This window comes from Streptomyces sp. NPDC028314, assembly GCF_055565795.1.
In genome coordinates, this window is sequence record NZ_JBVHTP010000017.1 from 112,896 (window position 1) to 167,748 (window position 54,853).

Genomic DNA, 54,853 nt, shown 5'->3' on the forward strand with positions numbered 1-54,853 from the left:
CGTCGAACCGGAGCGCACCCTCCGCCGGCTCGCGGCCGCCGCCGCGCTGCGCTCCGAGGTCCCGGTGGACCTGGTACCCGGCGTGGCCGAGGCGCTCCCGGTCAAGAGCGAGGCCTTCGACGTCGCCGTCGCCTCCCTGGTGCTGTGCACCGTACGGAGCCTCCCGCGCGCCCTCGCGGAGCTGCACCGAGTGCTGCGCCCCGACGCCGAGCTGCGGTTCTTCGAGCACGGCCTGGCCCCCGGCCCCGGTATGGCCGCCGTCCAGCGCGCGCTGGACCGCACCGTCTGGCCCCGGCTCTTCGGCGGCTGCCACACGGCACGCGATCCGCTCGCCGCGATCGAGGCGGCCGGCTTCCGGATCGTGTCGTACCGCAGTATCCGGCTGCCGGAGCGCGGCCCGGCGCTCCCCACCTCGTACTGCGTCATCGGTTCGGCCCGTCGGGTCGACTAGGTCGCTCAGGCCGGGCCCGCGGCGCCGTCGTCACCCGGTCAGCGGCTTGACCCAGCGGGTCCAGTGGTCCTCGGGGTGGTAGCCGGCGGCGTCCCACGCACCGTGCGCCTGCTCGTTGCGGTCCAGCACCATCGCGTCCGCGCGCCGCCCGCCCAGCTCCGCGAACCGCTCCTCGGCGGCGGCCAGCAGCGCCGAGCCGATCCCCTGCCTGCGCCGTCCGGGGTGCACGGCGAGCCGGTACAGGTGGCAGCGCCAGCCGTCGAACCCGGCGATGACCGTGCCGACCAGTTCGCCGTCCCTGCGGGCGAGGAGGAGCGCATGGGGGTCGCGGGCGTGCAGCCGCTCGACACCGGCGAGGTCGTCGCTGATGCTCGTACCCTCGGCAGCCGCCTTCCAGAAGTCGAGTACCGCCGCGAGGTCCGCCCTGGAGGCGGGTCCGATATGAAGATCACTCATGCGCCGGATCCCATCATCCGGCGATGTGGGCCAAAAGAACGATCGGAGCTCTTTGCCCGTCCTTTACTATGTGGGGAACGGTTTCCTCCTATCGAAAGGTGTGAGCGTCCGCCCATGGGCGAGCCTCCCAGTACCCGACATCGCGCGATACCCCTCCTCCTGGCTGATCATGGGACGGAGGTGACCGACCGATGACCGAAGTGCTCCTGCTCCTCGTGGCGCTGCTGCTCTGCCTTGTCTGCGGGGTCTTCGTCGCGGCCGAGTTCTCGCTGACCACCGTCGAGCGCAGCGAGCTCGAACGAGCCGTCGAGCGCGGTGAGCGCGGCGCCGACAGCGCCCTGGCCGCCGTCCGCAGCCTGACGTTCCAGCTCTCCGGCGCCCAGCTCGGCATCACCGTGACCGGTCTGGTCATCGGCATGATCTCCAAGCCCTCGATCGCCGCCCTGCTCAAGGGCCCGTTCGAAGCCATGGGACTGCCGTCCGGCGTCGCGTCCGGCACCGCTCTGGTCCTCGGCACCGTGTTGTCGACCGTCGTCCTGATGGTCGTCGGCGAGCTGGTGCCCAAGAACTGGGCGATCTCCTCCCCGCTGGCCATCGCCAAACGGGTGGCCACGCCCCAGCGGGTCTTCAGCAGGGCCTTCAAGCCGCTGATCAGCCACCTCAACACCACCGCGAACCACATGGTCCGCCGGTTCGGCATGGAGCCGGCCGAGGAGCTGGCCTCGGCCCGCACCCCGCAGGAGCTCGTGGCCCTGGCCCGGCACTCCGCGAAGGCGGGCGCGCTGGAGAAGGACACCGCCGAGCTGTTCGTGCGGACCCTGAACCTGGCCGACCTGACCGCGGAGAACGTCATGACCCCGCGCGTACAGGTCACCGCCCTCGACGTGCAGACCACCGCCGAGGACGTCGCGAACGCGACCCTGGCCACCGGCCTGTCGCGGTTCCCGGTCTACCGGGGCAGCCTCGACACGGTCGTCGGCACCGCCCACATCAAGGACGTACTGGCGCTGCCCGCCGAGGAACGGCACCGCCACCCGGTCGAGCGGCTGCTGCGCGAGCCGCTGCTGGTTCCCGAGTCGCTGACCGTGGACCGCCTGCTGGACCTGCTGTCCGGCAAGCAGACGATGGCCGTGGTGATCGACGAGTACGGCGGTACGGCGGGCGTGGTCACGCTGGAGGACATCGTCGAGGAGGTCGTGGGCGAGGTCCGCGACGAGCACGACCCGCACGAGACCTCGGACCTGGCCCCGGCCGGTACGGACCCCTCCGGCCGCGCCCTGTACTCCGCCGACGGCGCCGCCCGTACCGATCAGCTGCAACGGATCGGACTGAAGGTGCCGGACGGCCCGTACGAGACGCTGGCCGGTCTGATAGCGACCGAGCTGGGCCGGATCCCGACGGTCGGCGACAGCCTGGAGCTGGACGGCTGGCAACTGGACGTGGTGGACGCCAGCGGGCGGAGGGCCGCGCGGGTGCTGCTGCACGCACCGGCCGCGCGCGCTGACGACGGTACGGAGGAGGCCCGATGACCGCCGTCCAGTTGCTGATCGGCCTGGCGACCCTGGTCGTCAACGCCTTCTTCGTCGGCGCGGAGTTCGCGCTGATCTCGGTTCGGCGCAGCCAGATCGAGCCGTACGCCGAGCAGGGCGACCGGCGGGCCCGCGCCGTGCTGTGGGGCCTGGAGCACCTGTCGGCGCTGATGGCGGCGGCGCAGCTGGGCATCACGCTGTGCACCCTGGTGCTGGGTGTGGTGGCCGAGCCCGCCATCGCCCATCTGCTGACCCCGCTGTTCGACCTGGTGGGCGTTCCGTCCGGGCTGACGCACGCGATCTCCTTCGTGGTGGCGCTGGCGCTGGCGACGTACCTGCACATGCTGTTCGGCGAGATGGTGCCCAAGAACGTGGCGCTGTCCGAGCCGGTCCGCACCGCGCTGCTGCTGGGGCCGCCGCTGGTGACCCTGACCAAGGCGCTGAAGCCGGTGATCTTCGCGATCAACTCCTTCGCCAACGCCCTGCTGCGGCTGCTGCGGGTGGAGGTGAAGGACGGAGTCGCGGCGAGCTTCTCGGACGACGAGCTGGCCCGCATGGTCAAGGACTCCAGTGACGCCGGGCTCATCGACGGCCGTGCCCGCGAACGGCTCCACGACGCCCTGGAGCTGGGGCGCAGGCCCGTCCTGGATGTGGCGCTGCCGATGAACCGGGTGGTCACGGCCCGGGCGGGCATCACGCCGGCCGGGCTGGAACGCCTGTCGGCCGAGTCCGGCTACTCCCGCTTCCCGGTGATCGACGCGCAGCACAAGATCCTCGGCTACCTGCACGTCAAGGACGCCCTGGACGCGCTGGAGCGGGACGAGCCGTTCCCGGTGTCCGAGCTGCGTCCGATCGCCACGGTGCGGGCGACGACCCCGCTGGACGACGTACTGACCGCCATGCGGCGCAGCCGTACGCACCTGGCGGCGGTGCTCGGCCCGGACGGCGCCATGACGGGCCTGGTCACGATGGAGGACGTACTGCGCGAGCTGTTCGGCAGGCGCGCGGCCACCTAGCAGCCCCGGGTTCCGCCGCGTCCCGGTCCCCCGCCTCCCGTACGGTCCCCAGCCGTGCGGAGGCGGGGTACTGCGCGGTAGCATCGCTCCGCCATGGAGATGAATGCCTCTTACACCAGTTTCGTCGCGGTCGGTGACTCCTTCACCGAGGGCATGTCCGACCTGCTCCCGGACGGCTCCTACCGGGGCTGGGCCGATCTGCTCGCCGCCCGCCTCGCCGCGCGCGAGCCCGGCTTCCGCTACGCGAACCTCGCGGTCCGCGGCAAGCTGATCGGACAGATCGCCGGGGAGCAGGCCCCGGTGGCGGCCGCGATGGGCGCCGACGTGGTGGCGCTGGTGGGCGGGCTGAACGACACGCTGCGGCCCAAGGTGGACATGGGCCGGGTGCGTGGGCACCTGGAGGAGGCCGTGGGCCTGCTGGCCCCCACCTGCAAGACGCTGGTGCTGATGCGCTCGCCGGGTCGCAACGGGCCGGTGATGGAACGCTTCCGCCCCCGCATGGAGGAGCTCTTCGCCATCCTCGAAGAGCTCGCCGGGCGGCACGGCGCGCTGCTGGTGGACCTGTACGGGGCTCCCGCGCTCGGGGATCCCCGCATGTGGGACGTCGACCGGCTGCACCTGACGGCCGAGGGCCACCGCCGGGTGGCGGAGGCCGTCTGGCAGGGCCTGGGCCTGCCGCCGGAGGACGACTGGCGGGCCGAGCTGGCGCCCGCGGCCCCACCCAGCTGGCCGGTACGCCGGACCGAGGACCTGCGCTTCGCCCGGCAGCACCTGCTCCCCTGGATAGGACGCCGTCTGACGGGCCGCTCCTCGGGCGACAACCGGGCGGCCAAGCGGGGGGAACTGCTGCCGTACGAGATCTCGGCGGCGGAACGGCTCTCGTAGCCGCCGCGGCTCTCGTAGCAAGCCACAATCGAAACCGTGTCCCCTACCTGCGTAAACGCACAGCGGCGGCCCAAGTAGAATCCCTACACGTGACAGCCAAGCCCCGCATCCCCAATGTCCTGGCCGGCCGCTACGCCTCCGCGGAGCTCGCCGTCCTGTGGTCCCCCGAGTACAAGGTGACGCTGGAGCGGCGGCTGTGGCTCGCCGTGCTGCGCGCCCAGAAGGACCTCGGTATCGAGGTTCCGGACGCCGCCCTCGCCGACTACGAGCGCGTCCTCGAGACCGTCGACCTCGCCTCCATCGCGGAGCGCGAGAAGGTCACCCGGCACGACGTGAAGGCCCGGATCGAGGAGTTCAACGACCTCGCCGGTCACGAGCACGTCCACAAGGGCATGACCTCCCGCGACCTCACCGAGAACGTCGAGCAGCTCCAGATCCGGCTCTCCCTGGAACTGGCCCGGGACCGCACGGTCGCCGTCCTGGCCCGTCTCGGAAAGCTGGCCGGCGAGCACGCCGAGCTGGTCATGGCCGGCCGCTCCCACAACGTCGCCGCGCAGGCGACCACGCTGGGCAAGCGCTTCGCCACCGCGGCCGACGAGCTGCTGGTCGCCTACGACCGCCTCGAGAACCTCCTCGAGCGCTACCCGCTGCGCGGGATCAAGGGCCCGGTCGGCACCGCCCAGGACATGCTGGACCTGCTCGGCGGTGACACCGCGAAGCTCGCCGACCTGGAGCAGCGCATCGCCGCCCACCTCGGCTTCGCCCAGGCCTTCACCTCGGTCGGCCAGGTCTACCCGCGCTCGCTCGACTACGACGTGGTCACCGCCCTGGTGCAGCTGGCCGCGGCCCCGTCGTCGATCGCCAAGACCATCCGCCTGATGGCCGGCCACGAGCTGGTCACCGAGGGCTTCAAGCCCGGGCAGGTCGGCTCGTCCGCGATGCCGCACAAGATGAACACCCGCTCCTGCGAGCGTGTGAACGGCCTGATGGTCATCCTGCGCGGCTACGCCTCGATGACCGGCGAGCTGGCGGGCGACCAGTGGAACGAGGGCGACGTCTCCTGCTCCGTGGTCCGCCGCGTGGCCCTGCCCGACGCGTTCTTCGCCTTCGACGGCCTGCTGGAGACCTTCCTGACGGTCCTCGACGAGTTCGGCGCCTTCCCGGCCGTCGTGGCCCGCGAGCTGGACCGCTACCTGCCCTTCCTGGCCACCACCAAGGTCCTGATGGGCGCCGTGCGCGCCGGGGTCGGCCGCGAGGCCGCCCACGAGGTCATCAAGGAGCACGCGGTGGCCTCCGCCCTCGCCATGCGCGAGCAGGGCGCCGAGCGCAACGAGCTGCTGGACAAGCTGGCCGCCGACGAGCGGATGCCGCTGGACCGGGCCCAGCTCGACGCCCTGATGGCCGACAAGCTGTCCTTCACCGGCGCCGCAGGCGACCAGGTCGCGACGGTGGTCTCCCGTATCGAGGCCATCGCCAAGCAGCACCCCGAGGCCGCCGGGTACGCGCCGGGGTCGATCCTCTGACCCCCGACGAGCTGGCCGCCGCCCGTGACCGCGTCCTCCCGGACGTGGTCGCGGGCGGTCTGCGCGTGCTCTTCTGCGGAATCAACCCGGGTCTTCTCTCGGCCGCCACGGGCCACCACTTCGCCCGCCCCGGCAACCGCTTCTGGCCGGTCCTGCACCTGTCCGGGTTCACCCCGCGCCGGCTGGCCCCCGCCGAGCAGGAAGAGCTGCTGACCTACCGGCTCGGCATCACCAACGTCGTGGCCCGTGCCACTGCCCGCGCCGACGAACTCAGCGCCGAGGAGTACCGCGAGGGCGGCCGCATCCTCACGGCCAAGGTCGAACTCCTGCGTCCCCAGTGGCTGGCCGTGGTCGGAGTGACCGCCTACCGCACCGCCTTCGACGAGCGGAAGGCCCAGATCGGCCCCCAGGACCGCACCATAGGCACCACTCGCGTCTGGGCCCTGCCCAACCCGAGCGGCCTCAACGCCCACTGGACCGCCGAGACCATGGCCCAGGAGTACGCCCGCCTCCGCGCGGCCGCCGAGGCCTCCGACCAGGGCTAGGCCGCTGCCGCCCGTCCTGCCCGGCCCGGCAGGACGCTGCCTAGGGCGGGTCTGTCACCGTGACCCCCGCCGTCAGCCGGTAGGGATGCTCCGTGTCTCCCTGCGCCACGCAGACCACCAGCCAGTGTTCCTCGTCGCGCCACAGGTGCACATGGTCGGTGCTGTTGCTCAGGTGGTCCCATGGCTCCGGTATCTCCTCCCCGTCGAATCCCCGGCTCAGCAGCGACGCCAGGCTGAAGACCTGCGGGTCCCCCCACCGATCGGTCAGGGCCTGGACGAGCGCCCCGTACTCGGCGCTGATCTGGTCTTCCGCTTCGCTCCGGGCCGATCCGTCGTCCTCCCAGAAGTCCCGGGTCTCGCCGAGCACTACCAGGTGGTAGCCGGGGCCGCTGAAGTGACTGCCCGACCAGACCGGCTCGGCGGGGAACCCCTGGGCCCGGAGCCGGTCGATCGTGTCGAGATGCTCTGCGGTGGTCATGCCGTCAGTATCCGGGGGACCACTGACAACTGGCCCGGCGTCACGCGGCCCGTCGGCGCACCGCGTACCAGCCCGCGCCCAGGGCCACGAGCGACCACAGGGCGGCCACTGCGAGCCCGCTCCAGGGACCGAGAGACCCCTGGGCCTCCATCCGCATGACCATCTGCCCGGCCCGGTCGGGCATGAACTGCCCCGCTCCGCCCGCGACCTGGCCGACCACGAAGGGCAGGATCAACAGGAAGGGTATGAGCAGGCTCATCACCAGGGTTCCGCTGCGCACCAGAGCGGTCAGACCGGCCGACAGCAGGGCGATGAGCATCAGATAGACCCCACTGCCGAAGACGGCCCGCAGCACGCCCGGGTCGCTCAGGCTTAGGGCGTACTCCCCCCTGAAGGCCTGCCCGGTGACAAAGGTGACGACACCGGTGACCTGACCGGTCAGGAAGGCGAGCCCGGCGACCATGGCCACCTTGGAGAGATACAGCCGGGTGCGGTTGGGCACGGCGGTGAGCGAGACGCGCAGGGCCCCGTCACGGAACTCTCCGGCGAAGGCGGTGGCCCCGAAGGCGATCGCGGCTATCTGCCCGAAATTGATGCCGAAGAAGGCCCCGAACAGACGGTCCTCCCCCATCGCGCCCTCTTCGGCCGTGCCTATCGCGGCAGCGGTGAGGACCGTGATGCCGAAGGTGGCGAGGAAGACGGCTATCAGGGAGCCGAGGGCCGCACGGGCGGACCGTATTTTGATCCACTCCGAGCGCAGAACTGGGACGGTGGGCAGGGCGGCCGCGGTCATGACGGAAACTCCGATCGAGTCGGTGGACGTAGGTCGGGGATGAAGGAAGCGGGTGCGGGAGACGGATGCAGCAAGCGGTCGGGGATCAGGCGGCGGTGGCCGTGAACTGGGCGCGGTCGGCGGTGAGATCGAGGTAGGCCTGCTCCAGGGAGGCCCGCTCGTCGGAGAGCTCGAGCAGCGGAACCCCCTCGCGGGCGGCGAGGGCGCCGATCTCCTCGGCGCGTATGCCGTCGACGGTCCAGCGCCCGTTCTCGGCGGCGACCAGCTCGAACCCTTCACCTGCCAGTGCCGCTCGCAGCCGCTCGGGATCGGAGGTCCGCAGCCGCACCCTGGGCTTGCTGCGGGAGTCGATGAACTCCTCCATCGAGGTGTCGGCCAGCAGCCTTCCCCGGCCGAGCACGACCAGGTGGTCGACGAACGAGGCCGTCTCGGCCATCAGGTGGCTGGACACCAGAACCGTGCGTCCCTCTGCGGCGAGGCTCCGCATCAGCTCGCGGACCCAGATGATCCCCTCCGGGTCGAGGCCGTTGGTGGGCTCGTCCAGGAGCAGCACCCCGGGATCGCCCAGCAGCGCGGCGGCTATGCCGAGACGCTGACGCATACCGAGCGAGAACGTCTTGACCCGGCGCCGGGCCACCGAGGCGATCCCCGACTGCTCGAGCACGGTGTCCACCCGACTCGCCGCGATGCCGTTGCTGGCGGCGAGCACGAGGAGGTGGTCCCGAGCGGTGCGGCCGCCGTGGGCAGCCTGTGGATCGAGCAGGGCGCCCACCTGGTGCAGGGGGTCCTGAAGGTCGGTGAACCGGCTCCCGCCGATGGTGGCGGTGCCGGCCGTCGGCCGGTCGAGCCCGAGGAGCAGGCGCATCGTCGTGGACTTCCCTGCGCCGTTGGGTCCCAGGAAACCGGTGACCCTGCCGGGCAGGACGTCGAAGGTGAGGTGGTCCACGACCCGTGTGGTGCCGTAGTCCTTGGTCAGTTCGCGGATCTCGATGCGGTTCATGCCTCAAGATTCGCCGTCGGCCGCACCCCCCGGCCTCCCCCATGCGAGGGTGCCGTCTCCCCCACGTGGGGGAGACGGCACCAGCCCCCGCCCTGTCACGATGAGCGCATGTACCGACTGCTCAGGGCACCGCTCCAGGCGGTGACCTACTCCCGCTGGCTACACCTGTGCGTACCGCTGCTCCTGCTGGCCATCTGGATGTTCATCAACCCCCGGTGGCCCTGGATGCCGTTGCTGATCGTCATACCCTTCGGCTTCGTGCCGTGGGTGCGGCTGGCCGAGGGCCTTCAGGCGCAGTTCCTGCTGACCCCGCATGACCGGGACTCCGCGAGCAGCGGCATCGCCACGGCTCCGTCGGCGCGGTGGGCCGACCGGTGGCGGACCCTGCTCTGGCTGGAGATACGGCTGGTCGTCGCCGGCGCAGCGATGTTCGCGACGGTCTGGCTGCCGGTGATTACGGTCGAGCTGATCGCGATCGCCCTCGGGCAGCAGCTGGATCCCGCTCCGGCGGTGCCGTTCACCCCCTCGCGGTGGGCGGCCGCGCTCCTCGCGCCGCTGCCCCTGGTCGTACTCGTCGTCATCGTGGTCCTACTGGGCGAGATGATCACTGTGATCGCCCGGCGGCTGCTGGGGCCTTCGGCTTCCGAACGGCTCTCCGCGCTGGAGGCCCGCACCGAACAGCTGCTGGAGCGGGCCCGCATCGCGCGGGAGCTGCACGACTCGATCGGGCACGCGCTGACCGTGGCGGTCGTACAGGCGGGGGCGGCCCGGGCCGCCGGGGATCCGGAGTTCACCGACCGGGCGCTGAACGCCATCGAGGAGACGGGGCGGGCCGCGCTGGAGGATCTGGAACGGGTGCTGCGGGTGCTGCGGGAGTCCTCGCAACCGCCGTCGCAGCGGCCGACGCTGGTGGAGGCGGACCGTCTGCTGGAGTCGGCCCGTTCCTCCGGCGCCGAGGTGGACGCGCAACTGACGGGCCCACTGGAGAAGTTGCCGGGACCCGTCACCCGGGAGGGGTACCGGATTCTCCAGGAGGCGCTGACGAATGTGCTGCGGCACTGCGGTCCCGTACACGTGCGGGTACGGATCGCGATGGCCGCCGACCGGCTGGAGCTGGAGGTGACGAATCCGCTGCCGGAACGGCCTGCTGTCATGGCCGGCGGCGGAAGTGGGCTGCGCGGGATGCGGGAGCGGGCCGCGCTGCTCGGCGGAGAGGCCGAGACCGGACCGTACAGGGGCACTTGGAGGGTACGCGCGCGGCTTCCGCTGGAACGAATACGCTGACCGGATGCCGGTTACCGTACTGCTCGTCGACGACGAACCCCTGGTGCGCGCGGGTCTGCGCGCCGTCCTGGAGGCCCAGCCCGACATCGAGGTCGTGGGCGAGGCCGCCGACGGCGCCTCCGTGGTCCCGCTCGTCCGCCGGCTGCGGCCGGACGTGGTGGCCATGGACGTGCGGATGCCGCTGCTCGACGGGATCGAGGCGACCCGGGCGGTGCTGCGGTCCGTGGACTCCCCGCCGAAGATCCTCGTGGTCACGACGTTCGAGAACGACGAGTACGTCTACCAGGCGCTGCGGGCAGGAGCGGACGGCTTCCTGCTCAAGCGGGCCCGGCCGTCGGAGATCGTGCACGCGGTGCGGCTGGTCGCGGAGGGCGAGACGCTGCTCTTCCCCGCTGCCGTGCGGGCGCTGGCGGCGGAGTACGGCAACCACAAGGCCCGGGCGGTGCTGGAGCGGGCGGCTCTGACCGAGCGCGAGGAGGCGGTGCTGCGGCTGATGGCCCGGGGGCTGACCAATGTGGAGATCGCGTCGGAGCTGATCGTGGGCACGGAAACGGTGAAGTCCCATGTGAGCGCGATCCTGGGGAAGCTGGGCGCCCGGGACCGGACTCAGGCGGTGATCACCGCGTACGAGTCCGGATTCGTCGCGCCGGCCTGAGGGGGAGGGGCTGGTTTCGGCCGATGGGGGGCCGCTTCTCGCCGTTGCGGCGGGTGCGCAGTACGATCCGGCTGACAGGGCCGCTAGCTGGGAGGACACACGTTGGGGCAGCTGACCGGCGGGGACCCCTCTCTGCTCCGGAGGATCAATTCGGCCGTGGTGCTGCGGGCCCTGCGCGCGGCCGAATCGCCGACCCTCACCGACCTCACGCGGCTCACCGGGCTCTCCCGGCCGACCGTCGAGGGCGTGGTGGAGGGGCTGATCGGCACGGGGCTGGTGGTCGAAGCCGACGCGGAGGAAGGCGCGCGGCGGCAGGGCCGGCCCGCCAGGAGGTTCCGTTTCCGTGCCGAGGCGGGGCATCTGCTGGGTATCGAGATCGGCTCGCACCGGGTGGCCGTACTGCTGTCGGGCCTCGACGGGCGGGTGATCGGCGCCGGAACCAAGGACGTCGCCGAGACCGCGTCCGCCGACGAGCGGCTGGAACGGGTCCGGGCTGCGGTGGCCGATCTGCTCCGGCGGGCCTGTGTGCCGCGCGATTCCCTGCGGGCCGTCGGCGTGGGCAGCCCCGGAATCGTGGAGGCGGACGGCACCGTCCGTCTGGGAACGGCCCTGCCGGGCTGGACCGGACTCCCGCTCGGCGAGCGGCTGCGGCGTTCGTTCCGCTGCCCGGTGCAGGTGGAGAACGATGCCAATGCGGCCGCGGTCGCCGAGCACTGGAAGGGCGCGGCGCGGGACACGGACGACATGGTGTTCGTGATGGCGGGCCTGAGTCCGGGCGCGGGTTCGCTGATCGGCGGCCGGCTGCACCGGGGCTACGGCGGGGCGGCGGGCGAGATCGGCGCGCTGCATCTGCTGGGCCGCGAGGTCACGCCGGAGAGACTGCTGTCGACCACGGGTGAACCGCTGCACCCGCTGGACGAACCGGCCGTGGCCGAGGTTTTCGCGATGGCCAAACGGGGGGACGCCCGGGCGGTGGCCGCCGTGGAGCGCTTCCTCCAGCGGCTGGTGCACGACGTGGCGGCGCTGGTCCTGGCGATGGATCCGGAGCTGGTGGTGGTCGGTGGCTGGGCGGCCGGCCTGGACGGGGTCCTGGAGCCGTTGCGCCGGGAGCTGGAGCGGTACTGCCTGCGGCCGCCGCGGGTGGAACTGTCGCTCCTCGGCGAGGCCGCGGTGGCCACCGGGGCGCTGCGGCTCGCCCTGGACCACGTCGAGGAGGAGCTCTTCGCCGTGGAAAAGACGGCGACGGCCCGCCGGCGCTGACGCCACCGACGCCGCGCCCGTCCCGGGCCACCCGGCCATGGGCCGTCGGGGCGTCGGACCTTCGGGTCGCCGGGCCACCGGGCCGCCAGGCCTTCGGGGCATCGGGGCATCGGGGCATCGGGGCATCGGGGCACGGGACCACCGGGCCACCAGGGCGTCGGGGGACGGGACCACCAGGGCGTCGGGGCGTCGGGGCACGGGGCCACCGGACCACGGGACCACCAGGCCACCAGGGCACGGGGCCACCGGACCACGGGACCACCAGGCCACCGGGGCGTCAGGGCACGGGGCCACCGGGGCGTCGGGGCCACCACGGCGTCGGGCCACCGGGGCGTCGAGGCCACCGGGCCACCGGGGCGTCCGGCCACGGCACGTCGGGACGTCGGGCCGCCGGGCCACCGGGGCGTCCGGCCACGGCACGTCGGGGCGTCGGGCCACCGGGGCGTCGGGCCACCGGTCCACCGGGCCGCCGGGCCGGGGCGCCAGGCCTTCGGGCCGCCGCGCCGGGGGCGACACCGGTGCGGGCCGTGCGGGCAGGCGACCCGCGGAGCGGGCTGCTCCCGGGTTCTACCATTGCCCGCGTTCGTGCTCGGCGAGTTCTTCACGTGTGCCGTCGAACGCCGGGCCGCAGTTGGACGGCAGTTGCTCGACGACCATCGCCACCGCCGCCCGTGCCGTGTCAGCCCGTCCGATCTTCTGTGTCCGGGAGGGGCCCTCGACGTAGTACGACCCGGTGTGGTGCGGGCCGGCCGCCGATGGGCCGATGTAGGGCACGTCCCATGTCCAAGCGCGCGTACAGCGGCTGAAATGCAGCTCCCACATTCCGATCCAGGGGAAGAGCTGCCGTAGACGCGGCTCGGCGTAGGCCGCCGCAACCAGCTCCGCGCTCACATCGTCGGAACCGAGTAGCTCCTGCCACGCCGCTTCCACGGTGTCTGCGCCCGGGGCGTTCGTCGTCATGTTCGGAATTCTCCACGGCTGCCCCGTCGAGCGGCTCGTTCGGCACCGCAGCCTGCCGGCGGCTCCCGGTGCAGCACCGCAGGCCGGTCACCGCAGGCGCCGGGCACGGCAACCCGTAGCGCGGCAGGGCGGTCGCGACCACCGGGCGGGAAGTGGCCACGGCCCGACGCAGGGCGTCGGGCCGTGGCCGTAGGTGCGGGTGTCCGGACCCCCGCCGGGTCAGGAAGCGGCGCGGGTTTCGGTGATCTCGACGCCCGAGTCACCGAAGGTCAGGCGGCAGGTGTCGGCGCGGTACGTGGCCACCGAGACGGCGGCGGTCCCCGTGGCGGTGAAGTAGCGGGTGGTCACCACGAGCACCGGGGCGCCGGGCAGCCGGTCGAGCTCCTTGGCGTCGTCGGCGCGGGCGGAGCCGAGCTCCACGGAGCGGTCCTGCCCGTCGAGCGCGAGCCGCTGGAGCTCCCGCAGGACGGCGCGGGCACGGGCGGGCCCGGCCGGGGCGTCGATGCCGGAGAGCCCGGGCACGGACCGGGCCGGGACGTACAGCAGCTCGGCGGCGACGGCCTGGCCATGGGTGACCCGGGTCCGGCGCACGGTGTGCACGGGCTGGTCGGCGGCGAACCCCGGGCCGAGGAGCGCCAGGACCGCGGCCGGCGGCACCGCCTCGGCCGCGTCCACGGCCTCCCAGCCGTCGTTGGTCTCGCCGGGCCAGCTGTGGCCGGTGTTGCCCACGGCCACGCCCACCCGCGGCGGGGCGACGGTGGTGCCGACTCCGCGGCGGCGCTGCAGGCGGCCTTCGAGTTCCAGCTGCTCCAGGGCCTGCCGCAGGGTGGCGCGGGCGACTCCGAAGCGGGCGGCGAGCTCGCGCTCGTTCGGCAGGATCTCGCCGACGGCGAAGTCCCGGTCAAGTGCCTCGCTGAGCACGGTCTTGAGGTGCCAGTACTTCGGCTCCGGCACCGATTCGAGCTGCGTGGTCCCCACCCTGACTCCTCCTGCAAATCGATGCAATCGCCGTGTTCCAGCGGCAGTTCCGCACCGCAGTTCCGCGCCTTTGTTTATTAAAGGTTCCTGCACTATCCCTGCGACGATAGGACGGCACAACACCTTGGTCAAGACCAATCCTCATCGCTTTGCCGGGCAGATCGGGCATATGTAGCAACCCGTTCACGGGATGTTCTTGCTCCGCGGCGGGCCGAAAGTCCGACCGGCCCCGGGTGGAGGCTTGCCGTCGGGTGCTACTGAGCGGTAGTCATTACTGACAGCCTGTCTCACACGCGTCCACCCGACGAGGAGCAGCATGACCGCCACGGTCTCGTTCACGATCGATTCGCCGCTGGGCCCACGCACCGCCACCGTCGCCTACGAGCGCAAGGGCGCCGGCGAACCGCTTCTCCTGCTGCACGGCATCGGCCACCACCTCCAGGCCTGGCACCCGGTGACCGACATCCTGGCCGCCGAGCACGATGTCATCGCCGTCGACCTGCCGGGCTTCGGCGCCTCCGCGCCCCTGCCCGAGGGGGTGCCGTACGACCTGGCCACCGTGGCCCCGGCCCTCGGCTCGCTCTGCGCCGCGCTCGGCGTCGAGCGCCCGCACGTGGCGGGGAACTCGCTCGGCGGGCTGCTCGCGCTCGAGATGGGGCGCGGCAACCTGGTCCGGTCGGTGACCGCCCTCTCCCCCGCCGGCTTCTGGACGGACGGCGAGCGCCGGTACGCCTTCGCCGCCCTCCGCTCGATGCGCGTCGGTGCCAGGGCGCTGCCGCGCCCCGCCCTGGAGCGGCTCTCGCGCACCGGCCCCGGCCGGGCCGCGCTGACCAGCACCATCTACGCCCGACCGGCCCGACGCTCCCCGGAGGCGGTGGTCGCCGAGACCCTCGCCCTGCGCGATGCCGGAGGTTTCGAGCAGACCCTGGCGGCAGGCGGCTCGGTACGCTTCACCGACGACGTCCCGGGGCTGCCGGTCACCATCGCCTGGGGCACCCGGGACCGGCTGCTCCTGCGCCGCCAGGGCGTACGCGCCAAGCAGGCCATCCCGGCCGCGCGGCTGGTCCGGCTCCCGGGCTGCGGGCACGTCCCGATGAACGACGACCCCGCACTCGTCGCGCGGGTCATCCTCGACACCGCGCGCGCGACCGCGGGCGAAGCCCCCACCACGGCGAGCACGGCAGACCGAGCCGGAGCCGACACCGGAGCCGCAGCCGGAGTCGGAGCCGGAGCCGACACCGCAGCCGCAGCCGCAGCCGCAGCCGACACCGGAGCCTGAAGCAACTCGCACCACGACGGCAGCCGCTGACGGCTGTTCATCCACGGTTCGCGTGGGCGACGCGGCCGGGCCGGTGTGCGGCGGCACACTGGTCCGGCCCGCCCCCGCCGGCCCATGGAGACACACCGATGGCACCCACCCCCCGCACCCGCCGGTCCCTGCTCGGCGGTTCGCTCGCCGTCCCGGTGGGCATCGCCCTCTCCGGCGCCCTCGCGGCGCCGGCCTTCGCCACCGCGAACCGGGCTCCCGCCCTCGCCCTCTCCGGCCGCCCGAACGCCCTCTGGGGCACCCAGTCCGGCGAGATCACCGCCCACTCGGCCACCGTCTGGGCCCGCTCCGACCGCCCCGCGCGGATGTACGTCGAGACCTCCCCGAGCGAGTCGTTCCGCTACGGCGTGCGCCGCCACGGCGGCCCCTTCCTCGGGCCCGGAACCGACTTCACCGGTACCACCACCCTGCGCGACCTGCCGCCCGGCCGACAGGTCCACTACCGGGTCGTCCTCGCCGACCCCGCGGACCCCCGCCGCACCGGTGAGCCGCTTCACGGCACCTTCCGCACCACCCCCGTGTCCCGCCGCCACGACGTCCGCTTCCTGTGGACCGGGGACCTCGCGGGACAGGGCTGGGGCATCAACCCGGACATCGGCGGCTACCGGGTGTTCGAGGAGATGCGGCTGCGCGACCCCGACTTCTTCCTCTTCAGCGGCGACACCATCTACGCCGACGGGCCGATCCAGGCCACCGTGCCCCGGCCCGACGGCAGCGTGTGGCGCAACGTCACCACCGAGGAGAAGGCGAAGGTCGCCGAGACGCTCGCCGAGTTCCGCGGGAACTTCCGCTACAACCTGCTCGATCGCAACCTGCGCGACTTCAACGCCCAGGTCCCGGTCCTCGCCCAGTGGGACGACCACGAGGTGCGCAACAACTGGTACCCGGGCCAGCAGATCGACGATCCCCGCTACACCGTCAAGGACGCCGACACCCTCGCCGCCCGGGCCCGGCAGGCCTTCGGCGAGTACTTCCCGGTCACCGACCTGCGCGGCGGCCGCGCCGAGGGCCGGATGTACCGGGTCATGCGGTACGGCCCGCTGCTCGACGTCTTCGTCCTCGACATGCGCACCTACCGCAACGCGAACTCCCCCGGCACCCAGGCCGAGGACCCGATCGGCATCCTCGGCCCCGAGCAGCTGGGCTGGCTCAAGCGCGAGCTGTCGCGCTCGCGCGCCACCTGGAAGGTGATCGCCTCCGACATGCCGCTGGGCATCGTCGTCGCCGACGGGGCCACCGATTTCGAGGCCGTCGCGCAGGGCGACCCCGGAGCCCCGCTCGGCCGCGAGCTCCAGATCGCGGAACTCCTGCGCCACATCAAGCACCAGCGCATCACCGGCACCATCTGGCTCACCGCCGACGTGCACTACACGGCCGCCAACCACTACGCGCCCGAGCGGGCCGCCTTCGCCGACTTCGCTCCGTTCTGGGAGTTCGTCTCCGGTCCGATCGGCGCGGGCGGTTTCCCGGCCGGGCGGCTCGACGCCACCTTCGGCGCGCGGACCGCGTACGTCCAGTCGGCTCCGGTCGCCAACATGTCCCCGGCCGAGAACCCCCCGTACTACGGCGAGGTCGACATCAACGGCGACAGCGGGGAGCTCACCGTAAGCTTGCGACGGCAGGGAGGAGGCGTGCTCTTCACGAAATCCCTCCAGCCGGGACGAGTGGGCCAGCCGTGACCACATCGGAAACATCGCCCGAAAACATAAGAAACAAGCCAGACCGGCCAGATCGACACTTAACCAGTCGGTCACAGATCGTTCGTGATCACGCAACACCCCTGCGCCACAGTGGTGTGCATGACTGACCGTAATCCTGCCTCCGCCCAGCGTCCCCACCGCCACCACTGGCGCCGTGACGTCGTCGAACTCGCCGCCCTCTTCTGCGCCGTCGCGGTCGCCGACGGCATCGCCAATCTCGTCGTGCACGGCCCCAGGGGCCCGGTCCTGCTGGTGGCCTCGGCCGTCGCACTGCTGGTCACGGCGGCCTTCCACACCTGGTGGGCACGCCGCCACAGCCATGCGCCGCCGCCGGAGAGCACAGCGCCCTCGGATCCGGCCGCGGCCGCCACCGCCGCTGACGGATCCGCCGGGTCCCCGGCCGACCCGACCGCCGCCGCCGCGCTGTGGCGGGTACGGACGACCGTGCGTGACGAGCCCGGCAGCCTGGCCTCGCTCTGCTCCGCGCTCGCCCGTAACGGCGTGGACATCCTGACCCTGCAGACCCACCCCCTCCCCGAGGGCGGCACGGTCGACGAGTTCCTGCTGCGCGCTCCCCAGCAGCTGCCCTCCGCCGAGTTGACCCGGGCCATCGCCGGGGCCGGCGGCCACAGCACCTGGATCGAGCGCGCCGACGCCCACGACCTGGTGGACACCCCGACCCGGGTCCTCGGCCTCGCCACCCGCACCGCCCTGGACGCCGCCGAACTGCCGCTGGCCCTGCGCCAGCTGCTCGGCCGCTGCACCATCCACTCGATCCCCGCCACCACCCTCTCCGGCCGCCCCAACGCGGGCGCCGACGCCCCGGTCGAGGGGGTCCTGGAGGCCACGGTGATGCGGCTGCGCGATCCCTCGGGCGGCGCGATCACCGTGGAGCGCCCGTACCTGCCCTTCACCCCGACCGAGTTCGCCCGCGCCCGGGCCCTCGTCGAGCTCGACGCCCGTCTCGGGCCCCGCGTCCCGCGCAGCCAGGACGTGCTGACCCTGCCCGAGGGCAACGAGATCACCGTGCGGCGCGCGGACGGCTCCGACCTGGCGGACGCCCGCGCCATGCACGACCGCTGCTCCGATCGCACCCTCTCGCTGCGCTACCACGGCCCGGTCGCCGACGCCGACCGCTACCTCGGCCACCTGCTCAGCCCCCGCTTCGGCCGCACCATCGCCGCCACCACCGCCTCGGGCAAGCTCGTCGCCCTGGGCCACCTGCTGTGGGACGGCGACGAGACCGAGGTCGCGCTGCTCATCGAGGACGACTGGCAGCGCAGGGGCGTCGGCTCCGAGCTGCTGCGCCGCCTGCTCGCGATGGCCGTCGAGGCCGGCTGCGACAGCGTGTACGCCGTCACCCAGGCCTCCAACACCGGCATGGTCGCGGCCATGCGCGGCCTCGGCCTGCCCCTCGACTACCAGATCGAGGAGGGCACCTTGGTGATCACGGCCCGGCTGGACGCGACCCCGGCCAGCTCGCGCCCGCCGTACGAACTCCCGCGCGAGCAGCCCTCGTACGAGAAGCAGCGCCGCCAGGGCTGACGGCCGGGCGGGCAGGGCCCCGGTTCGCGTCCGGAGGGGTCGCCCGCAGCCGGCGGGCGGCCCCCCTCGGCCCGAGGGGCTCCGCGCACGTCAGCAGGCCGAGAGCGAACGGTGATGACGGGGAGCGGTCCCGCATACGAAGATGGCCGACATGTCAGAGACCCTCCACAGTGACGACGCCCCCCGGCTGCCCCGTCAGGTCGCCGACGCCTACGTCGACGACCTCATCGCCATCGACCCGATCACCGGCACCTACCTCGGTGTGGCCGAGAGCTCCTCGAAGCTCCCGGACTTCTCCCCGGCAGGACGCGCGGCGGTCGCCGAGCTCGCCCGCACCACCCTTGCCCGCCTGGACGCCGCCGAGCGGCTGCCCGGCGCCGACAGCGACGCCGAGCGCCGCTGCGGGCGTCTGCTGCGCGAGCGCCTCGACGCGGAACTCGCGGTGTACGAGGCCGACGAGGACCTGCGCGCGGTCAGCAACATCCACTCCCCCGCGCACTCCGTCCGCGAGGTCTTCACGCTGACCCCGGCCGACTCGGCCGAGGACTGGGCGGCGATCGCGGAGCGGCTGCGCGCCGTCCCGGCGGCCTTCGCCGGCTACCGCGAGAGCCTGCGGCTCGGGCTGGACCGCGGCCTGTACGGCGGCCCGCGCCCCACCGCCACCTTCATCGGGCAGCTCACCACCTGGGCCGGCCAGGACGACGACGGCGGGCGCGACTTCTTCGGGGAGTTCGCCTCGGGCGGCCCGGAGCCGCTGCGCGCCGAACTGGACGAGGCGGCGGCCGGTGCGACGGCCGCCGTCGTGGAACTGCGCGACTGGATGCGCGAGGTGTACGCCCCGGCCGTCGCGGGCGCCCCGGACACCGTGGGCCGTGAGCGCTACGCCCGCTGGTCGCGGTACTTCAACGGTACGGACCTGGACCTGGACGAGGCGTACGCCTACGGCTGGTCGGAGTACCACCGGCTGCTCGCCGAGATGAAGGCGGAGGCGGGCAAGATCCTGCCGGGTGCGAACCCGTGGGACGCGCTGCGGCACCTGGACGAGCACGGCACCCACATCGAGGGCGTCGACGAGGTCCAGGCCTGGCTCCAGGGCCTCATGGACGAGGCGATCGAGAACCTGGACGGCACCCACTTCGAACTCGCGGAGCGGGTCAAGAAGGTGGAGTCCATGATCGCCCCGGCGGGCGGCGCGGCGGCCCCGTACTACACCAACCCCTCGGAGGACTTCTCCCGTCCGGGGCGCACCTGGCTGCCGACGATGGGCCAGACCCGGTTCCCGGTGTACGACCTGGTCTCCACCTGGTACCACGAGGGCGTTCCGGGCCACCACCTCCAGCTGGCGCAGTGGACGCACGTCGCGGACCAGCTCTCCCGCTACCAGGCCAGTGTCGGCCTCGTCAGCGCCAACGCCGAGGGCTGGGCCCTGTACGCGGAGCGGCTGATGGACGAGCTGGGCTACCTCAAGGACGCCGAGCAGCGCCTCGGTTACCTGGACTGCCAGATGATGCGCGCCGCGCGGGTCATCGTGGACATCGGCATGCACCTGGAGCTGGAGATCCCGGCGGACTCGCCGTTCCACCCGGGTGAGCGCTGGACGGTGGACCTGGCCCAGGAGTTCTTCGGCCTGCACAGCGGGCGGCCGGCGGACTTCATCGAGAGCGAGCTGACCCGGTACGTGTCGATGCCGGGCCAGGCGATCGGCTACAAGCTGGGCGAGCGTGCCTGGCTGCTGGGCCGGGACAACGCACGCGCCGCGCACGGCGACTCCTTCGACCTGAAGGCGTGGCACATGGCGGCGCTGTCGCAGGGTTCGCTGGGGCTGGACGACCTGCTGGACGAGCTCTCGAAGCTCTGAGATCCCCGCTCTCGGAAATGCGCGCGCCGGGCCGCCCGCTCCTCGACGGAGCCGGGCGGCCCGTCGCGTTCGTACGGGTCGGCAAGCGACTTCAGCAGCCGCAGTCGTCGGAGTCCGTGGGCGCGGTCAGCGGGTCGGCCTCGGCGCGCTGCCGGCTGCCCTCCCAGGTCTCGACCTCGAAGCCCTCGCGGATCCAGTACTCGATGCCGCCGAGCATCTCCTTGACCTGGAAGCCGAGTTCGGCGAGGGCCAGGGCGGAGCGGGTGGCGCCGTTGCAGCCGGGGCCCCAGCAGTACGTCACCACCGGGACGTTCTTGTCCAGGAGCCGCTCGGCCTGTTCGGGGATGAGCGCGGTGGGCAGGTGGACGGCGCCGGGCACGTGGGCCTGGTCCCAGGAGGGGGTCGAGCGGGAGTCGATCAGCTGGAAGCCGAGCTCGGCGCCCTCCTCGCGGTGGGCCCTGACGGCGCCGGCGACATCGGACACGTCCGCGTGGAAGGCGAGGCTCGCCGCGAAGTAGGCGGCGGCAGCGGCCGGACTCGCCGGGGGGACCCTGAGCACGGGGTTGACCGGGGCGGCGGAGGCGGAGGCAGCGGCGGCGGAAGCGGTGTTCGATGTCGTCGTCATGGCTCAAAATCTACGAGCCGATGATCACTGCCGGAAGTGAGATTCCCCGGCCTTCCCCTTGTCCGGCCGGGGAATCCCCTGTTAGACCTGAGCGATGACCGACTATTCCCCTGACGCCACCGACTGGCGCATCCTCTCCGCCCTCCAACTGGACGGCCGCGCCAGCTTCGCCGATCTCGCCCGCACCGTATCCATGTCGGCGAGCGCGGTCACCGAGCGGGTCCGGCGGCTGGAGGAGGCCGGTGTGATCACCGGGTACACCGCCACGGTCGACCCGGAGAAGCTCGGCAAGTCCATCCTCGCCCTGGTACGGCTGCGCTATCCGCACGGCAACTACAAGCCGTTCCACGACCTGCTGGAGTCGACCCCGGAGATCCTGGAGGCGCACCACGTCACGGGCGACGACTGTTTCGTGCTCAAGGTGGCGGCCCGCTCCATGGCCCATCTGGAGGAGGTCGCGGGCCGGATCTCCGGGCTCGGCGCGGTCACGACGAGCATCGTGTACTCCTCCCCGCTCCCGCGCAGGCCGCTCAGCCCGTGAGTCCCGGCGACCGGGCGGCGCCGCCCGCGCTCAGTGCGCGGCCCCCGCCATGCGGTGGCGCACCACCGAGCCGCCGCGCTGCTTGACGATCTCCAGCTGGGCCTGGACGCGCGTGCGCAGATCGGCGACGTGGCTCACGATGCCCACGCTGCGGTCCCGCTCGCGCAGGGAGTCCAGTACGTCGAGCACCTCGTCCAGGGCCTGGTCGTCGAGGCTGCCGAAGCCCTCGTCGATGAACAGGGTGTCGAGGCGCATGCCGCCCGCCTCGTCGGTGACCACGTCGGCCAGCCCCAGGGCCAGGGCGAGCGAGGCGAAGAAGGTCTCGCCGCCGGACAGGGTCGCGGTGTCCCGCTCGCTGCCGGTCCAGGCGTCCACCACGTGCAGCCCGAGGCCCGAGCGGCCGCGTCCGCTCGCCTTCGCGTCCGAGTGGACGAGGGTGTAGCGGCCACCCGACATCCGCAGCAGCCGGACCGTCGCGGCCGCGGCGACCTGCTCCAGCCGCGCGGCCAGGACGTACGCCTCCAGCCGCATCTTGCGCTCGTTGTCGGCGGAGGTGCCCGCGGTGAGTCCGGCCAGCCTGGCCACCCGGTCGTACGCCTCGCGCAGCGGGCCCAGGGCGCGCAGCTCGTGCTCCGCCTGCCGGGAGAGCCGGTCCAGTTCGGCGCAGCGCACCCGGGCGGCGTCGACGGCCGAGCCGGCGGTACGCAGCTTCGCGGCGGCCGCGGCGGCGTACTCCTCGGCTCCGTGCGGATCGGCGGGCGGACGGCCCGCCGCGGCGGCGGTGTCGCTCTCCGCGTGCCGGTCGGCCAGCATGGCCTCCTCGGCCTGCCAGGAGTCCAGCCGGTGCTGGAGCGCGGTGCGTTCGTACTCCGGGAGCACCGCGTCGGCGGCCTCCTCGGTGGTGTCGAAGCCCGCCTTGAAGGAGGCGTCGGCCAGCTGGTCGTCGGCCTCCTTCAGGCGCGCGGCGGTGGCCTCGGCGCGGCGCAGCGAGCCGGCCGCCGCGGTGACCATGCGGACCCGGTCCTCCAGGATCCGGGCGCGGGCCGCGACGCTGGGCGCGTCGCCCCGTACGAGGACCAGTTCGGCCTCCAGCGCGGCCTGCTCCCGGTCGAGGGCCTCGCGGCGGGAGGCCCGGGCGGCGGCCCGGCGCTCGGCGTCGAGCCGGTCGGCGCTGCGTGCGGCGTGCTCCCGCTCGGCGCGGGCGAGGCGCTCCCGGGCCGCGTGCAGGCCGGCCGCGTCCGCGTGGGCCGCGGCGTGCCGGGAGCTCAGGTCGGAGGTCAGTTCCAGCAGTTCGGCGGTGGTGGCGTCCCCGGCGGCGGCCGCGGCTTCGGTCTCGGCCTCCTGGACGGCGGCCAGTTTCCGCTCGACGGCGGCCCTGCGTTCCTCGGCCTGTTCGAAGCGGGCGTGGGCGGCGTCCTCGGCGGCCCGGTCCACGTGCCCGGGGGCCGGGCGAGCCGGAAGCGGGTGCTGCGCCGATCCGCACACCGTGCAGGGCTCCCCCGCCACCAGGGCCTCGGCCAGTTCGGCGGCGATCCCGCGCAGCCGGGACTCCTTCAGCTCCAGCCAGCGCTCCCGGGCGGCGGTGGAGGCCTCGCGGGCGGAGAGCAGTTCCCCCGCGGCGACTTCGGCCTCGGCGGCCAGGGCGTCGCGCCGCCGGGCCGCGTTCAGGTGCAGCCGGGCCGGCTCCAGCTTGCCCGCGAGCTGCTCGGCCAGGGTCGCGGCCTGCTGGGCGGAGTCGGCGCGGGCGGCCAGCGCGGCCCGGGTGGTCTCCCAGCGGGCGAGCCACTCGGCGGACTCCTGATGCCGTTCGTCGGCGTCCCGGGACTCCCGGTCCAGGGTGGCCCGCTCGCGGCCGATCTCGGCGCTGCGCTGCTCGGCCCGCTGGGCGGCGCCGACCGCTCCGAGTTCCTCGCGCAGCCGCTGCTCGACGGCGGCGAGCTGCTCGGTGCCCGCCTCCGCGAGGGCCGGCGGGAGTTCGGCTCGGGCGACGGACTCCGCGTGCGCGGCGGTCAGGTGGGCTGCGGCCGCGGCTCCGCGCAGCTCCAGGGCGGGGGCCACCAAAGAACCCCGGCGGGCCCGGTCCAGCAGGGCCCGCACCCGCTCCCGCTCGGGCGCGGCCTGCGCGAGGAGGGCCGCCCGGCGGGTGGTCTCGGCGTGCCGGCGCTGGAGCCGGTCGAGCTCGCGCGCGTCCTCGGCGGCCCGCCGGGCGGCGGCGTACCGTCCCTCGACGGCGGCCAGGGCGTACTCCGCGACGGTCAGCCGCTCCCGGGCGGCGCACCGGGCGACCGCCGCCCAGGCCCGGACGGCCTCGGCGAGGCCGGGGTCGCCGGGCTGGTGGCGGGGCAGCGGCCAGGCGCGCAGGTCGGCGCTGTCCCCGGCGGCCTGGGCGAGGCGCTGGGCGGTGCCGAGGACCTTCTCGTCGCCGGTGCGCACCTTGGCCTCGGCGGCCCGGCGGCGCTCCGCGAGCAGGGTTTCGACGGCGGCGAAGCGGCGGGTGTCGAAGAGCCGCCCGAGCAGCCGGCCCCGGGCTTCGGCGCCGGCCCGCAGGAACTGCGCGAACTCTCCCTGGGGCAGCAGGACCACCTGGCAGAACTGGTCGCGGCTCATGCCGAGGAGCTGTTCGATCTCCTCGCCGATCTCCTGGTGCGACCGGCTCAGCCCCTGCCATGCGCCGTCGAGGTGTTCGCGGAGCCAGCTCTGGGCCTTGTCCTTGGTCGTCCCGGTGCCGCGCTTCTTCGGCCGGTCCTGTTCGGGCCTGCGGGTGATCTCCAGCCTGCGGCCGCCCGCGGTGAGTTCGAGGGTGACTTCGGTGGGGGTGTCGGGGGACGCGTGGTCGCTGCGCAGGCTGGTGCCCGGGTTCTGGCGGACTCCGGGGACGGACGCGTACAGGGCGTAGCAGACGGCGTCGAGGACGGAGGTCTTGCCCGCGCCGGTGGGGCCGTGCAGGAGGAAGATCCCGGCGCCGGACAGGGCGTCGAAGTCGATCTCCTGGGGTTCGGCGAAGGGTCCGAAGGCCGTGACCTTGAGCCGGTGCAGCCTCATCGGGCGGTCTCCTCGTGCTGGGCCTGGGCCCGTACGTCGTCGAAGGCGCCCTGCAGCACGGCCCGTTCGGCCTCGTCGGCGAAGCCGCCCCCGCGTACGTGGGCGACGAAGTCCTCGGCGATCTCCTGGTCGCTGCGGCCCTTGAGGCGCTGGGCGTACGAGGTTCCGCTGTCCTCCTCGCGGCCTTCGGGGTCGAAGGCGAGGCTGAGGGTGTGCGGGAAGCGGGCGGCGAGGCGTGCCATCGGGTCTTCGGGCCGGACCGGGTCGGTGAGGGTGGCCTCGACCCAGGAGTCCTCGCAGACGGTGAGGGCCGGGTCGGCCAGGAGCCCGTCCAGCCGTCCCCGGATCCGGGCGAGGGGCCGCGGGACGGGGGTGTCGATCCGCTCGGCGCTCACCAGCTCGCCTTCCGCGCCGAGCTCGATCAGCCACATCGTCTTGCGGTGGTCGGCTTCGGAGAAGGAGTAGGCGAGCGGGGAACCGGAGTAGCGGACCCGTTCGTTGATCTTCTGGCAGCCGTGGAGGTGGCCGAGGGCGGCGTAGTCCACCCCGTCGAAGACCGCGGCGGGCACGGCCTCGACGCCTCCGACGGTGATGTCGCGCTCGCTGTCGCTGCTCTGCCCGCCGGTGACGAAGGCGTGCGCGAGGACGATCGAGCGGGTTCCGGGCGCGCGGCCGGCCAGGTCGGCCCGGATCCGCTCCATGGCCGCGCCCAGCACCGCCTCGTGGCTGACCTTCTCCGCCCCGAAGGCTTCCTTCACCAGGGCGGGTTCGAGGTACGGCAGCCCGTACAGCGCCACGTCACCGTGTACGTCGGCCAGCACCACGGGGTCGGCGCAGCCCGCGGGATCGGTCCTGAGGAAGATCCCGGCCCGGTCGATCAGCCCGGCGCCGACACCCAGGCGGCGGGCGGAGTCGTGGTTCCCGGAGATCATCACGGTCGGCACCCCGAGGTCGGCCAGCCGGTGCAGGGCCCGGTCGTACAGCTCGACGGCGGGCAGCGGGGGCACCGCGCGGTCGTAGATGTCCCCGGCGACGAGGACGGCGTCGACCTCGTGTTCCCCGGCGGCCGCGACGAGGTGGTCGATGAAGTCGGCCTGGGCTGCGAGCATGTTCACGCGGTGGAAGGAGCGCCCGAGGTGCCAGTCGGAGGTGTGCAGGAACTTCACTCGCCGGCCCCGCCGCGCATGCCGTCTCCCCCTGGTCGTCCTCTGGCCCTGTGCCCCCTCTACGCTAACCCGTCACCGGGGCCTGCGAGGCCGCTCTTCAGGGCGCGTAGGTCTCCCCGCCCAGGGTGAGGGTGGCGCTGCCCGCGGTGCTGTCGGCCAGCCAGGCCTCGAAGGCGGGCAGCTCGGCCTCCGGGAGGGCCACCTCGATCTCCACGGCGGTCCCGTAGCGCAGGTCGACCACCGTCCGGCCGGTGGAGCGCAGGTCGTTCTGGGTCTTGCCGGCGCGCTGGTGGTCGACGGTGACGGTGGCCAGCCGGTAGCGGCGCCGGGTGACGGTGCCGAGGGCGTCGAGGGCCTCGCCGACGACTCCGCCGTAGGCCCGGATCAGTCCGCCGGCGCCGAGCTTCACCCCGCCGTAGTAGCGGGTGACGACGGCCACCGCGTAGCGGATGTCCCGCCGGGTCAGCATCTGCAGCATGGGCACGCCGGCGGTGCCGCCGGGCTCGCCGTCGTCGCTGGCCTTCTGGACGGAGGCGTCGGCGCCGATCACGTAGGCGTAGCAGTTGTGCGTGGCGGTGGGGTGCTCCTTGCGGATGCGCGCGACGAAGTCCTGCGCCTCCTGCTCGGTCGCGGCGGGCGCGAGCGAGCACAGGAACCGCGAGCGGTTGATCTCGGACTCGTGCACGCCCTCGCGGGCCACCGTCACGTACTGGTCTGCCTTCACCGCTCCACCCTAAGCCGTGGCGCGCGGGCCCGAGATCGCCCGCAGCCCCCGGCCCCGGGCCCCGGCCCCGGCGGCACCTCGTGCCCGGTGCGGGCGGTACGGCTGAGGGAGAACCGGGGGTACGGGGGGCGCCGGGAATCGGACCCGTACCTTCGCGGTTGATCCCGCTGCGGGCCGGTATCCGGCCCGCCCCGCGAGCAGCACCGGACCAGCAGGAGGCGGCGCACGTGTACGGCGACCCGGCAACCATCCGCAAGATCCTCACCGAACTCGGCGACACCTGGGCCGTGGTGGGCCTGTCCAACAACGAGGACCGGGCGGCCTACGGCGTGGCCCGGGTCCTCCAGCGGTTCGGCAAGCGCGTGATCCCCGTACATCCCAAGGCGGAGACGGTGCACGGGGAGCAGGGGTACGCCTCGCTCGGGGAGATCCCCTTCAAGGTGGACGTGGTGGACGTCTTCGTGAACAGCGCCCTCGCCGGCGCGGTCGCCGACGAGGCCGTGGCCGCCGGAGCGGAGGCGGTCTGGTTCCAGCTGAACGTGGTCGACGAGACCGCGTTCGCCCGTACCCGCGAGGCCGGGCTGGAGATGGTCATGGACCGCTGCCCGGCGATCGAGATCCCCGCTCTCTGACCCGGTGCGCGGCCGCCGCGCCTACGGCACGCTCACGGGCGGGATCGAGACCGCCATGGTCATCTCCATCGGCTCGGTCCCGTCGTTGCGGTACTCGTGGGGGGCGTTGGCCTCGAAGGAGACGGCCCCGCCCGCCGGCACCTCGTACGCCTCCCCGTCGACGAGCAGCGTGAGGGTTCCGGCCGTGATGTGCAGCATCTCCAAGGTGCCTGCCGGGTGGGGGTCCGATGCCGTGCCCTCGCCCGGCTCCAGGCGGTAGGTCCACACCTCCAGCGGCCCGCGCCGGTCGTCTCCGAGCAGCATGGTCGCGCCGCTGCCGCCTTCGGTGGACCACATCCTGACCCCCTGCCCGGGCAGCACCAGGTGCACCTGCGGGCCGCGGTCCCGGTCGAGCAGGGTCGTGATGCTCACGCCGAGGGCATCGGCCAGTTTGACGGTGGTTCCGACGCTGGGGTTCGTCCGGGCCTGCTCGATCTGGATGATCATCCCGCGGCTGACCCCGGCCCTGGCCGCCAGCGCCTCCAGGGTGAAACCGCGCTCGCCGCGCCAGCGCTTGAGGTTCCGGGCGAGTGCCTGGGTGAGGTCCTCGAGATCCGACAACGTACCGCCCCCTGCTTTCGGCGTCCAATATTTTGAATGACAGGGTCCAATGGAGTGGACTACTGTGCGCTGTACTTCACCGTTCAATGCACTGTACTGCGAGGTCCTGCCATGACCACCCTGTTCGCCCTGGCCACAGCCGTGTTGTGGGGCCTAGCCGACTTCGGCGGCGGGCTGCTGACCCGCCGCATACCGGCGCTCACGGTGGTCGTCGTCTCGCAGATCGTCGCCGTCGTCGTGCTCGGCGCGGTCGTGCTCGGCACCGGCGCGTGGCGGGAGGCCGGGCCGCAGCTGTGGTTCGCGGTCGGTGCCGGGCTGGTCGGACCGGTGGCGATGCTCAGCTTCTACAAGGCACTGGCCCTCGGCCCGATGGGCGTGGTGTCCCCGCTGGGCTCGCTCGGAGTGGTCGTGCCGGTCGGGGCCGGGCTGGCGCTCGGCGAGCGGCCGGGACCCGGCCAGTTCGCCGGGATCGCCGTGGCCGTCGTGGGGATCGTGCTCGCCGGCGGCCCGGAACTGCGCGGAGCGCCCGTACAGCGGCAGGCCGTCGTCCTCACCCTGGTCGCGGCCTTCGGGTTCGGCGCGGTGATGGCCCTGATCTCGCACGCCTCCACCACCCTCACCGGGCTGTTCCTGGCCCTGTTCGTACAGCGGGTGACCAACGTGGCCGCGGGCGGTGCGGCCCTGTGGGTCCAGGCCCGGCGCGGCACCCCGGCCCTCCCGGCGGACGGCGGCCCGCGGATCCTGTGGGGGCTGCTGCCCGCGCTGGCCTTCGTCGGCCTCGCCGACGTCGCGGCGAACGGCACCTACTCCGTCGCCGCCCAGAGCGGACCGGTCACCGTGGCCGCCGTGCTCTCCTCGCTGTACCCGGTGATCACCGCGCTCGCGGCCTTCGTCGTGCTCAAGGAGCGGCTGCGGACCGTCCAGGCCGCCGGGGCCGGACTCGCCCTCGCGGGAACGGTCCTGCTGGCCGCCGGCTGAGGGATGCGCCGGGCGGGAATCGGACGGCCTACGCCGGGTCGCCCGCGGTCTCGGCCGTGCGCTGTCCGGACGCCTCCAGCTCCGCCAGCGCGCGCAGCTGCTCCGGGGTGACCCCGTCGGCTATCGGCACCGGCGCCGGGGTGCGCAGCGGCGGCTGCCAGCCCGTCGCGGGCTCCCACCGCCGGACGATGCGCGCCGGCGCCCCCGCAACCACCGCGTGGTCGGGTACCTCGCCCCGTACGACCGCCCCCGCGGCCACCACCACGTTGCGGCCCAGCTTCGCCCCGGGCAGTATCACCGCCCCGGTCCCGAGCCAGCAGCCCGGGCCGATCTCCACGGGGGCGCTGCGGGGCCACTGCTTGCCGACGGGCTCGTGCGGATCGTCGTAACTGTGGTTGGTGGAGGTGATGTACACCCCGGGCCCGCAGAAGGTGTCGTCCCCGATGCTGATCCGGGTGTCCGCGATGACGTGGCTGCCCCGGCCGAGGACCACTCCGTTGCCCAGGACCAGCATCGGCTCCGGACCGAGGTCGAGGTCCGGCATCATCCCGGCGGTGAGGGTGACCTGCTCGGCGATGATGCAGTGCTCCCCGAGCCGGATCCAGGGCTCGCCGAAGACGGTGCCCTGGGGGAAGGCGAGCCGGGTGCCGTGCCCGATGGCACCGAAGCGCAGCCGTCCGGGGGTCTCGGCCGTGACGGCGCCGGCCCGCTGCATCCAGCGCCAGCCCGCGTGGACGGCGCGGTTGACCATCCTGCGGCGCAGGGATGAGAACGTGTTCTGGTTCTTCGGCACCCGGTCACCGTAACGTGCCCGGCGCCCTGCCGCGCCGTGATCTTCACCCCATCTCCGGCGCCCGGACCCGGTGGCCTACCGTGCTGTGAGCGCGGCATCCCGGAGAACACGGAACAGAGGGAAGAGAACATGACGCAGCAGCCGGCCCAGGCACTCGTGGCGGGCGTGGGCGGAAAGCAGCCGGTCGTCGACCCCACGGCCTTCACGGCGCCGACCTCCGTGGTGATCGGTGAGGTCACCCTGGGCGCGGGGGCGAGCATCTGGTACTCGGCCGTGCTGCGCGCGGACTGCGGCCCGATCACGCTGGGCGCCGACAGCAACGTGCAGGACAACTGCACCGTCCACGTGGACCCCGGCTTCCCGGTGTCCATCGGCGAGCGCGTCTCCATCGGCCACAACGCGGTGGTGCACGGCTGCACCGTCGAGGACGACTGCCTCATCGGGATGGGCGCGACCGTACTGAACGGGGCGGTGATCGGCGCCGGCTCGCTGGTCGCCGCGCAGGCGCTGGTCCCGCAGGGCATGGTGGTCCCGCCCGGCTCACTGGTCGCGGGCGTCCCGGCCAAGGTGCGGCGGGAGCTGACCGCGGAGGAGCGCGAGGGCATCAAGGTCAACGCCCTGATGTACACGGAGCTCACCCGGCAGCACCGCGCCGCGCTGGCCCCGGACGCCTGAGCCCTGCCGTCAAGGTGGCGCCGGGCACACCTCCGTCGGCCCGGCGCCCCGGATCCGGGGCGCCGGCGCGGTGCGGGAGGGTCAGTCGGAGACGCGCGCCGGGGCCGTCGGGGCCGCCTGGGCCGGTACGCCCGGCTCGGGCTGCTCCCGGACCGCGGCCGCCGCCTTCTTCATCCGGCTGCGCAGCACCAGCGTGACCGTGAGCCCGATCAGCACGGCCACCAGCAGCGCCAGCCAGGAGAACCGCTTCAGCCACGGCTCGGCGACGATCCCGACCGAGTAGATGACGGCGGTGGTGCCGCCCGCCCAGAGGATCCCGCCGAGGACGTTCGCGATCAGGAACCGCCAGTACGGCATGTGCAGCACACCCGCCAGCGGCCCCGCGAAGATCCGCAGCAGCGCCACGAACCGCCCGAAGAAGACGGCCCACATGCCCCACTTGTCGAAGGAGCGTTCCGCCAGGGCCACGTGCTCGGGCCCGAAGTGCTTCGGGAAGCGCCTGCCCAGCTTCTCCAGCAGCGGCTTCCCGCCCCGTCGGCCGATCGCGTAGCCGATCGAGTCGCCCACGATGGCCCCGACGATCGCGCAGATGCCGAGCACCACCGGGTCGATGTCCCCGTGCTGCGAGGCCAGCAGGGCCGAGCTGACCAGGATGATCTCCCCGGGCAGCGGGATGCCCAGACTTTCCAGCCCGATGACCAGCCCCACCAGGAGATAGACGCTGACCGCCGGAATCGTCTCCAGCCATTCCTGGATGTGCACCGGTACGTCCTCCAGAGTCGTCTCCGGCGCGCCCCCTGTGACACGCCGAACGGGCAGCCTATCGGCTTGCCACCACAGCCTTCGTCCGCAGCGGCAGTTCGCGCGAGGAACGGCCCGCGAAGACCTCCCGGGGACCGGAACCCACCACCCAGGTGTGCTGTTCCGGGTCCCACGACGACAGCGTGCGCGCGTCCACGTCCACGGCGACCCGCTGCGCCTGGCCCGGCGCCAGGGTGATCCGCCGGTACGCGGCCAGGGTGCGCACCGGCTGGTCCAGCCTGAGCGCCGCCGACGGGCCGACGTACACCTGCGCCACCTCCGTGCCCTTGCGACGGCCGGTGTTGCGGACCGTGAACTCCACGCGCAGTCCGCCCCGCTCCGGCCGCACGTCCAGCTTCTCGTACGCCCACGTCGTGTACGAGAGCCCGTGTCCGAAGGGGAACAGCGGGGCGACCTGCTGCGCGTCGTACCAGCGGTGGCCGACGTGGACGCCCTCGGCGTACTCCTGCCGGCCGCCCACGCCCGGGTAGCGCAGCCGGTCCCCGCCGACCGGGGTCGCCCGCTCGTCGGCGGGGAAGGTCTGGGTGAGCCGGCCGCCCGGATCCACGTCCCCGAAGAGCAGGTCGGCGGTGGCTCCCGCGCCCTCCTGGCCCGGGTAGTACATCTGGAGGACGGCGCCGGTACGCGCGAGCCAGGGCATGGTCGTGCTCGAGGGGGTATTGAGTACCACTGTGGTGTTCGGGTTGGCGGCGGCGACCGCCTCGATCAGCGCCGCCTGGCCGCCCGGCAGCGCGAGCGAGCTCCGGTCGCTGCCCTCGGTGGCGTCCCCGTAGGCGAACAGCACCACGCTGCGGGCCGCCCCGGCGGTCTTCACGGCCTCGGCGACATCGGCGGCCCGGCTCGCGTTCGTGGTGTGCCGGAGGCGGAAGCGCTGGCCCTTGTCCCCGCCCTCCGCGGTCACCGCGAGGCGGTGGGTGCCCGCCTTGAGCGCGACCGTGCGGCGGCGGACGGCCAGCCCGTCGGGGGCGGAGCCGAGCAGTCCGCCCGTGAAGTGCTCGGCCACCCCCTGCCGTACGGGGAACAGTTCCTCCCCGTCGAGCCGTACGGAGGGCCGTCTGCCGGTGTAGTGGACGAGCAGGGTCCACTCGTCGGGGGCGGCCAGGGTGAACTCCCCCTCGTGGCTGAAGCGCTGCCCGGCGTCCACGGCCCGGTCGTCCAGGGCTGCGGGCGGGGTCAGCAGGGCCGGCGGGAGCGCCCGGCCGTACAGGTCCTCGCCGAGGGCGTAGCGGACGGTGGCCCCGTTGCCGGCGCGCCGCTCGATGGCGGCGAGCGGGGAGGGCGCCTTCCCGGCGGCCACGTGCGCGCTGCCCCCGCCGCTGACGAAGGGCACCTGGCCGGTCGGCCCGACCACGGCGATCGAGCGGGCCGCGGCGCCGGTGAGCGGCAGGGTTCCGTGCTCGTTGCGCAGCAGCACCGCACCGGCGGTGGCCACTTTCCGCGCCACCCGGGCCCCGGCGAAGGCATCGCGGACGGGCCGGGCCGCGGGGCGTGCGGCGAGCAGCCCGAAGCGGTCCAGGGTGGTCAGGATCCGGCGTACCGCGAGGTCCAGCGCGTCCTGCGGGACGGAGCCGCCGCCCACCGCTTCGCGCAGCGGGGCGCCGAAGTGGGTGCCGCCGGGCATCTCCATGTCGAGTCCGGCGGTGATGGAGGCCACGGTGCCGTGGGTGGCGCCCCGGTCGGACATCACCCAGCCGTCGAATCCCCAGCGGCCGCGCAGCACTTCGTCGAGCAGGTGCTTGTTCTCGCAGGCGTAGACGCCGTTGACCTTGTTGTAGGCGCCCATCACCGAGCCGGCGCCGGCGGCCACCGCTGCCTCGAAGCCCCGCAGTTCGGTCTCGTGCAGGGTCTGCTCGGCGGCGACCGCGTCGACGGTCTCGCGGCCCTGTTCCTGGTTGTTGAGGGCGAAGTGCTTGACGGTGGCGATCAGCCCTTCGTCCTGGATCCCCCGGACGGTCTCGGCGACCAGGTCGGCCGTCAGCTTCGGGTCCTCGGCGAACGTCTCGAAGTTCCGCCCGGCGAAGGGGGTGCGGATCAGGTTGGCCATCGGGGCGAGCAGTACGTCCTGGCCGAGCGCCCGGCCCTCGCGGCCGATGACCCGGCCGTACTCCCGGGCCAGGACGGGGTCGAAGGCGGAGGCCAGCATGACGGGGGCGGGGAGCGCGGTGGCGGGCTCGGCGACGCGGACCCCGGCGGGCCCGTCGGCGAACCGCAGCTCCGGGATGCCCAGGCGGGGGACGCCGGGCAGGTAGCCCGCCTGGCCGAGCGGGGCGGGGTCCGGGGCGCCGTGCAGCAGGGCGGTCTTCTCGTCGAGGGTGAGCTCGTCCAGGAGGGCGTCGACGCGTGCCGCGCCCGCCGGCTTCCCGGCGGCCCCGGGGGCGGGTGACACCGTAGGGGGGACCTTGCCCGGCGGCACCGTGGCCACGCAGCCCGTCGCCCCCAGCGCGGCGGCCGCCGCCCCGAGCATCCGCAGCGCGGAACGTCTGGACACGGGCTCGCTCATGGGCGCCCCCTGCGGCGTCGGCGTCGGTGGGAGCGGCCCGCGCCGGACCGCTCCCGCGCCCACTGTGCGGCGCCGGGCGGCCGGGCCCGCTCAGACGCGCCACCGCGAGCCCCGAGGTTCAGCCCTGCGGCGGCGGCACGCCGTCGGCTTCCCCGCGCGGCTCGTCCTGGCTCCGGACCCGCGCCTCGGTCCGGTCTCCCCGCGCGATGCAGTCCCGTACGACGGGTTCCACCGCGCCCGGCCCGGAGCCGACGCGCGTGTGGGGCCGCACCTCCCTCGGGTGCGGCCCCACACTCCCCTCCGTGCGTGCGCCTCAGGCGTTGGGCCGAAGCGTCCAGACGACCGTCATCTCGCCGGTCACGGCCTCGTCCTCGCGCTGGATGGCGATGGTCACCGGGAACTCGGGGCGGCCGCCCGCGTCGAGTTCGGCGACGACATCGGCGGCCGGGCGGCCGAGGGTGGCGGTGGCGGTGACGACGCCCTTGGCCAGCTTCTTGTAGCCGATCTCGGCCTTGACGGCCAGCGGCACGGCTCGCGAGAGCTGGTCGCCGAAGGCGGCCAGGACGATCGCACCGCTCGCGGATTCGGCCAGCGTGAACATGGCGCCGGCGTGCGGCCCGCCGACGTGGTTGTGGTAGTCGGGCTGGTCCGGCAGGCGGACGACCGCGCGCTCCGGGGTGGTCTCCAGGAACTCGAGGTTCAGGGTGCGTGCCATGGGCACGGTCGCGGCGAGCAGTTCGCCCACGTTCATCTGTTCTGCGCTCATGAAGCGCGAGGTTACCCGTGAGTAGATGTGCTTGGCCAGACCTGATCCGGGGGCGGCCGTGGCTCCCGGTGCCCGCTCCCACTATCGTTACCGGCCATGTGGCCAGGACAGCAGCAGCCGCCCGGGGGCGAGCACAACCCCCAGGACGCGCAACAGAACCCGTACCAGCAGCAGCCGGGGCAGCCGAACCCGTACCAGCAGCAGCCGCAGCCGGGGTTCGGTGAGCAGCAGCCCGGCTACGGATATCCCCAGGCGGGCTACCAGACGCCCCCGCCCGTCCAGCCGTGGGGACAGCAGACCCAGCAGACCCCGCAGCAGCCCCAGCGCGGCGGCGGGAGCCCCTACTCCACCAAGACCGTGGCGATCGTCGCGGCCGCGGCGGTTGCCGTGACGGCCGCCGTCACCGGCACCTTCGTGCTGACCCGGGACGAGAAGGGCACCGAGGCGAACGACAAGCCCGCCGCCGCCTCCTCTTCTCCCGCCGCCAGTTCCGCCGCCCCGGCCGCCCCGACCGGGAACCCGCGCGCCGGCGGCGAGGTGAAGCCGGTGATCCCGGGCTGGAAGGTGGTCGTCAACCCGAAGTACGGCACCGCCTTCGACGTCCCGCCGGAGTGGGAGGTCCTCAGCTCCGGCTACTCCATCGGCTTCGAGGACGAGGCCAAGAACGACGGTTCGCCGGTCGTCATGATGTCCGCGCCCGCGTACCTCAAGCAGGACTGGTGCAAGGTCGACTCCGACAAGAACGGCAGCGAGGAGACGACCGCGCTCGGCGGCACCGGCACCAAGGGCGGCCAGGGGGCGAAGGACACCGCCGAGGCCGCGCGCAACGAGGCCGGCAACTGGGCGTTCGCCGGATACGCGCAGAAGGCCCCGAAGGGCACCACCAAGGTCACCGACCCCAAGGAGTACACGACCGCCTCCGGCCTCAAGGGGCACATGGCGACCGCTTCGGTGACGGGCCTGCCGAAGGAGAACAAGTGCTCCTCGGACGGCAAGAGCATCGCCTTCAGCTTCAAGACCACCAACGGTGACTTCGCGAGCTGGGTCCTCTACAGCGCCGCCGGCGTCCCCGGGGAGGTCACTCAGGAGACGTTCGAGAAGATCCTGAGCTCGGTCCGCCTCAACGCGAGCTGATCCGCGGCCCCGTCGCGCACTGATCCGCGGGCTGATCCGCGCGCTGATCCGCGGGTCGACACGCGGGCCGATGCGCCGGCCGATGCCTCGGCCGTTCCCGCCTTCCCGTCCCCCGGGCCGACAACCCGTTTGGATTCTCGGCCCGGGACGGGGATAGTCCGGGGGTGAGCACTCCCCTCGCCGATCCGTCCCGAACGTCCGGAAAGCGCCGCCGTCCCGATTGGGCGGGCCGCAACTACAGCCTGCTGACGGGCGCGGCGGTCGTCACGAACCTCGGCAGCCACGGAGCGCTCATCGCGGCCGCGTTCGCCGTCCTGGAAGCCGGCGGGTCCGGGGGCGACGTCGGCCTCGTCGCGGCCGCCCGTACGCTGCCGCTCGTCCTCTTCCTCCTCATCGGCGGAGCCATCGCCGACCGGCTGCCGCGGCACCGCGTGATGGTCGCGGCGAACGCCCTGAACTGCGCCTCGCAGGCCGCCTTCGCCGTGCTCGTCCTGGCCGGGGACCCGCAGCTGTGGCAGATGATGCTGCTCACCGCGCTCTGCGGCACCGGTACGGCCTTCTTCAACCCGGCCGCCGAGGGCATGCTGCTCTCCAGCGTCTCGGGCGAGCACGCCAACCGCGCCTTCGCACTGTTCCGGATGGCCATGAACGGCGCCGGCATCGGCGGTGCCGCCCTCGGCGGGGCCATGATCGCCGCCATCGGCCCCGGCTGGGTGCTCGCCGTGGACGCGGTCGCCTTCGCCCTCGCGGGAGCCCTGCGCGCCTTCCTCGACGTCAGCCACATCCCCGACCGGGGCCCGGGCGGCGGGCTGCTGTCCGACCTGCGCGAGGGCTGGGTGGAGTTCAGGACCCGCCCGTGGCTGTGGAGCATCGTGCTCCAGTTCTCCGTCGTCGTCGCGGTCGTCGGCGCCGCCGAGGCGGTGTACGGGCCGTTGGTCGCCCGGGACCGGCTTGGCGGGCCGGCCCCGTGGGGCGTCGCGCTGGCCTTCTTCGGGGTCGGGACCATCGCCGGGGCCGTGCTGATGATGGCCTGGAAGCCGCGCCGGCTGCTGCTGGTCGGCACCCTCTGCGTGTTCCCGCTGGCGCTGCCGTCGGCGGGGCTGGCCGTGCCCCTGCCCGTGTGGGGGCTGTGCGTGGTGATGTTCGTGAGCGGCCTGGCCATCGAGGTGTTCGGCGTCAACTGGATGACGACCATGCACCAGGAGGTCCCGGAGGAGAAGTTCTCCCGCGTCTCCGCCTACGACTGGTTCGGCTCGGTGTCCATGCTCCCGCTGGCCACCGCCGTGGCGGGCCCGGTCGAAACGGCCGTCGGCCGCACTGCGGCCCTGTGGGGCTGCGCCTGCCTCGTCGTCCTGGTCACCGCCCTCGTCCTGCTGGTCCCGGACGTCCGCCGGATGACCCGCAAACCCCGGAAGCCCGCCCCCGCCCCCGTTGAGGCCGCCCCCGCCGGAGTGTGAGGCGCGGGGCTCTGCCCCCACCCGGACCGCGCCGGCCCGCCCGGCCCCGCCCGGCCCCAACGGCCCCGCGTCGGCACCGCCCCGGCCCCGCTCAGCCCACGCTGAACGCCCCCGCCGGGGGCTCCGGCGAGGCCACCGCCTCCGCGTCCCCGACCGGCACCGCCCCGCGCATGAACCGGGCCAGCCCCGCCCCCGCCTCCACCCGGGCGGCGAACGCGTCCGCCGCGCACCGCCGGGCCAGCGCCCCCACCGGGATCTCCCGGTCCGAAGCCACCAGCACGGCGTTCCCGAAGCGCCGCCCCCGCAGCACCCCCGGCTCGGCGATCAGCGCGAGCTCCCCGAACACGGACCCGAAGTTCGCCAGTTGCGCCCGCAGGAACCCGAACGGCGCCCCGTCCGCGAGGTTCGCCGCGTACAGCCCGCCGGGCCTCAGCACCCGCGCCGCCTCCCGCGCGTACTCCACGGAGGTCAGCTGCGCCGGCACCCGCGAGCCCCCGAACACGTCGGCGACCAGCACGTCCGCGCTCGCCGCCGGAGCCCCCTCCAGCCAGGCCCGCGCATCGGCGGAGTGCACCGTGATCCCGGCCCCTTCCCCCAGCGGCAGGTGCTCCGCCACGAGCTCCACCAGAGCGGCGTCGAACTCCACCACCCGCTGCCGGGACCCCGGACGGGTCGCCGCGGCGTAGCGCGGCAGCGTCAGCGCGCCGCCGCCCAGGTGCAGGAGGTCCAGCGCGGCCCCCGGCGGCGCCGCGCAGTCGAGCACGTGCGCGAGCCGCCGTACGTACTCGAACTCCAGGTGCTCCGGCTCGTCCAGGTCCACGTAGGACTGGGGTGCCCCGTCGACGGTCAGCAGCCAGGCCCGCTCCCGGTCCACGTCCGGCATCAGCTTGGCGGTGCCCTGGCCCACGTCCCGGATCACCGGGATCTGTTCGTCGCTCACCCCACCATTGTCAGGCCGCCCAGATGTCAGGCCGCCCAGACCGCCGCCGCCTCGGCCGCGTGCGCGGCCGCCTGCGCCAGGCCCGCGCGCGCCGCCGGTGCCCGCCGGGCGGGGTCCAGGACGTTGCGCCCGAAGGTCTTGCGCGCGGCCGCGGACGGGGTGATCAGCAGCACCCGGGCCCCGGCCGCCCGCAGCCGGGCGGCCTGCGCGGCGGGCGAGGGGACCATCCCGGACCCGAGGCTCATCGGCGCGAGGATCACCACCCGGGCGCAGCCGGCCGCGAGATCGGCGTTGGTCGCGGAGCGGACCCCGCCGTCCATGAACCGCCGCCCGTCCACGGTCACGGGCGGCCACACCCCGGGCACGGCGCAGCTCGCCGACACGGCGTCCACCAGCCCGGCTCCGCTCTTGCGGTCGAAGGCGGCCAGTTCCCCGGTCAGGGTGTCCACGGCGGTGACGACCAGGCGCCGCTGCGGCCACTCGTGGGAGACGAGCCGGCCCTTGAGCACCTCGCGGCGCTCCGCCTCCCGGGCGGTGCCCGCCGCGGCCAGGGCGTACGCGCCGATCCGCTTGCGGTAGCCGACGGCGTCCCGCGACCGGGCCATCGCGACGGCGTACCGCGCGACGATCCCCGCCCCGAGCCTGGCCGCGGTCTCGCCGGAGGCGTCGCCCAGCTGGCGTTCGTAGAGCTCCTGCGGGGACAGCAGTCCGGAGGTGAGCTGCGCGCCCACCACCGAGCCGGCCGAGGTGCCGACGACGAGGTCGGCGGTGGACAGGTCGACGCCCGCCCGGGCGAGCCCGTACAGGATTCCGCTCTCCCAGCCGATCCCGGTGAGTCCCCCGCCACCGAGCACCAGTGCCGTATCGCCGCTCATCGCCGCCCGCCCCTCTGTCCCGTGCCCCGTCGCGGGGCCGTGCCTGTGGTGACGGCAGTCTGGCCCAGACCGGCCGCCGCCACCACAGCGGGTCCCTACAGGACGGCGGTCACCGTCCCGGCGCCGACGGTGCGCCCGCCTTCACGGATCGCGAAGCCGAGACCGGACTCCAGCGGAACGTCCCGCCCCAGTTCGACGGTCATTGTGACCGTCTCCCCGGGCCGCGCCACACCGGCCTCGCCCAGGTCCACGTCCCCGACCACGTCCGCGGTGCGGATGTAGAACTGCGGCCGGTAGCCGGACGCGATCGCCGTCGCACGGCCGCCCTCCCGGGCGGACAGCACGTACACCCGGGCCGTGAAGCGGCGGCTCGGCGCCACGCTCCCGGGCGCGGCGACCACGTGCCCGCGGCGCACCCCCTCGCGCGGGACGCCGCGCAGCAGCAGCGCGACGTTGTCCCCGGCCTCGGCGGACTCCATCGGCTTGCCGAAGGTCTCCAGCCCGGTCACGACCGTCTCCACCGGCTCCCCGTCGCCGCCGAGCACGCTCACCCGGTCGCCGAGCCGTACGCTGCCGCGCTCGACGGCGCCGGTCACGACGGTCCCGCGCCCGGTGATGGTCAGCACGTTCTCCACCGGCAGCAGGAACGGCGCGTCCGTGTACCGCACCGGCATCGGGACGTACGTGTCCACCGCGTCCAGCAGCGCCTCGATCGCCCCGGTCCAGCGCGGGTCGCCCTCCAGCGCCCCGAGTCCGGAGACCCGTACGACCGGGGCGGTGTCGCCGCCGTAGCCGTGCGAGGTGAGCAGCTCGCGGACCTCCAGCTCGACCAGGTCGGTGAGCTCGGGGTCCCCGGCGTCGGCCTTGTTGAGGGCCACCACGATGTGGTCGACGCCGACTTGGCGGGCGAGCAGCACGTGCTCGGCGGTCTGCGGCATGACCCCGTCGAGCGCGGAGACGACCAGGATCGCCCCGTCGAGCTGGGCCGCACCCGTGACCATGTTCTTGATGTAGTCGGCGTGGCCCGGCATGTCGACGTGGGCGTAGTGCCGGGTGTCCGTCTCGTACTCGACGTGCGTGAGGTTGATGGTGATCCCGCGCCGGGCCTCCTCGGGGGCCCGGTCGATGCGGTCGAACGGCACGAACGAGGCGCCGCCGCGCTCGGCGAGGACCTTGGTGATGGCGGCGGTGAGGGTGGTCTTCCCGTGGTCGACGTGTCCCATGGTGCCGATGTTGAGGTGCGGCTTGCTGCGCACGAAGGCCGTCTTGGCCATGATGTCTTCCCGTGTGATCCGAAACTGGAGACGGGACCCCTGGAGCGAACCGACCCTCCCCCTGCGGGGTCCGCCGGACGATCCGGGAAGGGTCAGCTTCGTGCGCCGTCGAATGCGGCGGGGGCAGACGCATCTGCGAGGAGGGCAGCCTCCGGCGCGTCCGCGACTGCGGACGGCGCTGCGGGGAAGGCGTACCGGGACATGCCCCTGATCCTGCCGAACGCCCGGGGCGCCGTCGAATGAATTTCCGCGCGGTGCAGCGGGTTTCCGCGCGGTGCGCCGGGTTTCGGGGCAGCGCGTCGCGTTTCCGCGCGGCCCGTCCCGGCGGGCTCCGGAGTGTCCTTCGTCACTGCCCCGGGCGCTTCGCGGCGCGGCGGGCCGCGGATCCCCGGGAAGGGGCGAGGTCCGGCTGCCCGCGGGCCCGTGCGGGACATCCGGAGGCCGCCGGGCGTTCCGCCGCATGAGGTCCGGATTACGGCGCGACGCCGTATGTGTCGTCTACCCTCCCAGGATGTCCCTCCTCCTCGCGCCGTGGACCCGGCTGTCGCTGCTCGTGCTGCTGCTCGCCGCGGCGGGCGTGTGCGTGCTGCTGTACGAGCCCCAGCGCCTGCTGTCGGAAGGCTGGCCCCCGGAGGTCCCGGTGGGCGCCGGGGTGCTGCTGTTCGCGGCGGCGTACGGCCTGTGCACGGCGGCGTTCGTGCCGCGGCCGCTGCTGAACCTCGCCGCGGGAGCGGTCTTCGGAACCCAGTTCGGCCTGGTCGCGGCCGTCGGCGGCACGGTGCTCGGCGCGGGCGTCGCCTTCGGTCTGGGCCGGGCGTTGGGACAGGGCGCTTTGCGTCCGCTGCTGCGCGGCCGCCTGCTCCAGGCCGCCGACGGGCAGCTGAGCCGGCACGGCTTCCGCTCGATGCTGGCGATCCGGATCTTCCCCGGGGTGCCCTTCGCGGCGGCCAACTACTGTGCGGCGGTGTCCCGGTGCGGGTGGCTGCCGTTCCTGCTGGCGACCGCGCTCGGCACGGTACCGAACACGGCCGCGTACGTGATCGCGGGGGCCAGCGCGTCCTCCCCGAGCTCGCCCGCCTTCCTCGCCGCGTTCGGCTTCATCGCGGTCTCCGGAGTGGTCGCGGGGGCCGTCGCCTGGCGCAAGCGCCACCGCCTCGTTCCCCTCCCCGCACCCGGGCCGGCGTACGAGCCCGCACCCCAGCACCCCCCTGTGGTCAGCGGCGCCCCCCACGGGCCCTAGCATCGGACGCGAACTGCCCGACGATCACAAGGACGAGCGCACCCCGACATGAGCTGGTTCGAATCCCTAATCCTCGGTCTCGTCCAGGGGCTTACGGAGTTCCTCCCGATCTCCTCCAGTGCCCACCTGCGGCTGACCGCGGCTTTCGCCGGCTGGCACGATCCCGGAGCGGCCTTCACAGCCATCACGCAGATCGGCACCGAGGCCGCCGTGCTGATCTACTTCCGCAAGGACATCGCGCGGATCGTCTCCACCTGGTTCCGGTCCCTGTACACCAGGTCGCTGCGCTCCGAGCAGGACGCGAAGATGGGCTGGCTGGTGATCGTCGGCTCGATCCCGATCGGTGTCCTCGGCCTCGTCTTCAAGGACGCGATCGTGGGCCCGGCCCGGGACCTGCGCCTGACGGCCACCACCCTGATCGTGATGGGCATCGTGCTCGGCATCGCCGACCGGCTGGCCGCACGTGACGAGGAGGGCGGCCGGCACCGGGCGACCCGCGAGCGCAAGACGCTCAAGGAGCTGGGGGTCAAGGACGGTCTGATCTTCGGTGTCTGCCAGGCGATGGCCCTGATCCCGGGCGTCTCCCGCTCCGGCGCGACGATCTCCGGCGGTCTGCTGCTGGGCTTCACCCGCGAGGCCGCGGCGCGTTATTCCTTCCTCCTGGCCATCCCGGCCGTGCTCGCCTCGGGTGCGTTCGAGATCAAGGACGTGGTCGAGACCCCGGGGCACATCTCCTGGGGGCCGACGATCTTCGCGACGGTCATCGCCTTCTTCGTCGGCTACGTCGTGATCGCATGGTTCATGAAATTCATCTCGACGAAGAGCTTCATGCCGTTCGTGATCTACCGCATCCTGCTGGGCATCGCCCTGTTCGCGCTGATCGGCACGGACGTGCTGAGCCCGCACGCGGGTGAGTCCGGCTCCTAGCGGGAGCGCGCACCAGCCCTTCGCGTGAATCGGAGGCCGCCCGGGAACGTTCCCGGGCGGCCTCCGCGTCGTTGTGCCTGGAGAGACCTGAAGGCGAGAACCAGGGGGTGCCCCATGGGTCGTGTGGTGTTGGAGCGTTTTCCGGCCGGAAGTCCGAGGGGAAGCTGGCCTGCGGAGGAGTACGCGGCGCAGCGGCTGCGCGAGGGCGTGCCGGCCGAGGTGGTGATGGACCTGGCCAGTGACACGTTCCTGGTCGTGGTCCGCCAGCGGGAGGCGCGTTCCCGCCATTGATCGTTCGCAAGGAGATCCGGTCCGCGCACGCCCCTTGGCCTCGGGCGTCCGCGCCCGCACACTGTCCCGATGACGCAGCGTGTGGACCTCGCGACGGTAATGGACCGGCTGGCTATCGACGAGGTGGTCTCGGGGTACGCGGCGGCCGTCGACGACGGTGACTGGGCCGCGTACCGCGCCCTGTTCACCCCCGCCGGACGGGCCGACTACAGCTCCGCGGGCGGGGTCGAGGGCCCGGCGTCCGAGGTGGCCGACTGGCTCGCGGAGACCATGCGGCTCTTCCCCGTGCGCCAGCACCTGATCGTCAACCGGCTGATCCGGCTGGAGGACCTGGGCGGTTCGCCCGGTGACACGGCCGAGGTGCGGGCCGACTTCCTGAACCCGATGCGGCTGGCCGGTCCCGAGTACGACGGGACGGTGACCTCCCCGAACTTCGTCGCGGCCGGCCGCTACGCCTTCGAGCTGGCCCGGACCCGGGACGGCTGGCGGCTCACCGGGGTCACCGTGCACGAGAAGTGGCGCCACATGTCCGCGTAGCCCTTGCCGGGCTGATCCGGCCCGGCCGTCCCACACTGGAAGGGGAGGCACGTCATGGTCCCGAATCCGAACCGGTGGTGGCGTGCGGCGGCAGCGGTCGCCTGCGGAGCGCTGCCCGCCCTCGCCTTCCCCGCCCCGGCGCTGTGGTGGTTCGCCTACGTCGCCCTCGTGCCCTGGATGCTGCTGCTGAGGTCCGCCCCCACGCGGCGGCGCGCGGCCCTGGAGGGCTGGCTCGGCGGCGCCGGGTTCATCTTCGCCGTGCACCACTGGCTGCTGCCGAGCCTGCACGTGTTCCTGGCCGTGCTCGCCGCACTGTTGGGGCTCCTGTGGATCCCCTGGGCGCTGCTGGTGCGGGAGTTGCTCGGCGGGGCGCCGACCCGCGGGCGCGCCACGGCCTCGCTGGTCCTCGTACCGGCCGCGTGGCTGCTCTCGGAGCTGGCCCGGTCCTGGCAGGGGCTGGGCGGGCCGTGGGGCCTGCTCGGGGCCAGCCAGTGGCAGGTTCCGGCGGCGCTGCGGCTGGCTTCGGTGGGCGGGGTGTGGCTGGTGAGCCTGCTGGTGGTGGCGGTGAACTGCGGGCTGGTGCTGCTGGTCGCGGTGCCGGGGGCGCGCGTCCCGGCGGTGGCCGGGGTGACGGGATGTGCGGTGCTGGCGGGGGTGGCCTGGCTGTGGGCGCCGCGTCCGGAGCCGTCGGGCGGGCTGCGCGTGGCCGTCGTACAGCCGGGCCCGGTGGCGGACGGTCCGGACAGCGCCGAGCGGCGGTTCGACGCCGGGGAGCGGCTGACGCGGGGCCTGGCGGGGCAGCGTCCGGACCTGGTGGTGTGGGGCGAGAGCAGCGTTGGCGCGGACCTGGCGGCCCGTCCGGACCTGACACGGCGGCTGGCGGCGCTGTCCGCCGAGGTGGGGGCGCCGCTGCTGGTCAACGTGGACGCCCGGCGCAGTGACCGCCCCGGGATCTACAAGAGCTCCGTGCTGATCGGCGCACAGGGCCCCACCGGCGACCGGTACGACAAGATGCGCCTGGTTCCCTTCGGCGAGTACATACCCGCCCGGTCCCTGTTCGGCTGGGCGACCTCGGTCGGCAAGGCGGCGGACGAGGACCGGATGCGGGGCGACTCCCCGGTGCTGATGCCACTGCCGGGGCGGCCCGGGGTCCGGCTCGGCCCGCTGGTCTGCTTCGAGTCGGCCTTCCCCGACATGAGCCGGCGCCTGACCCGGGACGGGGCGGCCCTGCTCGTCGCCCAGTCGGCGACCTCCAGCTTCCAGGACAGCTGGGCCCCGGCCCAGCACGCCTCGCTCGCCGCCCTGCGCGCGGCCGAGACCGGCCGCCCGGTGGTGCACGCCACCCTCACCGGGATCAGCGAGGTGCACGGCCCGTCCGGCGAGCTGGTCAGCCCGGCCCTGCCCACGTCCGCGAGTGCGGCGCGGGTGTACGGGGTGCCGCTGGCCGGGGGCACGACGCTCTACGTCCGCTTCGGCGACTGGCCGGTGGGCGCGGCACTCGTCGCCCTGGCGGCGTACTGCGCGGCCCTGGGAGCGCGCTCGATCAGGAAGCCTGCTCCAGAGCCGACCGCACCACGCGCTCGCACAGTTCGTGGGTGAGCAGCGCGTCCCGGGCGCTCAGCGTCTTGCCGGTGTCCACTGCCTCCAGGAAGGCGTCCACGACCTGTTCGATACCGCGCTGGCGGGCGACGGACACCCAGTCCCCGCGCCTGCGCACGGTGGGCTGCCCCTTGTGGTCGATGATCTCCGCGAGGTTGACCACCTGCCGCTTGGTGTCCTGCCCGGACACCTCCAGGACCTCCTCGGTGGAACCCGACAGCCGGTTCATGATGCCGAGGGCGGTGAAGCCGTCGCCGGACATCTGGAGCACCACCTGCTGCATGAGCCCCTCGCGCACCACGGCCCGCACGTCGACGTGGTCGGCCTCCCCCGGCAGCAGGAAGCGCAGGGTGTCGACGACGTGGATGAAGTCGTCGAGGACCAGCGTCCGCGGGTCCTCGGGCAGCCCGATCCGGTTCTTCTGCATGACGATGAGTTCGCGCGGATGGTCGGCGCACTGCGTGTAGCCGGGGGCGTGGCGGCGGTTGAAGCCGACGGCGAGGGAGACCCCGCGCTCGTCGGCCAGCTCGACCAGCCGCCGCGAGTCCTCCAGCTCGTAGGCCAGGGGCTTGTCCACGTACGTGGGGACGTCCGCCTCCAGCAGCCGCGACACGATCTCGGGGTGGGCGGCGGTCGGCGCGTGCACGAAGGCGGCGTCGAGGCCCTCGGCGAGCAACGCGTCCAAGGTGGTGTGCCGGCGCGCGGCCGGGACGTGGTGGATCTCGCCGATCCGTTCCAGGGTGGCGGGCGTGCGGGTCTGCAGGTGGAGCTCCACCCCCGGGCGGGTGGTGAGGACCGGCAGGTACGCCTTCTGGGCGATGTCGCCGAGTCCGATGACGCCAACCTTCACCGGGAGCCTCCAGGTTCGTTCCTTGTGGGACGCCCGCAGCTTAATCCCTGGTGACGGGGGGCACGTTCGCTGAGGATGGGGCGCATGACCAATTCCGGATCCCACCGCCCCGAACCCGCCACCACCGCCGACGAGCGGGAGATGCTCGACGGCTGGCTCGACTACCACCGTTCCACGCTCGCCTGGAAGTGCGAGGGCCTGGGGGACGAGCAGCTGCGCCGCACCGCGCTCGCGCCCTCCGAGCTCAGCCTGCTGGGCCTGGTACGGCACATGGCGGAGGTGGAGCGCTACTGGTTCCGGGAGATCATGCTGGGCGAGGACCTGCCCGAGCTGTACTGCACGTCGGAAGACCCGGACGGCGACTTCCACTTCGACGAGAAGGCGGGCTGGGCCGATGCCGAGCGGGTCTGGCAGACCGAGGTCGAGCTGGCCCGCCAGGCCGCCGCCGGCCGGTCCCTGGACCTTCGGTCGGCGGCCGAGAGCCACCACCGCGGCGAGGTGTTCAGCCTGCGCTGGGTCTACACCCACATGATCGAGGAGTACGCGCGCCACAACGGGCACGCGGACCTGCTGCGGGAGCACATAGACGGCGCCACGGGCGAGTGAGGCAGCCGGTGCGCCGCTGGCCGTCAACCGGCGGCGCACCGGCGACCAGCCGTCACCCGTGCGGGGGCAATATCGTCCCAGGGTTTTCGCAACGGGGTGCTCGCACAGCAGAGTTGCGCGAGTGCATCCAACCCGAACCACGACAAAACTGCTGCTCGGAGTCGCCTGCGCCGTCTCGGCCGTCTCCGGCTGCGTGAATGTGACCCCCGCGCCGATGCAGCCGGCGGCGGCCCCCTCCACGGGGCTGCCGCCGCAGCACGACCCGCGCGGCGGGCCGGGGCCGGCTCCGGTGGTCGTCCAGGCGCCGGCCCTCGAAGCGCTGGAGGCGGTACCGCGGGAACCCGCGCGTCCGGCGGCTTCGGCCGCCGCCGCCCGCCGGGCCGTGCCGCGCACGGCGCCGCAGCAGCCCCCGGAGCCCGGGCCGGCCGCGCCCGCGGTCCCGGACATCCCGGTGCCTCGGGAGCACGCCGAGCACCCGTCCGAGCGCTCCGACGGCCGTCCGGGGGGCCGCCGGCGCCACAACCGGCCCGACGCGGAGGTGCCGCGCGAGCTGATGCGGGAGCTGCCGGTCCGCCCGGCGGACGTGTGCGCCATGGGCCGCCGCCACGGGCGCTGGCACCCCGACAGCCCGGAGGCCCGTATCTGCGCGGGCGTCCACGCCGACTGAGGGGCCTCGCGCACCGCGGCCCGGGCCCCGGGGGCTCACGGATCCCCCCGGGGCGGCCGGAGAAGCCCCGCCCGGGCTTCCCGGGGGCCTACGGAGCCACTGCCGGCGGGCCACGCCCTAGGGGCTCTGCTCCGGGAACGGCCGGGGCCCCGCGCCGGTTCCCGGCTCGGCGGCGAGCCGCCGCTCCAGCCGGGCGATGGCGGCCCGCACCTTGTTCCCGTACCCGTCGTCGGCGAGCGCGCCGGTGGCCGCCCGGGCCCGCGCGAGGTGCACCCGGGCCGCCTCGGGGCGGCGCAGCTTCACGTAGTCGGCGGCCAGGCTGAGGTGCAGCGACGGGTAGAACACCCGGACGGCAGGATGCGGCTCGGCGGAGCCGCGCGCACCCGGTCCGCCCGCGGACCCCCCGACCGTCCCCCCGCCCGGCCCGTCGGCCGACCCCTCGGCGGGCCCCTCGACCGGCCCCTCGACCGGCCCGTCCGCAGCGGTCAGCGCCCGCAGGTCCCAGGCCAGTTCGTCGGCCGGGTCGTCCTGGGCGTCGGCCATGTAGTGCGCCAGGGTGCACCGGTGGAGGGAGTGGCCCGCGACGGCGATCTCGGCCCAGATCTCCCCGAGGCGGTTGCGGGCCTCCTCGCGGTCGCCGGCGTGCAGCAGGATGACGGCCTGGCCGATCCGGGTCATGACGGCGTCCTCCGACGCCTCCTGCTGCTCGGTCAACGCGGCCTCCGGCTTGCTCTGCCAGACCTGCTCTCCGGTCTGATCGTCAAGACGCTAGCCGCAGGCACCGGCTCTGGCGCCGAGGCGCGGTGTGGCGTCAGCCCAGGTCCGGGATCCGCCAGTCGATCGGCTCATGGCCCTGGGCGGCGACGGCCTCGTTGATCTGCGTGAAGGGGCGGGAGCCGAAGAACTTCTTGGCCGACAGGGGCGAGGGGTGGGCGCCCTTGACGATCACGTGCCGCTCCTCGTCGATGAGCGGGATCTTCTTCTGCGCGTAGGCGCCCCAGAGCACGAAGACCACCGGGTCGGGGCGCTCGGACACCGCGCGGATCACCGCGTCGGTGAACTTCTCCCAGCCCTTGCCCTTGTGCGAGTTGGGCTCGGCCTCGCGGACGGTGAGGACCGCGTTGAGCAGCAGGACGCCCTGCTCGGCCCACGGCATCAGATAGCCGTTGTCCGGGACGGGGAGCCCGAGCTCCTCCTTCATCTCCTTGTAGATGTTGCGCAGCGAGGGAGGCGTCTTGACCCCGGGCCGCACGGAGAAGCACAGGCCGTGGCCCTGGCCGGCGCCGTGGTACGGGTCCTGGCCGAGGACCAGCACCTTCACCTTGTCGAAGGGCGTGGCCTCCAGGGCCGCGAAGACCTGCTCGCGGGGCGGGTAGACCGGCCCGTTCGCCCGCTCCTTCTCGACGAACTCGGTGAGCTCTTTGAAGTAGGGCTGGTCCAGCTCCCCGCCGATAGCGGGGAGCCAGGACTCGGGCAGCATCTGGGTCACGTCTACAACCTCCGGTACAGGATCGCGCTACTGCGCGGTGCAACTGCTCTGAACTTACCGGGGGCCACTGACAACGTCTCGTCCGCCCGCCGCCGCGGGACGGCTACCAGCTGGTCTTGCGGTACAGCTCCCACATCTGCATGGCGGTCTGCGGGTCCAGGGCCCGCTCGGCACCCGCGATGTCCTCGCGTGCGGCGACGTACAGCTTGCCCTGCCACAGCGGCAGCAGCCTGACGTCCTGCGCGAAGATCTGCTGGGCCTCCTCGAACTCCTTGATGCCGGCGGCCCGGTCGCTCTCGCGGCGGGACTTGGGCAGCAGTTCGTTCAAGATGGGCGCGGGCTCGTACGGGGTGCCGACCGCGTTCTCCTTGCCGACGAACGGCGCGATGAAGTTGTCCGGGTCCGGGAAGTCGGGGAACCAGCCGCGGCCGAAGACCGGGTACTCGCCGTTCTTGTAGCCGGCCTGGAAGGCCTTCCAGGGCTGGCCCCGCAGGTTGATCTTGAAGAGGTTGCTCTCCTCGAGCTGCCGCTTGATCTCGGTGAACTCGTCGGCGGTGGAGGGGCCGTAGCGGTCGGTGGTGTACCAGAAGGTCAGCTCGACCGTCTGGTTGATCCCGGCGGCCTTGAGGATCTTCCTGGCCTTCTCGACGTCCGCCTGGCCGTACAGGTCGTAGAACGGCGTCCGGTGGGCGACGGTGCCCTTGGGGACCATCGAGTACAGCGGCTCGGCCGTGCCCTGGTAGACCTTGGAGACGAGTGCGCCGCGGTCGATGAGCTGGGCGATGGCCTGGCGCACCGGCAGCTTGGCGACCTGCGGGTCCTTGGGGTTGAAGACGAGGTAGCGGATCTCGGCGCCGACGTTCTCGACGACCTGGATGCCGGCCTCGTGCGAAGCGGGGCTCTGGAACTCCTTGACCTCCGCGGCGGACAGGCCTCGGTAGGTGGCGTCGATCTCCTTGGCCTTGAGGGCCGAGACCATCTTCTTGGAGTCCGCGAAGTAGCGGATGGTCACCGCGTCGTTGCGCCGGTTGGCGAAGCCCGTGTAGCTCGCGTTGCGGCTGAGGACCGCTTCGCTGCCGTCCGTGTAGGAGTCGAGGACGTAGGGGCCGGAGCCGACCGTCTTGCCGTCCTCGCGCACCTTGTCCGCCGGGTACTCCTTCGGCGGGACGAGCGAGGCCGCCGGGGAGCCGAGCACGTACGGGAAGGTGGCGTCCGGCCGGTTCAGGATGAAGACCACCGTCAGCGCGTCCGGGGTCTCGATCTTGTCCAGGCTGCCGAAGAGGTCCTTCGGGCCGACCTGGGAGTTGATCGTCCGGATCCGGTCGATCGAGTGCTTGACGGCCTTGGAGTCGAGCGGGTCCCCATTGGAGAACTTGAGGCCCTTCTTCAAGGTGCAGCGGTAGGACTCGTTCGCGGAGTCGGTGAACTCGCAGTTCTGCGCGGCGTCCGGCTGGGGCTTGGTGGAGCCCGTGGGGAACGCCATGAGCGTCTGGTAGATGTTCCGGTACAGCTCCCAGGAGCCGTCCCATGCCGCCGCTGGGTCGAGGGTGCTCGGCTGGCTCATCGTACCGACGACGATCCGCTTCTTGCCGTCGTCGCCGTCGTCGGAAAGCAGACCGCATCCGGCGAGCAGGGATATGGACGCAAGGGCCGCAGTGATCTGCAGGCATCTGGTCCGGTTGAACACGTGCACGCTCCTCGATCAGCCAGGGGTGCGGCAGACCCTACCGCAGTGCCCCACAAATCCAATGGGTAGGTTTCGTGAGGCACTTGACCGATTACGTGCGGATTAGGTACGCATTTGCCTCCTCTCGGGAGGCAAATGCGTCCGTTTATCGGTCAGTGCACTCCGGCATTGAGGAACATTCCTCCGTCAACGACCAGAGTTTGCCCGGTGATCCATTCCGCTTGTGCAGATGTAAGAAAGGCCGCGGCCCCTCCGATGTCCTCCGGGAGCCCGAGCCTGCCGAGCGGATAGGCCGCCGCGGCCTCCTGCTCGCGGCCCTCGTACAGGGCCTGCGCAAACTTGGTCTTGACCACCGCGGGGGCGATCGCGTTCACCCGGACGCCCGGCGCCATCTCGTGCGCGAGCTGGAGGGTGAGGTTGACCATGGCGGCCTTGCTCATCCCGTACGCGCCGATGAAGGGCGAGGCGGAGACGCCGGCGATGGAGGCGATGTTCACGATCGCCCCGCCGTTGTCCTTCTGCCAGGCGTGCCAGGTGCGCTGCGCGAAGCCCAGCGCCGAGATCACGTTGGTCTCGAAGACCTTGCGCGCGACCCCGAGGTCCAGGTCCGCGATCGGCCCGAAGACCGGATTGGTGCCCGCGTTGTTGACCAGGAAGTCGACCCGGCCGAAGGCCTCCATCGTGCGCTCCACGGCGTGGGCCTGGTGGGCCTCGTCGTGCGCCTTCCCGGCGACCCCGAGCACCCGGTCCGCCCCGAGCCGCTCGACGGCCTCCTTCAGGGCGTCCTCGTTGCGCCCCGTGATGCACACCCGGTCGCCGCGGGCGACCAGGGCCTCGGCGATGCCGTAGCCGATGCCCCGGCTCGCCCCGGTGATCAGCGCGACCTTGCCGCTGTCGTTGCCGCTGTACGTCATGACGTACGCCCTGCCTCTCGTCGTTGCCGCTCGTCAGTTGAGCGGGCCGCCGGCCACGTACATGACCTGGCCGGAGACGAAGCCGGCGGCCTCGCCCGTGAAGAAGGCGATCGCGTTGGCGATGTCGTCCGGGCGGCCCACGCGCTGCACCGGGATCTGGGTCGCGGCGGCGGCCTGGAAGTCCTCGAAGCCCATGCCGACGCGGGCGGCGGTCTGGGCGGTCATCTCGGTGACGATGAAGCCGGGGGCGACGGCGTTGGCGGTGACACCGAACTTGCCGAGCTCGATGGCCAGCGTCTTGGTGAAGCCCTGCAGGCCGGCCTTGGCGGCGGCGTAGTTGGCCTGCCCGCGGTTGCCGAGCGCCGAGCTGCTGGAGAGGTTCACGATGCGGCCGAACTTGGCCTCCACCATGTGCTTCTGACAGGCCCGCGCCATCAGGAACGCGCCCCGCAGGTGCACGTTCATGACCGTGTCCCAGTCGGTGTCGCTCATCTTGAAGAGCAGGTTGTCGCGGAGCACACCCGCGTTGTTGACCAGGATGGTCGGGGCGCCCAGCGTGCTCGCGACGCGCTCGACGGCCGCCTCCACCTGCGCGCTGTCGGAGACGTCGCAGCCGACCGCGATGGCCTTGCCGCCGGCCGCCGTGATCGCCTCCACGGTGTCCTTGCAGGCCGCCTCGTCCAGGTCGAGTACGGCGACGGCCCGGCCCTCGGCGGCCAGGCGTACGGCGGTGGCCGCGCCGATGCCCCGGGCCGCCCCGGTCACGATCGCGACGCGCTGCTCGGTGGTGGACATGCTGGATCTCCTCGCCCTTGGAATCCTCTGGTGCTGAAACGGCCCCTCGTAGGTGAGCAACCGCTTAGTAGCTTCAGCTGGACAGACGCTAGGAGCCCTGGCACCCGGTGTCAACGCCACCGGGTCCAGGGCTCCATGCGTCGTACGCCGATCCAGGGGAGATCGGCCTCGGTCAGCGGACCAGCAGGTCCAGCAGCCGTTCCACTTCGGCCGCCGGATCGGCCGTCAGCCCGGTGTGCACCGGTCCCGGCTGCACGACGGTGCTGCGCGGCGCGATCAGCCAGCGGAACCGGCGGCCGGGTTCGTCCCCCGCGGCCTGGCCCGCCCGCTCGCCGCCGGCGCACAGCCCCTCGACCGCGCGCAGGGCGGCCCGTACTCCGGCCACGTCGGCCTTGGGGTCGAGGGCGAGCAGCTTGCCCTCGTCGAGGTGGATGCGCGCGGCGACGTAGGACTGCGCCCGGCAGTAGACGATCACTCCGGCGTTGAAGCACTCGCCGCGCTCCATCCGGGGCACCACACGCACCAGCGCGTACTCGAACACGTCCCGCTTGATCACTCGCTGTCGCTCTTCTGCTTGGTCTTGTGGGGCCACTCGGTCAGGTGGTCGGTCAGCCAGCCGGGCGGCTTGGACGGGGCCTTGACCTCGGCCTCCATCGTGATCCTCTCGTGGATGGTCGCCGCGCGCGGCAGCAGCGCCTCCACGTACGCCCGCCGGAGGGCGTCCGTCGAGTCGAAGCCGGGTTCGTCGACGAGCCACTCGTCCGGGACGTCGGCGGTGACCTCGGTGAGCAGCTCCCTCGTGACCCGGGGTGCGAGCTCCGCGGCGGCGGCCGCGAAATCCGGGCCGAAGGGGGCCAGGACGTGGTCGGAGGCGTTGTAGGGCTTGGCTGCGGCGCTCTGGGCGGTGGGCCAGTTGTGGTGCCAGATCATCGTGGCGCCGTGGTCGATGAGCCAGACGTCCCCGTGCCAGACCAGCATGTTCGGGTTTCGCCAGGACCGGTCGACGTTGTTGATCAGGGCGTCGAACCAGACCACGCGCCCCGCCTCGACGGGGTCCACCTGGTAGGCGAGCGGGTCGAAGCCGATCGAGCCGGGCAGGTAGTCCATCCCGAGGTTCAGCCCGCCGCTGGCCTTGAGCAGCTCCTGGACCTCCTGGTCGGGCTCGCCGAGCCCGATGACGGGATCGAGCTGCATCTGGACCAGCCGCGGGACCCGCAGGCCCAGCCGCTGGGCCAGGCGGCCGCAGATGACCTCGGCCACCAGGGTCTTGCGCCCCTGGCCGGCGCCGGTGAATTTCATGACGTAGGTACCGAGGTCGTCGGCCTCGACGATTCCCGGGAGCGAGCCGCCCTCACGCAGGGGCGTGACGTAACGGGTCGCGATCACTTCGGACAGCATCCGTCCAGGTTACGGGGGTCAGCGCGCGGGAGCCCACTGTCCGAGCAGCGCTTCGGCGGTGGTGATGGTGGCGACCAGTGCGAGGGAGTTGCGGATCACCTCGGCGGTGCAGGAGGCGGGCACCCCGGCGATCGCGTCGGAGGGGACCACGACCTGGTAGCCGAGGTTCACGGCGTCGAAGACGGTGTTGGGGATGGCGATGTTCGAGGAGACCCCGGTGACGACGAGGGTGCGGACGCCGAGGTTGCGCAGCAGGGCGTCCAGGTCGGTGCCCGCCATCGGGGAGAGCCCGTGCAGCCGGCGCACGACCAGGTCCCGCTCGGCCACCTCGATGGGGGCGGCGACCCGGACCGCGCGGCTCCCGGACAGCTGGCGCACCGGCAGCCTGCCGGCGGCCCGGAACAGCCGCGCGTTGGTGTTGGCCCCGAGCCCGTCCGGCCGCCGCTCGGCCACCGCGTGCAGCACTTGTACGCCTGCTCCGCGCGCGGCCTCCACCAGCGCGGCCACCCGCTCCAGCATCCCGGAGTCGCGGGCCTCCTTGGCCAGCTCGGGCAGGGCGCTCTCCTCGCCGACGACGCCGTTCTGGCATTCGACGGTGAGCAGAGCGGTGGTGGCGGGATCGAGTTCCGGCATGGCTCCCCCTGGCGTGACGACCATCGGTCCCGCATGATTCCTGACACACAGTCAGATGTGAAGGGGCGCGGGACGGATGGACGAGACTCAGCGGCGGGGCCGCCGCATCATGATGACCGACGAGGAAGTGGACGCCTTCCTGCGCGAACAGCGCACCTGCCGGGTGGCCACCGTATCCCCCGACGGGCGCCCGCACGTCGGCGCCCTGTGGTTCGCGTGGGACGGCAGTTCCCTGTGGCTGTACTCGATCACGCGCAGCCGGCGCTGGTCCGATCTGCGCAAGGACCCTCGGATCTCGGTGGTGGTCGACGCGGGCGAGTCGTACGACGAACTGCGCGGCGTCGAACTGTCCGGCAGCGCCGTCTTCGTGGGCGAGGCCCCGCGCACCGGCGAGCCCTGCCCCGAGCTGGCGGAGCCGGAGCGGATCTTCCCGGCCAAGAACTTCGGCATCGAGGAGATGCCGCACGACGGCCGGCACGCCTGGATCCGGCTCACCCCGGAATCGGTCGTGTCCTGGGACTTCCGCAAGCTCTAGGATCCACGAGGCGAGCTCCATGATCCACGAAGCGGCGCGCCGGGGGCCTCAGAACGTCCGGGCGGCCTCCTGGAGGGCTTCGACGGCGGCCCGGATGGAAGGCCGCCGGTCGGCGTCCGCACGCCAGACGGCGTACACGTGGCGGCGTACGGCATCGCTCACCGGCAGCAGCCGCACCCCGGACGGGACCGGGCCGCGCCCCAGCCGGGGGGTCACGCACACGCCCAGTCCGGCTTCGACGAAGGCCAGTTGGGTGTGGTGCTCCTCGGCGATGTGCGCGATCCGGGGCTCGATGCCGATGCCGCGCAGGGTGAAGACCAGCCACTCGTGACAGAACTGGCCCTCGTTCCAGGAGATCCACTCCTCGTCGGCGAAATCGGCCAGCGAGATCCGGGTCCGGCCGGCATGCCGGTGGCCGGCCGGCACGGCGATGTCGACGGAGTCGTTGAGCAGATGGGCCCGGGTGAGCTCGGCGGGCACCGGCATCCGCTTGTTGTGCCAGTCGATGGCCAGCGCCATGTCCAGGTCCCCGCGCACCACGGCGGCCATGCTCTCCGCGGGCTCCTCCTCCCGCACCCGGGGGCGCAGTTCGGGGTGCCGCCCGCGCAGGGCCGACACGACCCCGGGCAGCAGTCCCCGCATGGCCGTCGGGAAGGCTCCGATGCGCAACTCCCCCACCGCACAGCCGCGCTGGGCCTCGACGTCGGCCTGGGCGAGCTCCACCTGGGAGATGATCCGGGCGGCGTGATCGGCGAGCAGCTGCCCGGCGTCGGTCAGCCGGACCCCGCGCCCGTTCTTGGCCAGCAGCGGCTGGCCGACCTCGCGCTCCAGCTTGGCCATCTGCTGGGAGACCGCCGAGGTGGTGACGTGCAGCCCGTCGGCCGCGCCGCTGACCGAA

The 54,853-nt window shown here is 73.1% G+C and carries 55 protein-coding genes and 1 pseudogene (2 of these 56 only partly in view); 27 read left to right on the forward strand and 29 right to left on the reverse strand.

What is annotated here, in order from left to right:
• On the forward strand, positions 1–451 hold the 3' portion of the coding sequence (locus tag ACZ4TG_RS32205; RefSeq protein WP_468169719.1) for a class I SAM-dependent methyltransferase. It extends 206 nt beyond the left edge of the window; 451 of the gene's 657 nt are visible here — the last part of the coding sequence; its start codon lies off the left edge, out of view; its stop codon occupies positions 449–451.
• A gap of 30 nt (positions 452–481) precedes the next feature.
• On the opposite strand, the gene ACZ4TG_RS32210 is transcribed toward ACZ4TG_RS32205, so the two are convergent.
• Positions 482–907 carry a GNAT family N-acetyltransferase gene (locus ACZ4TG_RS32210; protein ID WP_468169722.1) on the reverse strand — a complete coding sequence of 142 codons (426 nt, stop codon included), beginning with the start codon at positions 905–907 and terminating at the stop codon, positions 482–484.
• 191 nt (positions 908–1,098) lie between these two features.
• Here ACZ4TG_RS32210 and ACZ4TG_RS32215 point away from each other — a divergent pair, with 191 nt between their 5' ends.
• The 5 genes from ACZ4TG_RS32215 to mug all read left to right on the forward strand — a co-directional run bounded on the left by ACZ4TG_RS32215 (position 1,099) and on the right by mug (position 6,405).
• Complete coding sequence (locus ACZ4TG_RS32215) at positions 1,099–2,436, forward strand: hemolysin family protein (protein WP_468169725.1); 1,338 nt, start codon at positions 1,099–1,101, stop codon at positions 2,434–2,436.
• The gene (locus ACZ4TG_RS32220; RefSeq protein ID WP_468169728.1) at positions 2,433–3,452 is read left to right on the forward strand and encodes a hemolysin family protein; all 1,020 of its coding nucleotides are present in this window, start codon (positions 2,433–2,435) and stop codon (positions 3,450–3,452) included. Before ACZ4TG_RS32215 ends, ACZ4TG_RS32220 begins: the two co-directional genes overlap by 4 nt.
• A gap of 93 nt (positions 3,453–3,545) precedes the next feature.
• Positions 3,546–4,337, forward strand: coding sequence for an SGNH/GDSL hydrolase family protein (locus tag ACZ4TG_RS32225; protein ID WP_468169731.1), 792 nt, complete (start codon positions 3,546–3,548; stop codon positions 4,335–4,337).
• Positions 4,338–4,426: 89 nt separating this feature from the next.
• Complete coding sequence (gene purB / locus ACZ4TG_RS32230) at positions 4,427–5,860, forward strand: adenylosuccinate lyase (RefSeq protein ID WP_468169734.1); 1,434 nt, start codon at positions 4,427–4,429, stop codon at positions 5,858–5,860.
• Complete coding sequence (gene mug, locus ACZ4TG_RS32235) at positions 5,857–6,405, forward strand: G/U mismatch-specific DNA glycosylase (RefSeq protein WP_468169944.1); 549 nt, start codon at positions 5,857–5,859, stop codon at positions 6,403–6,405. Before purB ends, mug begins: the two co-directional genes overlap by 4 nt.
• Before the next feature lie 40 nt (positions 6,406–6,445).
• Here the strand turns inward: mug and ACZ4TG_RS32240 are convergent, their stop codons facing one another.
• The 3 genes from ACZ4TG_RS32240 to ACZ4TG_RS32250 form a co-directional block, all read right to left on the reverse strand.
• A complete protein-coding gene (locus ACZ4TG_RS32240; RefSeq protein WP_468169737.1) occupies positions 6,446–6,883 on the reverse strand; it encodes a hypothetical protein in 438 nt (145 codons plus the stop codon).
• 40 nt (positions 6,884–6,923) lie between these two features.
• Positions 6,924–7,676 carry an ABC transporter permease gene (locus ACZ4TG_RS32245; RefSeq protein WP_468169740.1) on the reverse strand — a complete coding sequence of 251 codons (753 nt, stop codon included), beginning with the start codon at positions 7,674–7,676 and terminating at the stop codon, positions 6,924–6,926.
• An 85-nt stretch (positions 7,677–7,761) separates the two neighbouring features.
• Positions 7,762–8,676 carry an ATP-binding cassette domain-containing protein gene (locus tag ACZ4TG_RS32250; protein WP_468169743.1) on the reverse strand — a complete coding sequence of 305 codons (915 nt, stop codon included), beginning with the start codon at positions 8,674–8,676 and terminating at the stop codon, positions 7,762–7,764.
• A gap of 108 nt (positions 8,677–8,784) precedes the next feature.
• Here ACZ4TG_RS32250 and ACZ4TG_RS32255 point away from each other — a divergent pair, with 108 nt between their 5' ends.
• The 3 genes from ACZ4TG_RS32255 (at position 8,785) to ACZ4TG_RS32265 (ending at position 11,875) form a co-directional block, all read left to right on the forward strand.
• Positions 8,785–9,960: a sensor histidine kinase gene (locus tag ACZ4TG_RS32255; protein ID WP_468169746.1), complete on the forward strand. Its 1,176-nt coding sequence runs from the start codon at positions 8,785–8,787 to the stop codon at positions 9,958–9,960.
• 4 nt (positions 9,961–9,964) lie between these two features.
• Positions 9,965–10,615, forward strand: a complete 651-nt coding sequence (locus ACZ4TG_RS32260; protein WP_468169749.1) for a response regulator transcription factor — start codon at positions 9,965–9,967, stop codon at positions 10,613–10,615.
• A 102-nt stretch (positions 10,616–10,717) separates the two neighbouring features.
• Positions 10,718–11,875, forward strand: a complete 1,158-nt coding sequence (locus ACZ4TG_RS32265; protein WP_468169752.1) for an ROK family transcriptional regulator — start codon at positions 10,718–10,720, stop codon at positions 11,873–11,875.
• A 567-nt stretch (positions 11,876–12,442) separates the two neighbouring features.
• Here ACZ4TG_RS32265 and ACZ4TG_RS32270 read toward each other — a convergent pair.
• Together ACZ4TG_RS32270 and ACZ4TG_RS32275 are read right to left on the reverse strand one after the other, a co-directional pair.
• A complete protein-coding gene (locus ACZ4TG_RS32270) occupies positions 12,443–12,835 on the reverse strand; it encodes a DUF6193 family natural product biosynthesis protein (RefSeq protein WP_468169755.1) in 393 nt (130 codons plus the stop codon).
• 219 nt (positions 12,836–13,054) lie between these two features.
• Positions 13,055–13,813, reverse strand: a complete 759-nt coding sequence (locus ACZ4TG_RS32275; protein ID WP_468169758.1) for a GntR family transcriptional regulator — start codon at positions 13,811–13,813, stop codon at positions 13,055–13,057.
• Between the two features lie 316 nt (positions 13,814–14,129).
• On the opposite strand from ACZ4TG_RS32275, the pseudogene ACZ4TG_RS32280 reads away from it, so the two are divergent.
• The 4 genes and pseudogenes from ACZ4TG_RS32280 to ACZ4TG_RS32295 all read left to right on the forward strand — a co-directional run.
• A pseudogene (locus tag ACZ4TG_RS32280) lies at positions 14,130–14,957 on the forward strand (alpha/beta fold hydrolase); the annotation flags it as partial.
• A gap of 263 nt (positions 14,958–15,220) precedes the next feature.
• Positions 15,221–16,819: an alkaline phosphatase D family protein gene (locus tag ACZ4TG_RS32285; protein ID WP_468169761.1), complete on the forward strand. Its 1,599-nt coding sequence runs from the start codon at positions 15,221–15,223 to the stop codon at positions 16,817–16,819.
• 120 nt (positions 16,820–16,939) lie between these two features.
• A complete protein-coding gene (locus ACZ4TG_RS32290) occupies positions 16,940–18,385 on the forward strand; it encodes a GNAT family N-acetyltransferase (protein WP_468169764.1) in 1,446 nt (481 codons plus the stop codon).
• 151 nt (positions 18,386–18,536) lie between these two features.
• Positions 18,537–20,243, forward strand: a complete 1,707-nt coding sequence (locus tag ACZ4TG_RS32295) for a DUF885 domain-containing protein (RefSeq protein WP_468169767.1) — start codon at positions 18,537–18,539, stop codon at positions 20,241–20,243.
• Between the two features lie 91 nt (positions 20,244–20,334).
• Here the strand turns inward: ACZ4TG_RS32295 and ACZ4TG_RS32300 are convergent, their stop codons facing one another.
• Positions 20,335–20,868, reverse strand: a complete 534-nt coding sequence (locus tag ACZ4TG_RS32300; protein WP_468169770.1) for a rhodanese-like domain-containing protein — start codon at positions 20,866–20,868, stop codon at positions 20,335–20,337.
• A 94-nt stretch (positions 20,869–20,962) separates the two neighbouring features.
• On the opposite strand from ACZ4TG_RS32300, the gene ACZ4TG_RS32305 reads away from it, so the two are divergent.
• Complete coding sequence (locus ACZ4TG_RS32305) at positions 20,963–21,409, forward strand: Lrp/AsnC family transcriptional regulator (protein ID WP_468169772.1); 447 nt, start codon at positions 20,963–20,965, stop codon at positions 21,407–21,409.
• A 30-nt stretch (positions 21,410–21,439) separates the two neighbouring features.
• Here the strand turns inward: ACZ4TG_RS32305 and ACZ4TG_RS32310 are convergent, their stop codons facing one another.
• The 3 genes from ACZ4TG_RS32310 to ACZ4TG_RS32320 all read right to left on the reverse strand — a co-directional run bounded on the left by ACZ4TG_RS32310 (position 21,440) and on the right by ACZ4TG_RS32320 (position 26,341).
• A complete protein-coding gene (locus ACZ4TG_RS32310; protein WP_468169775.1) occupies positions 21,440–24,451 on the reverse strand; it encodes an AAA family ATPase in 3,012 nt (1,003 codons plus the stop codon).
• Positions 24,448–25,617, reverse strand: coding sequence for an exonuclease SbcCD subunit D (locus ACZ4TG_RS32315; protein WP_468169778.1), 1,170 nt, complete (start codon positions 25,615–25,617; stop codon positions 24,448–24,450). The genes ACZ4TG_RS32310 and ACZ4TG_RS32315 overlap by 4 nt, the downstream gene beginning before the upstream one ends.
• A gap of 97 nt (positions 25,618–25,714) precedes the next feature.
• Positions 25,715–26,341, reverse strand: a complete 627-nt coding sequence (locus ACZ4TG_RS32320; protein WP_468169780.1) for a YigZ family protein — start codon at positions 26,339–26,341, stop codon at positions 25,715–25,717.
• A gap of 227 nt (positions 26,342–26,568) precedes the next feature.
• Between ACZ4TG_RS32320 and ACZ4TG_RS32325 the strand changes: the two genes are divergently transcribed.
• The gene (locus ACZ4TG_RS32325; RefSeq protein ID WP_468169783.1) at positions 26,569–26,973 is read left to right on the forward strand and encodes a CoA-binding protein; all 405 of its coding nucleotides are present in this window, start codon (positions 26,569–26,571) and stop codon (positions 26,971–26,973) included.
• Between the two features lie 21 nt (positions 26,974–26,994).
• On the opposite strand, the gene ACZ4TG_RS32330 is transcribed toward ACZ4TG_RS32325, so the two are convergent.
• Positions 26,995–27,573, reverse strand: a complete 579-nt coding sequence (locus tag ACZ4TG_RS32330; protein ID WP_468169786.1) for an XRE family transcriptional regulator — start codon at positions 27,571–27,573, stop codon at positions 26,995–26,997.
• A 111-nt stretch (positions 27,574–27,684) separates the two neighbouring features.
• On the opposite strand from ACZ4TG_RS32330, the gene ACZ4TG_RS32335 reads away from it, so the two are divergent.
• Entirely contained in the window at positions 27,685–28,551 is an 867-nt protein-coding gene (locus ACZ4TG_RS32335) for an EamA family transporter (protein WP_468169789.1), read from the forward strand.
• A gap of 28 nt (positions 28,552–28,579) precedes the next feature.
• On the opposite strand, the gene ACZ4TG_RS32340 is transcribed toward ACZ4TG_RS32335, so the two are convergent.
• Positions 28,580–29,344 (reverse strand): acyltransferase, encoded by a 765-nt coding sequence (locus ACZ4TG_RS32340; RefSeq protein ID WP_468169792.1) that lies wholly within the window; start codon positions 29,342–29,344, stop codon positions 28,580–28,582.
• A gap of 129 nt (positions 29,345–29,473) precedes the next feature.
• On the opposite strand from ACZ4TG_RS32340, the gene ACZ4TG_RS32345 reads away from it, so the two are divergent.
• A complete protein-coding gene (locus tag ACZ4TG_RS32345; RefSeq protein WP_468169795.1) occupies positions 29,474–30,019 on the forward strand; it encodes a gamma carbonic anhydrase family protein in 546 nt (181 codons plus the stop codon).
• 81 nt (positions 30,020–30,100) lie between these two features.
• Here ACZ4TG_RS32345 and ACZ4TG_RS32350 read toward each other — a convergent pair whose 3' ends face one another.
• From ACZ4TG_RS32350 to ACZ4TG_RS32365, 4 genes are all read right to left on the reverse strand, one after another.
• On the reverse strand, positions 30,101–30,781 hold the full coding sequence (locus ACZ4TG_RS32350) for a DedA family protein (RefSeq protein ID WP_468169798.1): 681 nt from the start codon (positions 30,779–30,781) through the stop codon (positions 30,101–30,103).
• Positions 30,782–30,839: 58 nt separating this feature from the next.
• On the reverse strand, positions 30,840–33,341 hold the full coding sequence (locus ACZ4TG_RS32355; RefSeq protein WP_468169801.1) for a beta-glucosidase: 2,502 nt from the start codon (positions 33,339–33,341) through the stop codon (positions 30,840–30,842).
• Between the two features lie 118 nt (positions 33,342–33,459).
• Positions 33,460–33,612: a hypothetical protein gene (locus tag ACZ4TG_RS32360; RefSeq protein WP_468169804.1), complete on the reverse strand. Its 153-nt coding sequence runs from the start codon at positions 33,610–33,612 to the stop codon at positions 33,460–33,462.
• Between the two features lie 42 nt (positions 33,613–33,654).
• Positions 33,655–34,092 (reverse strand): DUF4442 domain-containing protein, encoded by a 438-nt coding sequence (locus tag ACZ4TG_RS32365; RefSeq protein ID WP_031149949.1) that lies wholly within the window; start codon positions 34,090–34,092, stop codon positions 33,655–33,657.
• A gap of 111 nt (positions 34,093–34,203) precedes the next feature.
• Here ACZ4TG_RS32365 and ACZ4TG_RS32370 point away from each other — a divergent pair, with 111 nt between their 5' ends.
• Both ACZ4TG_RS32370 and ACZ4TG_RS32375 read left to right on the forward strand, forming a co-directional pair.
• Positions 34,204–35,241, forward strand: a complete 1,038-nt coding sequence (locus ACZ4TG_RS32370) for a DUF8017 domain-containing protein (protein ID WP_468169807.1) — start codon at positions 34,204–34,206, stop codon at positions 35,239–35,241.
• A gap of 164 nt (positions 35,242–35,405) precedes the next feature.
• On the forward strand, positions 35,406–36,698 hold the full coding sequence (locus ACZ4TG_RS32375) for an MFS transporter (protein WP_468169810.1): 1,293 nt from the start codon (positions 35,406–35,408) through the stop codon (positions 36,696–36,698).
• Between the two features lie 91 nt (positions 36,699–36,789).
• On the opposite strand, the gene ACZ4TG_RS32380 is transcribed toward ACZ4TG_RS32375, so the two are convergent.
• The 3 genes from ACZ4TG_RS32380 to tuf form a co-directional block, all read right to left on the reverse strand.
• On the reverse strand, positions 36,790–37,581 hold the full coding sequence (locus tag ACZ4TG_RS32380; protein WP_468169947.1) for a spermidine synthase: 792 nt from the start codon (positions 37,579–37,581) through the stop codon (positions 36,790–36,792).
• 83 nt (positions 37,582–37,664) lie between these two features.
• A complete protein-coding gene (locus ACZ4TG_RS32385; RefSeq protein ID WP_468169813.1) occupies positions 37,665–38,513 on the reverse strand; it encodes a patatin-like phospholipase family protein in 849 nt (282 codons plus the stop codon).
• Between the two features lie 95 nt (positions 38,514–38,608).
• On the reverse strand, positions 38,609–39,787 hold the full coding sequence (gene tuf, locus ACZ4TG_RS32390) for an elongation factor Tu (RefSeq protein WP_468169816.1): 1,179 nt from the start codon (positions 39,785–39,787) through the stop codon (positions 38,609–38,611).
• A gap of 511 nt (positions 39,788–40,298) precedes the next feature.
• On the opposite strand from tuf, the gene ACZ4TG_RS32395 reads away from it, so the two are divergent.
• The 5 genes from ACZ4TG_RS32395 to lnt all read left to right on the forward strand — a co-directional run bounded on the left by ACZ4TG_RS32395 (position 40,299) and on the right by lnt (position 44,381).
• Positions 40,299–41,027 (forward strand): TVP38/TMEM64 family protein, encoded by a 729-nt coding sequence (locus ACZ4TG_RS32395; RefSeq protein ID WP_468169819.1) that lies wholly within the window; start codon positions 40,299–40,301, stop codon positions 41,025–41,027.
• Between the two features lie 48 nt (positions 41,028–41,075).
• Positions 41,076–41,954, forward strand: a complete 879-nt coding sequence (locus ACZ4TG_RS32400) for an undecaprenyl-diphosphate phosphatase (protein WP_468169822.1) — start codon at positions 41,076–41,078, stop codon at positions 41,952–41,954.
• Positions 41,955–42,068: 114 nt separating this feature from the next.
• Positions 42,069–42,245, forward strand: a complete 177-nt coding sequence (locus ACZ4TG_RS32405; RefSeq protein ID WP_468169825.1) for a hypothetical protein — start codon at positions 42,069–42,071, stop codon at positions 42,243–42,245.
• Positions 42,246–42,314: 69 nt separating this feature from the next.
• Positions 42,315–42,782, forward strand: a complete 468-nt coding sequence (locus ACZ4TG_RS32410; protein WP_468169828.1) for a nuclear transport factor 2 family protein — start codon at positions 42,315–42,317, stop codon at positions 42,780–42,782.
• Between the two features lie 54 nt (positions 42,783–42,836).
• Complete coding sequence (lnt, locus tag ACZ4TG_RS32415) at positions 42,837–44,381, forward strand: apolipoprotein N-acyltransferase (protein WP_468169831.1); 1,545 nt, start codon at positions 42,837–42,839, stop codon at positions 44,379–44,381.
• Here the strand turns inward: lnt and ACZ4TG_RS32420 are convergent.
• Entirely contained in the window at positions 44,326–45,231 is a 906-nt protein-coding gene (locus tag ACZ4TG_RS32420) for a Gfo/Idh/MocA family protein (protein ID WP_468169835.1), read from the reverse strand. The two genes, lnt and ACZ4TG_RS32420, sit on opposite strands and share 56 nt — an antisense overlap.
• 84 nt (positions 45,232–45,315) lie before the next feature.
• Between ACZ4TG_RS32420 and ACZ4TG_RS32425 the strand changes: the two genes are divergently transcribed.
• Together ACZ4TG_RS32425 and ACZ4TG_RS32430 are read left to right on the forward strand one after the other, a co-directional pair.
• A complete protein-coding gene (locus ACZ4TG_RS32425) occupies positions 45,316–45,837 on the forward strand; it encodes a DinB family protein (RefSeq protein WP_468169838.1) in 522 nt (173 codons plus the stop codon).
• 121 nt (positions 45,838–45,958) lie between these two features.
• Positions 45,959–46,504 carry a hypothetical protein gene (locus ACZ4TG_RS32430; protein ID WP_468169841.1) on the forward strand — a complete coding sequence of 182 codons (546 nt, stop codon included), beginning with the start codon at positions 45,959–45,961 and terminating at the stop codon, positions 46,502–46,504.
• A gap of 117 nt (positions 46,505–46,621) precedes the next feature.
• On the opposite strand, the gene ACZ4TG_RS32435 is transcribed toward ACZ4TG_RS32430, so the two are convergent.
• The 8 genes from ACZ4TG_RS32435 to ACZ4TG_RS32470 all read right to left on the reverse strand — a co-directional run bounded on the left by ACZ4TG_RS32435 (position 46,622) and on the right by ACZ4TG_RS32470 (position 53,420).
• Positions 46,622–47,218 carry a hypothetical protein gene (locus ACZ4TG_RS32435; RefSeq protein ID WP_468169844.1) on the reverse strand — a complete coding sequence of 199 codons (597 nt, stop codon included), beginning with the start codon at positions 47,216–47,218 and terminating at the stop codon, positions 46,622–46,624.
• Positions 47,219–47,315: 97 nt separating this feature from the next.
• Entirely contained in the window at positions 47,316–47,984 is a 669-nt protein-coding gene (locus ACZ4TG_RS32440; protein ID WP_468169950.1) for a uracil-DNA glycosylase, read from the reverse strand.
• A 112-nt stretch (positions 47,985–48,096) separates the two neighbouring features.
• Positions 48,097–49,680, reverse strand: coding sequence for an ABC transporter substrate-binding protein (locus tag ACZ4TG_RS32445; protein WP_468169847.1), 1,584 nt, complete (start codon positions 49,678–49,680; stop codon positions 48,097–48,099).
• Positions 49,681–49,832: 152 nt separating this feature from the next.
• Complete coding sequence (locus ACZ4TG_RS32450; protein WP_468169849.1) at positions 49,833–50,594, reverse strand: SDR family oxidoreductase; 762 nt, start codon at positions 50,592–50,594, stop codon at positions 49,833–49,835.
• Between the two features lie 33 nt (positions 50,595–50,627).
• Positions 50,628–51,389, reverse strand: a complete 762-nt coding sequence (gene fabG, locus ACZ4TG_RS32455; RefSeq protein WP_468169852.1) for a 3-oxoacyl-ACP reductase FabG — start codon at positions 51,387–51,389, stop codon at positions 50,628–50,630.
• Between the two features lie 172 nt (positions 51,390–51,561).
• The gene (locus tag ACZ4TG_RS32460; RefSeq protein ID WP_468169855.1) at positions 51,562–51,945 is read right to left on the reverse strand and encodes a DUF3037 domain-containing protein; all 384 of its coding nucleotides are present in this window, start codon (positions 51,943–51,945) and stop codon (positions 51,562–51,564) included.
• Positions 51,942–52,787, reverse strand: coding sequence for a HipA family kinase (locus tag ACZ4TG_RS32465; RefSeq protein WP_468169858.1), 846 nt, complete (start codon positions 52,785–52,787; stop codon positions 51,942–51,944). Before ACZ4TG_RS32465 ends, ACZ4TG_RS32460 begins: the two co-directional genes overlap by 4 nt.
• A gap of 18 nt (positions 52,788–52,805) precedes the next feature.
• On the reverse strand, positions 52,806–53,420 hold the full coding sequence (locus ACZ4TG_RS32470; protein ID WP_468169861.1) for a cysteine hydrolase family protein: 615 nt from the start codon (positions 53,418–53,420) through the stop codon (positions 52,806–52,808).
• 76 nt (positions 53,421–53,496) lie between these two features.
• Between ACZ4TG_RS32470 and ACZ4TG_RS32475 the strand changes: the two genes are divergently transcribed.
• The gene (locus ACZ4TG_RS32475) at positions 53,497–53,955 is read left to right on the forward strand and encodes a pyridoxamine 5'-phosphate oxidase family protein (protein WP_468169864.1); all 459 of its coding nucleotides are present in this window, start codon (positions 53,497–53,499) and stop codon (positions 53,953–53,955) included.
• Positions 53,956–54,003: 48 nt separating this feature from the next.
• Here ACZ4TG_RS32475 and ACZ4TG_RS32480 read toward each other — a convergent pair whose 3' ends face one another.
• Positions 54,004–54,853, reverse strand: the 3' portion of a protein-coding gene (locus ACZ4TG_RS32480) for a LysR family transcriptional regulator (protein ID WP_468169867.1). Its footprint extends 50 nt past the window's final position; 850 of the gene's 900 nt are visible here — the last part of the coding sequence; its start codon lies beyond the right edge, outside the window — the gene reads right to left on this strand; its stop codon occupies positions 54,004–54,006.

Excerpts from the sequence above, each read along its gene's own strand:
- ACZ4TG_RS32210 (WP_468169722.1), bottom strand. The coding sequence starts at position 907 with ATGAGTGATCTTCATATCGGACCCGCCTCCAGGGCGGACCTCGCGGCG.
- ACZ4TG_RS32215 (WP_468169725.1), top strand. The coding sequence starts at position 1,099 with ATGACCGAAGTGCTCCTGCTCCTCGTGGCGCTGCTGCTCTGCCTTGTC.
- ACZ4TG_RS32220 (WP_468169728.1), top strand. The coding sequence starts at position 2,433 with ATGACCGCCGTCCAGTTGCTGATCGGCCTGGCGACCCTGGTCGTCAAC.
- ACZ4TG_RS32225 (WP_468169731.1), top strand. The coding sequence starts at position 3,546 with ATGGAGATGAATGCCTCTTACACCAGTTTCGTCGCGGTCGGTGACTCC.
- ACZ4TG_RS32240 (WP_468169737.1), bottom strand. The coding sequence starts at position 6,883 with ATGACCACCGCAGAGCATCTCGACACGATCGACCGGCTCCGGGCCCAG.
- ACZ4TG_RS32245 (WP_468169740.1), bottom strand. The coding sequence starts at position 7,676 with ATGACCGCGGCCGCCCTGCCCACCGTCCCAGTTCTGCGCTCGGAGTGG.
- ACZ4TG_RS32250 (WP_468169743.1), bottom strand. The coding sequence starts at position 8,676 with ATGAACCGCATCGAGATCCGCGAACTGACCAAGGACTACGGCACCACA.
- ACZ4TG_RS32255 (WP_468169746.1), top strand. The coding sequence starts at position 8,785 with ATGTACCGACTGCTCAGGGCACCGCTCCAGGCGGTGACCTACTCCCGC.
- ACZ4TG_RS32260 (WP_468169749.1), top strand. The coding sequence starts at position 9,965 with ATGCCGGTTACCGTACTGCTCGTCGACGACGAACCCCTGGTGCGCGCG.
- ACZ4TG_RS32270 (WP_468169755.1), bottom strand. The coding sequence starts at position 12,835 with ATGACGACGAACGCCCCGGGCGCAGACACCGTGGAAGCGGCGTGGCAG.
- ACZ4TG_RS32285 (WP_468169761.1), top strand. The coding sequence starts at position 15,221 with ATGGCACCCACCCCCCGCACCCGCCGGTCCCTGCTCGGCGGTTCGCTC.
- ACZ4TG_RS32290 (WP_468169764.1), top strand. The coding sequence starts at position 16,940 with ATGACTGACCGTAATCCTGCCTCCGCCCAGCGTCCCCACCGCCACCAC.
- ACZ4TG_RS32295 (WP_468169767.1), top strand. The coding sequence starts at position 18,537 with ATGTCAGAGACCCTCCACAGTGACGACGCCCCCCGGCTGCCCCGTCAG.
- ACZ4TG_RS32300 (WP_468169770.1), bottom strand. The coding sequence starts at position 20,868 with ATGACGACGACATCGAACACCGCTTCCGCCGCCGCTGCCTCCGCCTCC.
- ACZ4TG_RS32305 (WP_468169772.1), top strand. The coding sequence starts at position 20,963 with ATGACCGACTATTCCCCTGACGCCACCGACTGGCGCATCCTCTCCGCC.
- ACZ4TG_RS32310 (WP_468169775.1), bottom strand. The coding sequence starts at position 24,451 with ATGAGGCTGCACCGGCTCAAGGTCACGGCCTTCGGACCCTTCGCCGAA.
- ACZ4TG_RS32335 (WP_468169789.1), top strand. The coding sequence starts at position 27,685 with ATGACCACCCTGTTCGCCCTGGCCACAGCCGTGTTGTGGGGCCTAGCC.
- ACZ4TG_RS32345 (WP_468169795.1), top strand. The coding sequence starts at position 29,474 with ATGACGCAGCAGCCGGCCCAGGCACTCGTGGCGGGCGTGGGCGGAAAG.
- ACZ4TG_RS32355 (WP_468169801.1), bottom strand. The coding sequence starts at position 33,341 with ATGAGCGAGCCCGTGTCCAGACGTTCCGCGCTGCGGATGCTCGGGGCG.
- ACZ4TG_RS32365 (WP_031149949.1), bottom strand. The coding sequence starts at position 34,092 with ATGAACGTGGGCGAACTGCTCGCCGCGACCGTGCCCATGGCACGCACC.
- ACZ4TG_RS32370 (WP_468169807.1), top strand. The coding sequence starts at position 34,204 with ATGTGGCCAGGACAGCAGCAGCCGCCCGGGGGCGAGCACAACCCCCAG.
- ACZ4TG_RS32380 (WP_468169947.1), bottom strand. The coding sequence starts at position 37,581 with ATGCCGGACGTGGACCGGGAGCGGGCCTGGCTGCTGACCGTCGACGGG.
- ACZ4TG_RS32385 (WP_468169813.1), bottom strand. The coding sequence starts at position 38,513 with ATGAGCGGCGATACGGCACTGGTGCTCGGTGGCGGGGGACTCACCGGG.
- tuf (WP_468169816.1), bottom strand. The coding sequence starts at position 39,787 with ATGGCCAAGACGGCCTTCGTGCGCAGCAAGCCGCACCTCAACATCGGC.
- ACZ4TG_RS32395 (WP_468169819.1), top strand. The coding sequence starts at position 40,299 with ATGTCCCTCCTCCTCGCGCCGTGGACCCGGCTGTCGCTGCTCGTGCTG.
- ACZ4TG_RS32400 (WP_468169822.1), top strand. The coding sequence starts at position 41,076 with ATGAGCTGGTTCGAATCCCTAATCCTCGGTCTCGTCCAGGGGCTTACG.
- ACZ4TG_RS32405 (WP_468169825.1), top strand. The coding sequence starts at position 42,069 with ATGGGTCGTGTGGTGTTGGAGCGTTTTCCGGCCGGAAGTCCGAGGGGA.
- ACZ4TG_RS32410 (WP_468169828.1), top strand. The coding sequence starts at position 42,315 with ATGACGCAGCGTGTGGACCTCGCGACGGTAATGGACCGGCTGGCTATC.
- lnt (WP_468169831.1), top strand. The coding sequence starts at position 42,837 with ATGGTCCCGAATCCGAACCGGTGGTGGCGTGCGGCGGCAGCGGTCGCC.
- ACZ4TG_RS32425 (WP_468169838.1), top strand. The coding sequence starts at position 45,316 with ATGACCAATTCCGGATCCCACCGCCCCGAACCCGCCACCACCGCCGAC.
- ACZ4TG_RS32440 (WP_468169950.1), bottom strand. The coding sequence starts at position 47,984 with ATGCTGCCCGAGTCCTGGCTCCCCGCTATCGGCGGGGAGCTGGACCAG.
- ACZ4TG_RS32450 (WP_468169849.1), bottom strand. The coding sequence starts at position 50,594 with ATGACGTACAGCGGCAACGACAGCGGCAAGGTCGCGCTGATCACCGGG.
- fabG (WP_468169852.1), bottom strand. The coding sequence starts at position 51,389 with ATGTCCACCACCGAGCAGCGCGTCGCGATCGTGACCGGGGCGGCCCGG.
- ACZ4TG_RS32465 (WP_468169858.1), bottom strand. The coding sequence starts at position 52,787 with ATGCTGTCCGAAGTGATCGCGACCCGTTACGTCACGCCCCTGCGTGAG.
- ACZ4TG_RS32470 (WP_468169861.1), bottom strand. The coding sequence starts at position 53,420 with ATGCCGGAACTCGATCCCGCCACCACCGCTCTGCTCACCGTCGAATGC.
- ACZ4TG_RS32475 (WP_468169864.1), top strand. The coding sequence starts at position 53,497 with ATGGACGAGACTCAGCGGCGGGGCCGCCGCATCATGATGACCGACGAG.